The following is a 57,671-nucleotide window of genomic DNA, read 5'->3' as shown; positions in this document are numbered from 1 at the left end:
GGTCGAGCCCGGAACGTCCTTCGCCGAACTGCTCGAGCAGGTCCGCACCCAGGACCTCGCCGCGTTCAGCAACCAGGACGTCCCGTTCGAGCAATTGGTGGACGCCCTGAAGCCGGCCCGGTCCACGGCGTACTCGCCGCTGTTCCAGGTCGTGCTGACCCATCAGGTCAACGGCATCCCGTCGCTCGAGTTCGCCGGACTCGAGGCGACACCCGGTGCCGTGGACGTCGAGTTCAGCAAGTTCGACCTCACCGTCGACCTGCGCGAACTGTGGTCGGACGAGGGCGCGCCCAACGGGATCACCGGCGTTCTCGGGTTCGCCACCGAGATCTTCGACGCGGATACCGTGCAGGGCTTCGCGGATCGCTTCGTGCGGATCCTCGCCGCCGTCGCAGGCGGCGGAACCGACATCGCTGTGGGCGACATCCCCATCCTCGACGCCGAGGAGACCGAGGAACTGACACCGGTCCGCGGTATCGACGGCACGTCGCCCACGACTCTCGTCGAACTGCTGTCCGCGGCGGTCGCCGCGAACCCCGACGGGGACGCGATCGTCTCGGGCGGCGACAGCATCACCTACCGCGAGCTGGACGAGCGCTCGAACCGTGTGGCGCGCATCCTGATCGAGCGCGGAGTCGGCGCGGAGACGTTCGTCGGGCTCGGCATCACCCGCTCGATCGCGTCCATCGTCGGAATCTGGGCCGTCGCCAAGAGCGGCGGCGCATACGTGCCGATCGACCCCCGGTACCCGGACGAGCGCATCGCGCACATGGTGACCGATTCCGGTGTGTCGCTCGGGCTTTCCGTGAGCTCCGAGGTCGGCCGGCTTCCCGCGGACGTCGACTGGCTGGTCCTCGACAGCGAAGACTTCGAGAACGCCTCCGCGCGTTACTCCACGGCCCCCGTCGCGGAGGCGGAGCGTCGCACGGCGGTGACACCGGCCAACAGCGCCTACGTGATCTACACGTCCGGCACCACCGGGCAGCCCAAGGGCGTCGTCGTGACCCACCGGGGTCTTGCCAACTTCGCGGCCGAACAGCGTGAGCGTTACCAGGTGACGGCGGACTCGCGGACGCTGCACTTCGCGTCGCCGAGCTTCGACGCGTCCGTTCTCGAACTGCTGCTCGCGGTCGGCGCCGGCGCCACCATGGTGATCGCTCCCACCGACGTGTACGGCGGACCCGAGTTCGCGACGTTCCTGCGCGAGCACCGCGTCACACACGGCTTCGTCACGCCTTCGGCGCTGGCGTCCGTGGATCCGTCCGGGCTGGACGACTTCCAGTTCGTGGTCGCGGGCGGCGAGGCCGTCCCGGCGGAACTCGCGGCCCGCTGGGCACCCGGACGCTCACTGTTCAACGGATACGGTCCCACCGAGACCACGATCATGACCAACATCAGCGACCCGATGGCCGCCGACGGTCCGGTCACGATCGGTGGTCCGATCCGCGGCACCAGCGCACTGGTCCTCGACGATCGACTCCGCCCCGTTCCGGTCGGCATCGCAGGTGACCTCTATCTGTCGGGTCTCGGGCTCGCCCGTGGCTACCACCGGCGCACGCCGCTGACCGCGGGACGCTTCGTCGCGAACCCGTACGGTGAGCCGGGCGACCGGATGTACCGCACCGGCGACGTCGTGCGGTGGAAGAAGGACGCGGACGGCACGCTGACCGTCGACTACGTCGGCCGCTCGGACCAGCAGGTGAAGGTCCGCGGATTCCGCATCGAACTCGGCGAGATCGACGCGGTGCTCGCCAAGCACCCCGCCGTCGACTTCGCCACGACGTCCGTGCTGCCCGGCCCCTCCGGGGATTCGGTCCTCGTGTCGTACGTTCTCCCGGTACCGGGCGCCGAGGTGGACGTCACCCGGATGCTGGACTTCGTGGGCGAGTTCGTGCCCACGTACATGGTGCCGTCGACGATCGTGACCCTCGACGCCATCCCGCTCACCCCGGTGGGCAAGCTCGACCGCCGGGCCCTGCCCGAGCCCGAGTTCCTCGCGGAGGACCGTGAGTTCCGTGCCGCGGGAACCGCTCTCGAACAGCGTGTCGCCGCGGTGTTCGCGGAAGTGCTCGGTGTCGACGTGGTCGGTGCCGACGACTCCTTCTTCACCCTCGGCGGCAACTCGCTCGCCGCCACCCGCGTGATGGCGCGGATCAACGAGGCCGTCGGTATCGACGCACCGGTGCGCGAGATCTTCGAGGCCCCCACGGTGGCGCAGCTGGCCCGCAGGCTGGAAGAACTCGGTGTGGACGGCGGCGCCCGTCCGCCCGTCACCGCCGGAGCGCGTCCGGACCGTCTGCCGCTGTCGCTGGCACAGCAGCGGATGTGGTACGCCAACCGGTTCGATCCCGAATCGGCCGAGTACAACATCCCGTTGGCGCTGCGGCTCACCGGCGCACTGGACGTCGACGCGCTGCGCTCGGCGATCGCCGACGTCGTTGCCCGGCACGAATCGCTGCGCACGGTGTACCCGGATTCCGTCGACGGCCCCTATCAGGTCGTCCTGTCCGCGTCCGACACGAAGTCCGGGCTCGACGTCGTCCGCGTGGCCGACGAGCAGGAACTGCGGGAGCGGGTCGTCGCGCTGGCATCGGCCGGCTTCGACGTCACCGCCGACGTCCCGGTTCGCGCCGCCTTGTTCGAGCTCGGGGAACGCGACCACGTCCTCGTGGTCGTGGTCCACCACATCTCGGCGGACGGCTCGTCGATGGCCCCGCTCGCACGGGACCTGTTCGGGGCCTATGGCGCTCGCGTGCAGGGGGAGGAGCCCAGCTTCTCGCCGCTGCCCGTGCAGTACCCGGACTTCGCCCTGTGGCAGCGGAATCTCCTCGGCTCCGAGGGCGACCCGGAGTCGCTCGCGGGCAAGCAGATCGCGTACTGGACGCACGCGCTCGGCGATGCACCGGAGGTCCTCGAACTCCCGGCGGACCGGCCGCGTCCGGCCGTCCGCAACCCGCAGGGTGGCCTGATCGAGTTCGAGATCGGGCAGGACGTGCACCGGTCGCTGAACGAACTCGCACAGACCCACCAGGCGTCGCTGTTCATGGTGGTGCACACCGCACTCGCCGTGCTGCTGGGACGTCTGAGCAACACCAGCGACATCTCCGTCAGCACCCCTGTCGCGGGCCGCGGTGACCGCGCGCTCGACGACCTCGTCGGGATGTTCGTCAACACGCTCGTGCTGCGTACCGATGTCGACCCGAACGCCCGCTTCAGCACGCTGCTCACGCAGGCACGCGAGGTCGATCTGAATGCATTCGGCAACGCCGACGTGCCGTTCGAGCAGATCGTCGAGGTGCTCCGTCCGTCGCGCACCGCCGCGTACGCGCCGCTCGCGCAGGTGATGCTGAGCTTCCAGAACCTCGAACGGCCGAAGCTCGAGCTCGACGGGCTGACCGTCGAGGTCCTCGAGAGCGGACTCACCACGAGCAAGACCGATCTCGGTGTCGCCGTCGAGGAACGGTTCGACGAGGGGGCCGTCGCGAACGGCATGCGGGGCTGGTTCTCCTACGCCACCGACCTCTTCGACGAGTCGACGGTCCGCGGTTTCGCCGATCGCTTCGTTCGCGTGCTCGAGGCCGTCACGGCCGACGCGGACGCCGTCGTCGGTGACATCGACATCCTGACCGAGGACGAGAAGGCCGGACTGGCCGTGCCGGACGAGGGGACGCAGTCCCTGATGTCGCACTCCATCTCGGAGGAGCTGGCGGCCACCAAGTCGCTGCCCGAACTCCTCGACGGTGCGGCGTCGATCAACCCGGACGGAATCGCGCTGTCGCACAACGGCACCGATGTCACGTACGCGCAGTTGCGGGACAAGTCGGCGGAACTCGCGCGCACGCTCGCCGGTGTGGGCGTCGGCCCGGAGGCCGCGGTCACGGTGGCCCTGTCCACCCTGCTGCCCGGACTGCTCGACGGCTCGTCGGGCGAGGGCTTCGCCGACACGTTCGCCGGTGTCCTCGCGGGCGTGATCGCCGACGCGACGTCGGCGACCTCCGCGACCGCGGCGGAGGAGCGCACCCTCGTCGACCTGTTCGACGAGCAGGTGGCGCGGACGCCGGACGCGGTTGCCCTGGTGTTCGGCGACGACGCACTGACGTATGCCGAGTTCGACGCCAGGACCAACCGCCTGGCACGGGAACTGCTCGCACGGGGTGTCGGCCCGGAGTCCAAGGTCGCGGTCGCGCTGCGCCGCTCCCTCGAGATGATGATCGCGATCTATGCGATCGAGAAGACGGGCGCCGCCTACGTGCCGCTCGACCCGGATCATCCGGCGGCGCGCACCGCGTACGTGATCGAGAGCGCCTCCCCGGTCTGCGTGCTGACCTCGTCGGCCGATCGGGATGCCGAGACGGACGCGCCGCGGATCGAGGTGGACACCGTCGACCTCTCCGGTCACCCCGACGGTCCGATCACCGATGACGAGCGCGGGGCACCGGTCCGTCCGGATTCGACCGCCTACGTGATCTACACGTCCGGATCGACCGGTAAGCCGAAGGGCGTCGCCGTCAGTCACCGGGCGATCGTCAACCGGTTGCTGTGGATGCAGGACACCTACCCGATGGATTCCACGGACGTCGTCCTGCAGAAGACTCCCGTCACGTTCGACGTGTCCGTGTGGGAACTGTTCTGGCCGCTCGAGGTCGGAGCCAAGCTCGTCGTCGCGATCCCGGACGGGCACCGCGACCCGGCGTACCTCTCCGAGGTCATCGCCGAGCACAGCGTGACCACGATGCACTTCGTGCCGTCCATGCTGGCGGTGTTCACGGCAGGTGCGGACGCCCCGCTGTGCGGTTCACTGCGTCAGGTGTTCTGCAGTGGTGAAGCCCTTCCGCCTGCCTCCGCGGCCGCGTTCCGGGACTTTTCTTCCGCAGCGCTGCACAACCTGTACGGCCCGACGGAGGCCGCGGTCGACGTCACCTACTGGGAGTGCACCGAAGCGGACCGCACGACGGTGCCGATCGGCGCGCCCGTGTGGAACACCCAGCTGTACGTCCTCGACTCCCGGCTGCGTCCGGTGCCCGCGGGCGTGCACGGCGAACTGTACCTGGCCGGCATCCAGCTGGCCCGCGGCTACGTCGGCCGCAGCGACCTGACGTCGGACCGGTTCGTGGCGAACCCGTTCGGCACGGCCGGGCAGCGGATGTACCGCACCGGCGACATCGTCCGTAAGCGCGCCGACGGCATCGTGGAATACATCGGGCGCCGCGACTTCCAGGTCAAGCTCCGCGGACAGCGGCTCGAGCTCGGCGAGGTCGAGTCCGCGCTTCTGGCGCACCCGTCGGTGGCGCAGGCCGTGGTCGTCGTGCACCGCAGCGAGACCACCGGCGAGAACCTGGTGGGCTACGTGATCCCGGTGGCCGATGTGGCGATCGATACCGCGTCGGTGCTGGACGCGGCAGCGGAGACGCTGCCCGCGTACATGGTGCCCGCCCGGATCCTCGTCTTGGACAGTTTCCCGCTCGGCGCCACCGGCAAATTGGACCGGGGTGCACTTCCCGAACCCGACTTCGTCAAGTCTGAGGCCGAATACGTCGCACCCCGCACCCCGGTCGAGGAGATCGTCGCCGGGGTGTTCGGCGAGGTGCTCGGCGTCGAACGCGTCGGTGCCGCCGACTCGTTCTTCGACCTCGGCGGAAACTCCATCAGCGCAACGAGGCTCACCGCCAGGCTCACCGCCGCGCTCGGCGGGAGGCTGTCGGTTCGGGAGTGCTTCGAGCACCCGACCGTCGCGGAACTCGCGGAGCTGCTCGAGGCGACCGCGAGTACCGGCGAACAGCGTCCCGCGCTCGTCGCCCGTCCGCGGCCCGACCGCATCCCGCTGTCGCTGGCGCAGCAGCGGATGTGGTTCGTCAACCAATTCGATCCGTCCTCCCCGGCGTACAACCTGCCGCTGGCGGTGCGGCTGACCGGCTCGATCGACCCGGCGGCGCTGAATGCGGCGTGGGCGGACGTCGTGGAGCGGCACGAGTCGCTGCGGACGGTATTCCCGGTCGGCGACGAGGACGCGCACCAGGTCGTGCTGCCCGCAGCCGACGTGGTGTCCGATCTGACCCCGACCCCGGTCTCGGACGAGCAGGACCTGTACGCGCGGATGCGTGAACTCGGCGCCACCGGATTCGACGTCACCGAGACGGTGCCGGTGCGGGTCGCCTGCTTCGAGGTGAACCCCACCGACCACATCCTGATGATGGTCGTGCACCACATCTCGGCCGACGGTGCGTCGCTGGCGCCTCTGTTCACCGACATCATGACCGCCTACGCGGCGCGTGCCGCCGGCAGTGCTCCCGGCTGGGAACCGCTGCCCGTCCAGTACGCCGATTACGCGCTGTGGCAGCGTGAGTCGCTGGGTGACGAGTCCGACCCAGAATCGCTGGTCGCCCGCCAGCTCGGCTACTGGCAGCAGGCGCTCGGCGGGCTCCCCGAGGTGCTCGAGTTGCCGACCGACCGGCCCCGGCCGCCCGTGCAGTCGCTGCGCGGTGCGTCGGCACGGTTCACGATCGACGCGCAGACCCACCGCGGGCTGCTCGCGATCGCCCGAGAAACGAACTCGACCCTGTTCATGGTCGTGCACGCCGCGCTTGCGGTCCTGCTCGAGCGGCTGTCGTCGCAGACGGACGTCGCCATCGGCACGCCGGTCGCCGGCCGCGGCGAGCAGGAACTCGACAGGCTCGTCGGCATGTTCGTCAACACCCTCGTGCTCCGCGCGTCGGTGCGCCCCGACGACACCTTCGCCGACCTGCTGGCCCAGGTGCGCGCCACCGATCTGAACGCGTTCAGCCACAGCGACGTTCCGTTCGAGCGTCTCGTCGAGGTACTCGACGTCCCGCGGTCGACGGCGCACCAGCCGCTGTTCCAGGTGGCGTTGTCGTTCGACAACAACGAGTCGGTCCGGATGGAGTTCCCGGGTCTCGAGATCTCCGCACTCGACGCCCCGCTCGAGGTCGCAAAATTCGACCTCCAGCTCAGCGTCGGCGAGCGCTACGTCGACGGCGCCGCCGCAGGTATCGCCGCGACGTTCAACTACTCGACCGACATCTTCGACGAGCAGACCGTCCTGAGCTTCGCGGACCGGTTCGACCGGATCCTCCATGCCGTGTCGGCCGACCGCGACGTGGTCCTCGGCGACATCGAGATCCTCGACGCCGCGGAGAAGGCCGCGATCGCCCCGGTCCGCGGACCGCAGTCGATCGAGCCGCGCACACTGCCCGAGCTGCTGCGTTCGGGTGTCGAGATCTCGCCGGAATCGGTCGCGGTGTCCTTCGAGGGACGCGAGGTCACGTACCGGGAACTCGACGAGCGGTCGAATCAGCTGGCGCGCGTCCTGATCGATCGGGGCGTGGGACCGGAGAACTATGTCGCACTGGCGATCACGCGTTCCGTCGAATCCATCCTCGGAATCTGGTCGATCGCCAAGGCCGGCGGCGCCTACCTGCCCGTCGACCCGAAGCTTCCGTTCGAGCGGATCGGCGAGATGCTGTCCGATTCGGCGGCGGTCCTCGGACTGACGGTCGCCCGCCATCACGACGACCTTCCCGGCACGGTGCCGTGGATCGTCCTCGACGATTCTGCGGCGGCCGAGGAGATCGGTGCCCGCGCTGCGGGCGCGGTGGAAGACACGGATCTGCGGCGCGCGCTGACGGTCGACCACCCGGCGTATCTCATCTACACCTCGGGTTCGACGGGTAAGCCGAAGGGCGTGGTGGTCACCCACCGCGGTCTGGCGAACCTCACCCGCGAGGTGCGCGAGCATTACGTCGTGTCGCCGAACTCCCGATTCCTGCACGTCGCGTCGCCGAGCTTCGACACGTCGGTCGGGGAGATGCTCGCCGCGTTCAGCGCGGGCGCCACCCTGGTGATCTCGCCCGCGGACGTCTACGGCGGCGACGAACTCGCCGACCTGATCCGCCGCGAACGGGTCAACAACGTGGTCATGACGCCGACCGCGCTGATGACCGTCGACCCGGACGGGCTCGACTCCGTCACGTCCGTCGTGGTCGGTGGCGACACCTGCACACCGGAACTCGTGGCACGGTGGGCTCCCGGCCGCGAGATGCGCAACGCGTACGGTCCCACCGAGACCACGGTCATCGTTACCATCACCGAACCGATGGTGGCGGGTGAGCGTGTGACGATCGGTTCGCCGCTGCGTGGCGTCGAATCCCTCATCCTCGATTCGCGGTTGCGTCCGGTGCCGGAGGGAGTTCCCGGGGAGCTCTACATCTGCGGTCCGTCGGTGACCCGTGGCTACCACAACCGTCCGTCGGTCACGGCGGAGCGGTTCGTGGCCAACCCGTTCGGCGAACCCGGCGCGCGCATGTACCGCACCGGCGACGTCGTGCGCTGGGCGGACGGGCATCGGGTGGAGTACGTCGGCCGGTCCGACTTCCAGGTGAAGGTCCGCGGGTTCCGCGTCGAACTCGGTGAGATCGACGCCGCCCTGGCCGCACAGCCGGAAGTCGAGTTCGCCGTCACCGTGGGTCGCGAGAATCCGGCCGGGCTGACGACCCTCGTGTCGTACGTCCTGCCCGCCGACGGTGCGACCGTCGATGCGGAATCGCTGAAGTCGGTTGTCGGCGAGACGCTTCCGCCGTACATGGTGCCGTCCGTCGTGATCCTCCTCGACGAGATCCCGCTGACCGGCATCGGCAAGCTGGATCGCGCGCGGCTGCCCGAGCCCGAATTCGTCACCGCGGGTGCGGAATTCCGTGCCCCGACGACACCCGGGGAAGAGACGATCGCAGGCATCTTCGCCGACGTGCTCGGGCTCGAGCAGGTCAGCGTCGACGACAGCTTCTTCGACCTCGGCGGAAACTCGCTGAGCGCCACCCGTGTCGTGTCGCGGGCCGGACAGGTCTTCGGTCGCCGCATCGGAGTGCGGGAACTGTTCGAGGCGCCGACGGTCGCGGGCCTGGCCGCCCGCATCGGCACCCCGGACGAGAACGTCCGACCGCGGCCCGTCCTCGCGCCGCGGGAGAGGTCTGCCTTCGTCCCGTTGTCGCTGGCGCAGTCCCGGATGTGGTTCATCAACCGCTTCGACCCGGACTCGCCCGCCTACAACATTCCGCTCGCGGTCCGGTTGACCGGTGCGCTGGACGTGGACGCGCTGCAGGCCGCCGTGTTCGACGTGCTGGAGCGTCACGAGTCGCTGCGCACGATCTACCCGGACTCGCCGGACGGCCCGCATCAGGTGATCCTTCCCGCCGACCAGGTCCGGCTGGACCTGACGCCCGCCGCGGTGTCGGACGACGAGCTGCGCGAGCAGTTGGTGGAGATGGTCACCGCCGGATTCGACGTCACCGCCGACCTCCCGCCGATCCGGACGCGACTGTTCGAGGTCGGCCCGCAGGACTACGTGCTGGCACTCGTCGTGCACCACGTGTCCACCGACGGCGAATCCACGGCGCCGTTCGTGCGCGACGTCATGGTGGCGTACGCGTCGCGGGCGGCAGGCCGGGAACCCGGCTTCGCTCCGCTCCCGGTGCAGTACGCGGACTACGCGATCTGGCAGCGTGAACTCCTCGGCAGCGAGGACGACCCGGACAGCCTGATCGCCGCCCAGCTGGCCTTCTGGAAGAAGACGCTGGCCGGCGTGCCCGACCTGCTCGAGCTGCCGGTGGACCGGCCGCGACCGCCCGTGCAGTCCCTGCGCGGGTCGCGGATCGACTTCACCATCGACGCCGAGGTGCACCGCGGTCTGGCAGCACTGGCCCGCAGGCACAACGCCAGCGTGTTCATGGCCGTGCACGCCGCGTTCGCGGTGCTGCTCAGCCGCCTGTCCGGCACCGAGGACATCTCGGTGGGCACCCCGATCGCAGGCCGCGGTGAGCGCGAACTCGACGACGTCGTCGGCATGTTCGTGAACACCCTCGCGCTGCGGGTGCAGGTCGACGGGCAGCAGACGTTCGACGAGATCCTCGATCGTGCCCGGGAGGCCGACCTCGAGGCGTTCTCGCACGCCGACGTCCCGTTCGAGCGCCTGGTCGAGGTCCTGAACCCGGCACGCTCGATGGCCCACCATCCGATCTTCCAGGTGGGCTACTCGTTCCAGAACACCACGAAGGCCGAGCTGGAACTGCCCGACCTCACCGTCACACCGCTCGAGGTCGAGGGCGACACCGCGCAGTTCGACCTGCATCTGATCCTGGGCGACAGCCCCGAGGGGGAGCAGATGTCGGGCGTGTTCACGTTCGCCACCGACCTGTTCGACGCCGTCACCGTGAAGCGTTTCGCGGACATGTTCCGCCGCGTCCTGGCTGCTGCGGTGGATTCGCCCGGGACCGCGGTCGGTGACCTGCCGCTCGCAGGCAGCGACGAGCGCGCGCTCGTGGTGTCCGGATGGAACGACACCGAGCGGGTGTTGCCGGAGACGACGCTCGCGGACATGTTCGCGTCCGCCGCCGCGGAGAACCCGGACGTCACCGCTCTCGTGTTCGAGGGCGAGTCGCTGACGTACGCCGATTTCTCGACGAGGGTCAACCGGTTGGCCCGGCACCTCGTCGGCCGCGGGGTCGGCCCGGAAACCGTGGTCGGCCTGGCGATTCCGCGTTCGGTGGAACTGCTGGTCGGAATGTACGCGGTCGCCGCGGCCGGCGGCGCGTACCTGCCGATCGACCCGGACCATCCGGCCGACCGCACCGCGTACGTCCTGGAGAGTGCGCAACCCGTCTGCGTCCTGACGACCCGCGCCGTCGCCGGGGGACTGCCGGGCGGCGTCGACCACCTCCTCCTCGACGAACTGGATCTGCGCGGAATCGACGCGTCTCCGCTGACCGACTCGGAGCGGATCGCACCGCTGCGGCCGGAGAACGCCGCGTACGTGATCTACACGTCCGGCTCGACCGGTCGCCCGAAGGGTGTGGCGATCGCGCACCGTGCGATCGCGAACCAGTTGCGCTGGAAGCAGTCGGAATACCCGCTCACCGCGGAGGACTCGGTGCTGCTCAAGACGGCGGCGACGTTCGACCTGTCGGTGTGGGAGTTCTGGTGGGCGCTGACCGCGGGCGCACGTCTGGTCGTCGCCACACCGGACGGACACCGCGACCCGTCGTACCTGGCCGCACTCGTTGCGGAGCAGCAGGTTTCGACGGTGCACTTCGTGCCTTCGCTGCTGTCGGCGTTCGTCGCGGTGGCGGAGCCGGCCCAGTTGGTGTCGTTGACACGTGTGCTCTGCATCGGTGAGGCACTGCCCGCCGACACGATGCTCCGGTTCCGCGACGTCTCCGACGCGGAGATCTTCAACCTGTACGGCCCCACCGAGGCCGCTGTCAGCGTCACCCACTACCGGTGCGGCGACGAGCGCGACGGTTCGGTCCCGATCGGCAGGCCCGAATGGAATACGCAGACCTACGTTCTCGATTCGCGTCTGCACCCTGTTCCCGCCGGCGTCACAGGTGAGCTCTATCTCGCGGGCGAGCAGTTGGCGCGCGGGTACTTCGGCCGCCACGACCTCACCGCGGAACGGTTCGTCGCCAACCCGTTCGGCGCGGCCGGGCAGCGGATGTACCGCACCGGTGACCTGGTGCGATGGAACCGGGACGGCAACCTCGACTACGTCGGCCGGAGCGACTTCCAGGTCAAGGTCCGCGGTTTCCGGATCGAGCTCGGCGAGATCGAGCGGGCGCTCGTGGCGCACCCGTCGGTGGCGCAGGGCGTCGTCGTGGTCCACCACGACCGTCACACCGGGGACCGGCTCGTCGGCTACGTGGTGCCGGAGCAGGGCGACTCCGTCGACGACGCCGACGTGCTCGCGTTCGCCGGCCGGTCGGTGCCGGGCTACATGGTGCCGTCCGCGCTGATCACCCTCGACGCATTGCCGCTGAACATCAACGGCAAGCTCGACCGCAAGGCGCTCCCCGAACCCGAGTTCGGCGGCGCCGCGGACCATTACCGGGCCCCGCGTACCCCCGTCGAGGAGATCGTCGCGGGTGTCTTCGCGGACGTGCTCGGTCACGAGCGGGTCAGCGCGGACACGAGCTTCTTCGACCTCGGCGGCAACTCGCTCGTCGCGACGCGGGTGGTCGCCCGCATCAACGCCGCGCTCGACACGTCGATCGGTGTGCGCGAACTGTTCGAGGCTCCGACGGTGATCGCGCTGTCGGCTCGCGCCGAGCAGTCCGATTCGGCGGGCGCGAGCCGCCCGGCGCTGGTGCCGCAACCGCGTCCCGCCCGGATTCCGCTGTCCCCGGCACAGTCCCGCATGTGGTTCATCAACCAGTTCGACACGGCGTCGGCGGCGTACAACATTCCGCTGGCGATCAAGTTGACGGGCCACCTCGACGTCTCGGCGCTCGAACAGGCACTCGGCGACGTCGTCGAACGCCACGAGACGCTGCGCACGACGTACCCCGACACCGGCGACGGTCCGGGCCAGGTCGTGTTGTCGCGGGCCCGGAGTTTCACGTCTCTGGACGTGGAGAACGTCGCCGACGAGAACGCGCTGCGTGAGCGTGTGGTCTCTCTCGTCACCGCCGGTTTCGACGTCGCGCAGGCCGTCCCGGTCCGCGCGCGTCTCCTGCGGATCGATGCCGAGCAGCACGTGCTGGTCATCGTCGTGCACCACATCTCGTCCGACGGCGCCTCGACGGCACCGCTGGCGCGCGACGTGGTGATCGCCTACAGCGCCCGCGCCGCCGGTTCCGAACCTGCGTGGGCACCGCTCGACGTCCAGTACGCGGACTTCTCGCTCTGGCAGCACGAGTTGCTCGGCGACGAGAACGCGTCGGATTCGCTGGCGGCCAAGCAGATCGACTACTGGCGGACCACGCTCAGCGGTCTGCCGGACGTGCTGCCGTTGCCGACGGACCGGCCGCGTCCGCCCGCGCAGTCGATGCGCGGCGCGAACTTCGACTTCGAGATCGACGCGGAACTGCGCGACCGGCTCGGGGCGCTGGCGCGCGAGCACAATGCGTCGCTGTTCATGGTCGCGCACGCGGCACTGTCGGTGCTGCTCGCTCGGCTGAGCGCCACGGACGACATCGCGGTGGGTACCGCGATCGAGGGTCGTGGCGAGGCCGCGCTCGACGACCTCGTGGGCATGTTCGTCAACACGCTGGTGCTGCGCGCCCAGGTCGACGTCGACGCGACGTTCTCCGACCTCCTCGCGCAGGTCCGTCAGCACGACCTCGGTGCGTTCACGCACACCGACGTGCCGTTCGAGCGGCTGGTCGAGATCCTCCAGCCGGAACGCTCGACGGCATTCTCGCCGCTCTTCCAGGTGGCTCTCGCGTTCCAGAACATCGAGCAGGCGCACCTGGAACTGCCCGGCCTGACGGTCGAGGGGCTCGACGGTGGGATCAGTGCCGCGAAGTTCGATCTGCAGCTCACGCTCGCCGACGCAGCCGATGCGGACGGGGACGCGCCGATGCGGGGCGTCTTCACCTACGCGACGGATCTGTTCGACGAACGCACGATCGCGGCGTTCGCGTTCCGATTCCAGCGCATCCTCGAGGCGGTCACCGCCGACGCCTCGGTGCTGATCGGGGACATCGACGTCCTGAGCGAGAACGAGCACGAGGTGCTGGCGCCCGTGCGCGGCGCCGACAGCGCCGCACCCGAGCTCCTGTCGAGCATCCTCGCCACCGCCGCCGCGGTGGATCCCGACGCCGTCGCCGTCGTGTGCGGCGACGAGCAGGTCACCTACCGTGAGCTCGACGAGCGCTCGAACCGTCTCGCCCGCGTCCTGATCGGCAGGGGCATCGGGGCCGACGACTTCGTCGCGCTGGCGCTGACGCGTTCCGTCGAATCCATCCTCTCGATCTGGGCGGTCGCGAAGACCGGCGCGGCCTTCGTCCCCGTCGACCCGAGCTACCCGTTCGACCGGATCCTGCACATGGTCACGGACTCCCGTGTGGAGGTCGGTCTCACCACCGGCGCCCACGTCGGCGAGCTGCCCGACACCGTGCGGTGGCTGGTGCTCGGTGAGGACGAGATGGACGGCGACTGCGCGTCCGTGTCGTCCGAGGCCGTCACGGACGCCGATCGCATCCGCCCGACCCGGGTCGACGACGCGGCCTATGTCATCTACACGTCGGGCTCGACGGGTCTGCCCAAGGGCGTCGTCGTCACCCACACCGGGCTGGCGAACGTCACGACCGAGCAGGTCGAGCGGCTCCGGCTCACCCCGCAGTCGCGGGTGCTGCACTTCGCCTCGCCGAGCTTCGACGCATCCGTCTTCGAGTTGCTGCACGCCGTGGCCGCCGCGTCGACGATGGTCATCGCGTCCGGCGTCGTGTACGGCGGCGACGAACTCGCCCGGTTGCTGAAGAAGCAGAAGGTCACACACGCGTTCATCACGCCCGCGGCTCTCACCACGGTCGACCCGGCCGGGTTGAACGGCATCGAGGTGCTGTCGGTGGCCGGCGAGGCGTGCCCGCCGGAACTCATGCAGAAGTGGGCACCGGGCCGGCGCATGTTCAACCTGTACGGCCCGTCCGAGGCGACGATCTGGAGCACGTCGAGCAACCCGATGAAGGCGGATCAGCCCGTCACCATCGGTGGTCCCACCCGGGGCGTCGACGTGGTCGTGCTCGACTCCCGGCTCACGCCCGTCCCGGTGGGGGTCGCGGGTGAGCTGTACGTGGCGGGCCCGAGCGTGGCACGCGGCTATCACAACCGGTTCGCCCTGACGGCGGAGCGATTCGTCGCCAACCCGTTCGGCGGTCCCGGTGAGCGGCTCTACCGCACCGGCGACGTCGTCCGCTGGGTGCCCGACGGGGAGACCGGCGACCTCGTCCTCGACTACGTCGGCCGGTCCGACTTCCAGGTGAAGGTCCGCGGGTTCCGCATCGAACTCGGCGAGATCGACGCCGAACTCGGCAGCCACCCGAGCGTGGACTTCGCGGTCACACTGGGCCACCACCGCGAGCAGACCGGTCAGACCGTGCTGGTGTCGTATGTGATGCCGGCTCCGAGCGCGTCGATCGACGTCGCGGAACTGTCGGCGTTCGTGTCCGAGACCCTGCCCGGGTACATGGTGCCGTCGTCGATCATGGCGATCGACTCGGTGCCGCTGACGCCCGCCGGGAAGCTCGATCGCAAGGCGCTTCCCGAGCCGCAGTTCGTGTCGGCGGCCGGCGAGTACTGCGCGCCGTCGACGCCGATGGAGAAGGCCATCGCCGACGTCTTCGCGCAGGTACTCGGTGTGGACCGCGTCAGCGTCGACGACTCGTTCTTCGCCCTCGGCGGCGACAGCATCGTGTCCATCCAGCTGACGACCCGCGCGAAGAACGCCGGGGTGCTGTTCACGGCGCGGGACGTCTTCGAGCGCAAGACCGTCTCGGCGCTGGCCGACGTGGCCGCCTGGGCCACCGACGTCGAGTCGGTCAAACTCGAGGAGCTGCCGGGCGGCGGCGTCGGATCGATTCCGCTCACACCCATCGCGCACTGGCTGGTGGAGACGGCAGGGACCTTCGAGAAGTTCTCCCAGGCGGTTCTGCTGACCACCCCGCCCGCGGTCACGCGGGATCAGCTGGTGGCCACGGTGGATGCGATCCTGGACCGCCACGACATCCTGCGGTCCCGGCTCACCCGGACCGGGGACGACTGGGCGTTCGAGGTTCTCTCCACCGAAGAGGCATTCGGTGCGGCGGATCTGATCGAGCAGATCGAGTTCACCGACAAGCCGGGAACGGACGGATTCGAGCGGCTGGCACGCGCGGCGCTCGACCGTGCGGCGGAACGGCTGGATCCGGCGTCGGGCCGGATGACGCAGTTCGTGTGGTTCGCTCCCGCGGCGTCGTTGCCGGGGCAGAGCGGCCGCCTGCTGGTGCTCGCGCACCACCTCGTCGTCGACGGGGTGTCCTGGCGAGTGCTGTTGCCGGACTTCGCGACCGCGGGTTCGCAGATCACGGCGGGACAGCCGGCGCAGCTCGAAGCGGTCGGCTCCTCGGTCCGGGCCTGGGCACACGGACTGGTCGCGGAGGCGAAGTCGCCGCACCGCGTGGCGGAACTCGACTTCTGGCGCGGGATGCTCGCGGGCACCGATCCGCTGATCGGACAGCGTGCGTTCGATCCCGCACGCGACGTGATCGCCCGGACCGACCGCCTGAGCATGACGTTCTCGACGCAGGTGACGCAGGCGCTGCTCACCACGATCCCGCAGTCCGTGAACGGCGGTGTCAACGACGGCCTGCTCGCGGCTCTCGCACTCGCGGTCGCGCGCTGGCGTGGACTCCGCAACGGGACCGAGGATCGCTCGGTGCTGATCAACCTCGAGGGACACGGCAGGGAAGAGGCGACCGTGCCCGGTGCCGACCTGTCCCGGACGGTGGGCTGGTTCACCAGCCTGTACCCGGTGCGCTTGGACGTCTCCCGCGCCGATCTCGCCGACGCGTTCGACGGCGGGGCGTCGACGGGCGCGGCACTGAAGGCTGTCAAGGAACAGTTGCTTGCCGTGCCCGACAAGGGCATCGGCTACGGGTTGCTTCGCTACCTGAACGAGGAGACCGCTCCGGCTCTGGCCTCGCTGCCGACTCCGCAGATCGGGTTCAACTACCTCGGTCGCGCGGGCTCGGTGGAACTGCCCGCCGAGATCCGGGATCTCGGCTGGATCCCCGACAGCGATTCGGGTGAGTTCGGTGGTGCCATGGACGACGAGATGGTGGCACCGGCGGTGCTCAGCATCAACGCGGTGACGTCGGAGACGGCGTCCGGTCCCCAGATCGAAGCCAAGATCGCGTTCGCCACCGAGATTCTCGACGAGGCGGACGTGTGGGAGCTCGCCGAACTGTGGCACGCCGCGGCGACCGCGCTGGCCGAGCACGCCTCCGGGCCGAACGGCGGCGGTCTCACGCCGTCCGACGTTCCGCTGGTGTCCGTGACGCAGGACGACCTCGAGGCGCTCGAGCGGCGCTACCCCGACGCCACCGACGTGTGGCCGCTCGCCCCGCTGCAGTCCGGAATGTTCTTCCATTCCGTTCTCGCCGAGGACGCGGTGGACGTCTACACCGCTCAGGTGGTCCTGGACTTCCAGGGCACGGTCGACGTCCGTCGGCTCCGCGGTGCGGCGGAGGCGTTGATCGCACGTCACGCGAACCTGCGCACGGCCTTCGTCCCCGACGATTCGGGGACCGCGGTCCAGGTGGTCGTCGACCGCGTCGCACTGCCGTGGGAAGAGCTCGACCTCTCCGGGCTGTCCGGGGCCGAACGTGAGGAGCGGATGAGTTCCGTTCTGAGCGGACATCGTTCGGCGCGGTTCGACATGAGCCGTCCGCCCCTGATGCGGTTCCTGCTGATCCGCACGGGCGAGAACAGCTACCGGTTCTCCATCAGCAACCACCACATCCTGCTCGACGGATGGTCGATGCCGTTGCTGATGAAGGATCTGCTGGTGCTGTACGCGACCCGCGGAGACGGTTCGGTGCTGCCGCGTGTGCGTGGCTACCGCGACTTCCTCGGCTGGCTGTCCGAACGCGACACCGACGCATCACGGAGCGCCTGGGCGCACGCACTGGCGGGACTGGACGGTCCGACCGTCCTGGCCCCGGCACCGACCAGCGAGGACCGCCCCGAGCCGGCCGAGTTCGCGCTGCACCTCGGTGAGGTGGTGAGCGAGAACCTGGCGCGCATCGCCCGGGACCGTGGCCTGACGATGAACACGATCGTCCAGGCTGCGTGGGGTCTGCTGCTGGCCCGGATGACGGCCTCGGACGACGTCGTCTTCGGCGCCACCGTGTCGGGTCGCCCGCCGGAGGTCGCGGGCATCGAGTCGATGGTGGGCCTGTTCATCAACACCATCCCGATTCGGGTGCGTATCGATCCCCGTGAGTCGCTCCTCGGACTGCTCGAGCGGCTGCAGGCGGAACAGTCGACGTTGTTCGACCACCACCACATCGGTCTTCCGGAGATCCAGCAGATCGCCGGAATCGGTGGGCTGTTCGACACGTTGACGGTGTTCGAGTCGTACCCGGTGGACCGCGCAGGTCTCACCGAGGACAGCGACATCGACGGGCTCCGGGTCGCCGGGGTACAGATCAGCGATGCCTCGCACTACCCGCTGAGCCTGCTGGCCCAGTCGGACAGCGAGCTGCAGCTGGTCCTGAAGTACCTCCCGGACGTATTCGGCGCCGACACCGTCGAGCGGCTCGGATCCCGACTGAACCGGATTCTGCAGACCATCGCGGCCGGCAGTTCCACGCTGGTGGGCGACCTCGATCTGCTGACCGGCGACGAACGCGAACTCGTCCTGTCCGGGTGGAACGACTCGGCGCACGACGTCGCCGACGAATCCGTGGTGTCGATGTTCGGCGCCCAGGTCGCACGCACGCCGGATCGAACGGCTGTGGTGGCGGACCATGTGCGCCTCACCTACGCCGAGTTCGATGCGCGGGTGAATCGTCTGGCGCGGCACCTGATGTCGATGGGTGTGGGGCCGGACTCGGTGGTGGGCATCGCGATGCGACGCTCGCTCGACATGGTGATCAGCCTCTACGCCGTCCACGCGGCGGGCGGGGCGTACGTGCCGATCGACCCGGAGCATCCTGCGGACCGCACCTCGTACGTGGTGGACAGTGCCATGCCGACGTGTGTGCTGAGCCTGGCCGACGACATCGCGAATCTCGACGTGGACGTGCCGGTGTATCTGGTCGAGGACTTCGACGTGTCCGAGTACGCGGACGGCCCGGTCGAGGATTCCGAGCGGCTCGCCGGGTTGCGCCCGGACAACCTGGCCTACGCGCTGTACACGTCGGGTTCGACGGGACGTCCGAAGGGCGTGGCGATCCCGCACTCGGCGCTCGCCAACCAGCTGGCGTGGATGCGGGACGTCTACGGCATCGGCGCGCAGGACGTGGTGCTGCAGAAGACACCGTTCACGTTCGACGCCTCGGTGTGGGAGCTGTTCCTGCCGTTGGTGGTCGGTGGCACCCTCGTGATCGCGTCGCCGGACGGTCACCGCGACCCCGAGTACATGGCAGCGACCGTGGGCACGGAAGCGGTGACGGTGATCCAGTTCGTCCCGTCCGTGCTGACCATGTTCCTCGACGCCGCGACGGCCGACCGGTGCGGTTCGCTGCGCCTGGTCTTCGCGGGCGGTGAGCCGCTGCCGCAGTCGGCAGCGGAGCGGGTCGCCGGTCTCGGTTCCGCGGAATTGGTGAACCTGTATGGCCCGACCGAGGTGACCATCAACTCGACAGCCCACGTGGTGGAGCCGTCGGGCACGGCGCCGATCGCGCCGATCGGTTCGCCGGCCTGGAACACGCGGGCCTACGTGCTCGACGCTCATCTGAACCCGGCGCCGGTCGGTGTTCCCGGTGAGCTGTACCTCGACGGTGCGCAACTCGCTCGCGGATACGTCAACAGTTCGGCGCTGAGTGCGGAACGGTTCGTCGCGAACCCGTTCGGCGATTCGGGTGCGCGGATGTACCGCACCGGCGACCTCGTCCGGTGGAACGAGAACGGCGTCCTCGAGTTCGTGGGCCGCACCGACTTCCAGGTGAAGGTGCGCGGACTGCGTATCGAGCTCGGCGAGATCGAGGAGGCGTTCGTCCGGTACCGCGACGTGGCGCAGGCCGCCGTCATCGTCCACAACAGCGAGGTGGGTGCGCGGCTCGTCGCCTACGTCGTGCCGAAACAGGATGCGACTCTCGACTCGGCGGCGCTGAACGGATTTGTCGCGGAATTGCTGCCCGAATACATGATTCCGGACTCCGTGATGGTGCTCGCCGAACTTCCGCTGGGTACCAGCGGCAAGCTCGACCGGCGCGCGCTGCCGGTGCCGGACTTCGCGTCGGCGGCAGATTTCCGGGCGCCTGGCACCGACACCGAACGTGCACTCGCGACCGTGTTCGGCGAACTGCTCGGCCGGGAGAGCGTCGGAATCGACGATTCGTTCTTCGAGCTCGGCGGCGACAGCATCGTGTCCATCCAGTTGGTGGCGCGGGCACGTGCGGCCGGTATCCACTTCACCGCGCGAGATGTGTTCGAGCGGCGCACCGTTGCCGAACTGGCCGCGGTGGCCGACTCGGGCGAGTCCGCGGCGGCCGTGCTGCAGGAGTACGAGGGTGGTGGCGTCGGAACGGTGCCGCTCACCCCGGTCGCCCGCAAGATGGTCGAGCGCGGCGGCGACTTCGACCGGTTCGTCATGCCGTTGCTGCTGACACTGCCCGCCGGGATCGGACGCGAGCAGGTGATCGCGACGATCACCGCCGTCGTCGACAAGCACGACGTGCTGCGGTCGACCCTCGTCACGTCCGGCGTGGAGGACGCGCTCGAGATCGCACCCGCGGGCAGCGTCGACATCGACGCCACCGTGCAGCGGGTGGAGATCGCGGCAGGCGACGAACCCGGTTCGCCGGAGTTCGATGCCGTGGCGAGTGCCGCCTTCGACGCGGCGCTGGATCGTCTCGATCCGCGCACCGGGTCGATGCTCCAGTTCGTCTGGTTCGATCCCGCCGAGGCGGATCGGCGCGGACGGCTCCTCGTGTTGCCGCACCACCTCGTCATCGACTCCGTGTCGTGGCGGATCCTGGTGCCGGACTTCGCGACCGCAGGCGCCCAGATCGCCGGCGGAACGGCGCCGTCACTCGAGCCGGTCGGAACGTCGCTGCGGCGCTGGACCGACGGTCTGCTGGAGGCGGCGGCGAGGCCGGAGCGGGTGGCCGAACTCGAGGTGTGGGAACACATGCTCACCGGCCCGGATCCGCTGCTCGGATCGCGTGAGCTGGACCTGGAAACCGATCTGATCAGCACGCTGGAACGGACCCGGGTGGATGTCCCCGCACCGGTCACCGAGGCACTGCTGGGGGGCACGCCGGGCGCGCTCGACGGTGAGATCGGCGACGTCCTCGCGGCTGCCCTCGCGTTGGCGGTGGCCGCATGGCGGCGCGACCGCGGAGTCGACGCTTCGTCGACGGTGGTCACCCTCGAGGGCCACGGACGTGAAGAGTCCACGGTGCCGGGTGCGGATCTGTCGCGGACGGTCGGCTGGTTCACCACGATGTACCCGGCGCGTCTCGATCTCGCCGGGGTCGACATCGCCGATGCCCTGCGGGGCGGCGCGGGCGCGGCGGACGCCGTGCACGCGGTGCGGGATCAGCTGAGCGCGATCCCGGACCGGGGAATCGGGTACGGGCTGCTCCGGTACCTGAACCCCGACACGTCGGCGGTCATGAGGAACTGGCCGGAACCGCAGATCGTGTTCAACTACATCGGACGCGTCAGCGCGGCCGAGGTCCCCGAGGCCGTGCGCGGACTCGACTGGCTGCCCGATTTCGAATCGCCCGTCACGGGTGGATTCGCGAAGAGCGCGATGCCCGCCCAGGCCGCCCTCGACATCCAGTCGGTGATCTCGGAAACCGAGGAGGGCCTGCAGTTGTCGGCGTTCATGTCCTTCCCGCCCGGCATCCTCTCGACGCCGGACGTGGACCGGTTCGGGGAGTTCTGGGTGGCCGCACTCACCGCGCTCGTGGCTCAGGCCGAGGAGCGATTCGGGCGCTGATCTCCACGGCCCGTGGTGGGAAGGCACCGAGCCTTCCCACCATGCGGCCCCGTCTGTTCCTGTCGCCGGTTCCCGTCGCCGCGGGGTCAGGCCCACTCGAAGGACATCTCGCCCGCGACGCCGAGGTGCTTGCACAGTTTGTGGATGCCACTGAAATCCTGAACCAGTGCGGATCGGCGGGTGTCGTGTTCGGCGTCGTCGATCATCGCCTGACCGCCGCCCAGATCCATGAGTTCGACGATGGTGTGCCACGTCGAGTAGTCGTTGCTGCTGAATGCGGTCATCGCGTCGACGAGCCCGTCCAGGAAATGGCGGCGGTCGTCGGGGCTCAGAGTGTCGTAAACGACGCCGGCGATGTCGTCGGCGATCGAGGCGTGACAGTACTCGTCGCGGTTGTGGAGGCGGACCGTCGCCCGGTTGACCGGCTGGATGACGTCGTTCTCGGAAATCAGGTCGAGGTAGGAGCTGATCGAGATCTCGGCCACCGTCATGAAGGCGAACGTCGTGATCGCCCGCTTCCTCGGGTCGGCGGCATCGGCAGTCGCCGCGCGTTGACGGCGCAACGTGAGGACGTCGGGAAGGGCATTGTTCGGCATCGCCCAACCGCGTTGCCTGCGCGTGACCGCGCTCGCGTTCAGGTGCATGAGGGTGTGGTACTGCTCGTCGACCATCGCCTGGTGGACGGCCACGGCGAACGTGTCTCCGAGCCCGGTGTCCAGGGCGTCGTGCGCGACGAGGTCGAACCCGGGATTGACCACGTACTGCTCGATGTCCATGACATTCTTGTTGAATGCGATCCAGGCCCACGCCCGGAGCCGGTTCCGTTGCTCCTCGCTCATGCCCAGGAACCGATCGTGATCGGCGAAGGGCAGCAACTCGTTCGGGTAGTCCTGCTTGGCGAGGTCGAACAGTGCGTCGAGGTCCGGTTCCGGCTTCTTCACGGTCGCCCGTTGTCCCCAGTTCCGGGCGAGCCGGGACACGACGGCGCTCTCCACCGGATCAGCCGGGTCGTACTCCGGGAGCGAGGGAGTCTTCTGGGGCGTCATGACGAATCTCCGTTCCTGTCCCACGACCGCGGCTGTCTGTGAACGAGATCGGTGAAGAGGTCGGCGCACAGCCGGGCGAGGGGTTCGCTCCGGTCGCCGAGCGCCGACGTCGAGCGGGACATGAGCGAGGCGAAGTCGTCCTCCGAGCCCTGCTCGACGGTTTCCGTGAGAGTGGTCAGCGCCGCGGCGAGCGCGCGGCGGGCCTCGCCCGCGAAGGGATTGCCCGCCTGGATGTCCCGGTAGACCTCCGGGACGCCTCCACCGACCCGGGCGAGGAGCGCGAGCGACACGAGATGAGGAGGGGTCCCCACCGCGGTGAGTTCGGCGCCGTCGACACCGAGGTCCGCGAGCGCGAGGCCGAAGGCGAGGACGCCGGCGTGGGTCAGCGCCTGGGTCGCTGCCGTCAGCCGGTCGTGGTGTTCGGCGTCCAGGCGGACGACCGACGACCCCCAGCCGGACAGCACCGACAAGAACCACTCGACCTCACCGCTGTCCCGGTAGGTCACCGCCGCGACCGGGCGGCCCTCCGGTCCGAGGGAGGGCGCGAACATCGGATTGATGCCGACCGCGCCGTTGCGCAGCGCACTGTCACGCAGGGCGGCGTCGAATCGGGACTTCACCGACAGCGTGTCGACCAGCAGGGCGTGTTCGGACAACTCCGCCACCGCGAACGGAATCGCCTCCAGCGCGGCACTTTCGGGGATCGCGAGGATCACCGCATCGGCGGCGTTCACCACCGCCCGCAGCTCGGGCGACGGGTCGGTGACGTCGCCCTTCACCTGATCCGGATCGGACCGGTCGGTGAACCGGATGTCGATGGTGCGCACCGTGTTTCCGTCGGCGCGCAGCCGGGTCGCCAGCATCCGGCCGACATCGCCGGAACCGCCGATCAGCGCGACGGTCCGGGCGGATGCGGCCGGGACGTTCACGGCCCGATCTCGTTCGGCCGGTCTGCCGTCACGGTCAGTGCCCGCAACATGGTGGCGGCCTTGACCATCGCCTCGTCGAATTCCTCCTCCGGGTCGGAGAGTGCCGTGATCGCCCCGCCGATACCGAACGTCACCTCGCTGTCCGTGGCGACGATCGTGCGGATGACGATCGACAGGTCTGCCGTCCCCGTCAGCGAGAAGTAGCCGATCGAACCGGAATACACACCGCGCGGCCCGGACTCGAGCCGGTCGATGATCTCCATGGTCCGGATCTTCGGGGCGCCCGTCATCGATCCGCCCGGGAAGGCGGCGCGAACACACTCGACGACGGAGGCATCGGCGCTGAGGGTGCCGCGCACGGTCGACACGAGTTGATGCACCGCCGCGTACGTCTCGACATCGAAGAGTTTGGGAACGTGCACCGATCCGGGAACGCACACCCGGGCCAGATCATTACGCGTCAGGTCGACGATCATCAGATTCTCGGCGCGGTCCTTCTCGCTGTCGAGCAGGTCCTGCCGAAGCGCCGCGTCCTTGGCGGGGGTGGCGCCGCGTGGACGCGTCCCCTTGATGGGTTTGGACTCCACCACCCGGTCCGCGCCGATCCTGAGGAACCGTTCGGGGGAGGCGCTGAGAACCGACAGTCCGGCGAACTGGAGGTACGCGCTGTACGGGGTGGGGCTGATGGAACGCAGCAACTCGAACGTGTGCAGGGGATCGATCGACTGGTCCACCGTCGCCATGTTGGTCAGGCACACCTCGTAGGACTCGCCGGTCCGGATCTCACCGAGCGAGGTTGCGATGTGTTCGAGGTACTTGTCGTGTTCGTGGCGCAGGGCGAGTTCGGCGGACTCCGGCTTCCGGATCGGCGATACCGCGGTCGGCGGGTTGTCCGGCTCGGCCAGCCGATGCAGCGCCACCTCCATCTCGTCGAGCCAGCGGCGCAACTCCGGATCGTCCTGGTGATCGCTCAGGCACAGCGCGTAGGTGCGCTCGCCGGAATGGTCGATGACGACGGCGCGGTCGGCGAACACCAGCGCGGCGTCGGGGGTGGGCGACTTGTGGGCCGCCGTGCCGCCGGTCTCGGCCTTCAGTTCGTAGCCGAGGTACCCCACGTAGCCGAGGCCGAACGGCACACCCGGGAGGCCGGGCACCGACCGGGCCTGCAGCTGCCGCTCGAGGTAGTCGAAGAACGGTGCGTGCACCTGTTCGACCGGCAATCCCTCGCGGGTGATCCGGACGATCGATTCGCTGACGTCGTACGTGATGTACTCCGCGCGAGGGCCGGAACAATTGCCCATGATGGTGAATCGCGAATTCGGTTCCGATGCCGACGTCCCGTCCAGCCAGAACGCGTTGGGCCCGGATGCGAAGAGATCCTCGAACGTGGTGCGGGGGTCGACTTCGTGGTCGACGCGCACCTGCTGGACCACGTACGGCGCGTGGGGAATCGGGATTCTCAGCATCGAACCGTGCGTGGGTGTCCCGGAATGCGTCTGCGTGAGATCGCGGAAGTTCGCGAGCAGTTCGTGACCGAAGGCGGTGCTGATCGATTCGGGGTGGAACTGGACGCCCCACAGCGGACGCGTGCGGTGCCGGACACCCATCAGCAGGCCGTCGGCGGTCCAGGCGGTGGCCTCGAGGTCGTCGGGGAGATCCTCGACGATCAGCGAGTGGTAGCGGACCGTCGGGAACGGTGACGGAATGCCGGCGAAGAGTTCGGAACCGTCGTGTTCGACGAGGGACACGCGGCCGTGCATCGGTTCGGGTGCGAGAACCACACTGCCCCCGAACAGCTGGCACAGACCCTGGTGACCGAGGCACACGCCGAGGACGGGGAGTTCGGTCTCGGTGATGACGCGCGCACTGATGCCGAAGTCGCGTTGCCGCTCCGGGCGTCCGGGACCGGGGGAGATGACGATGTTGTCGAAGTCGGACCAGGGGATCGAATCCCACTCCGCATCGTTGTGCACGACCGTGGGGGGCTCACCGTTCACCTCGGCCAGCAGAGTGAACAGGTTATAGGTGAAGGAATCGTAATTGTCGATCAACAGCGTCCGGGTACTCATCACGACTCGACATTCGCAGATGGCACGGAACTGTGACGAACGTGGTGGTTGTCACGGTGGTCGTGGTGTCCGTTGTGGCGGGCGCCCTCGTCGGCGGGCTCCGCGTTGATGACGAGGTCCTCGAGCCGGCACGTCTCGGCGATGAGAAGGTCGTAGAGCGAGTCGAAGAACTCCGGGGACAGTGAGTGGCTGTCCGCGTACTGTCGCGCCCGCTCGTGGACGATGTGGATCCGGCCTGGCTGCATCATGGCGATGTGCTCGCGTCGCTTCAGTTCGCCGATGCGCAGGCACACCTCCAAGCGCTGCCGGACCGCTTCGAGCAGGGTCGCGTCGACTGCGTCGAGTTCCGCGCGCAGACCCTCGAGTGCCTGCTGCGCCGAGGCGTCAGAATGCTCTCCGGAATCGTCGCCGTTCCGCTGTCCTACGGAGAAGTACATAGTCGCCCCACTCACTCGATCGGCAGTAGCTTTCTCATCCCGACTATCGTGTGTCGTTGGTGGTTCGTTTCCATGAGCCCTTCCGGATGGCCGGAAGGGGTGTGTTCGAACGGCCGAATACGAACCAGGTGGGTTATCACCCCCAGAGTCTCGATCTCAAGTTGAGACTTTGATGGACGGTTGGCTAACGTAACCTGAAGTCTATTTCCGCTAACCCAGGATACGAGGAATATGCGTATATCGTTGGCCAGTAGGGCCCTGTTGTTCGTGCTGGCAGGCATCGTGATGCTGTGCAGTGCGGCACCAGCGGCAGCGGATCCCGTGGAAGCGGAACCCGCACCCGCGGCCGACCTGTCGGTGCTGCCGGGGGCGAATGACTGGAGCTGTAAGCCGTCCGCGGCGCATCCGCGTCCCGTCGTGCTGGTGCACGGCACGTGGACCGGCATGGTGGGAACATGGAAGGACCTCGCGCCGGCGCTCACGGCGGAGGGATACTGCGTGTTCGCCCTCAATTACGGACAGGCCACCGGTCTGACCGAGGGCAACCTGATGCGTATGTTCGGTGGCGCCGACATCGCGGAGTCCGCTCAGCAGCTCGCCGGATTCGTCGACCAGGTCCGCACCACCACCGGCGCTTCGCAGGTCGACATGATCGGGCATTCGCTCGGTGGCACGGTCTCCCGCCAGTACCTGCGGTTCGACGGCGGCGCCGACCGCACGAACCCCGCGCTGAACAAGGTGCACTCGCTCGTCACACTCGGCGCCACCAACCACGGCACCAGCTTCGGGGACGTCCAGTCGCTCGGTGCGATCGCGCAGGCACTGGGTGTGCCGGTCATGACGCTCGCCGGTGTCGCGGTCGGACCGTCCTACATCCAGCAGATGGTGGGCTCACCCTTCCTGCAAGTCCTCAACGCCAGCGGCGACACCGACCCGGGCATCGAGTACACGGTCGTCGCCAGCCGCAGCGACACCGTGTCGACCCCGCCGGAGAACACGTTCCTGACGGCCGGTCCCGGTGCCGTCGTGCACAACATCTGGCTCCAGGACGGCTGCGAGACGAACACGTCCGAACACATCCAGCTGACCACCGATGCGCGCGCCGTATACATCATCCAGCGGGCTCTGGACCCCACCTACGGAGATCGCAACCCCGCACCGTGCTGACACCGGTGGCGCCGGTCAGTCCCAGATGCCGACCTCGTCGAGATGCGCGACCAGCCGCTGGGCGCCGTCGATGAAGTGGGCCTTGTTCTCCGCACCCACTACGTCGGCCTTCCCGTCGGCGAGCGCGGCGATGAGCCGGCGATGGCTCTTGACCGCCGACTCACCCCAGGCCGGATCGGACGAATAGAACTGCACCGGGGTGTACCGGGTGGCGCTGAGCAGGAACCACGACAGCTTGCTCGCGTCGGCAAGCCGGTTGATGACCCGGTGAAACGAGAACTCGAGGTCCTCGATGCGGTCGGCGTCGCCGTCCTCGACGGCGCGCCGCAGCTTCTCGTTGATCGCGGTCAGCTCCTCCACGGCCTCCGGGGTGGCCGACCGCGTCGCGCGGACCGCGAGTTCCTCGGCGATCTGCCCCTGCAGCCAGAAGAGGTCGTGGATGTCGTCCCGGCTGAGCGGTGCGACGACGTACCCGCGGTGGGGGACCAGTTCGACGAGGCCCTCGCCACGAAGGGTCAGGAGCGCCTCACGGACAGGTGTGACGCTGACCCCCAGGTCCGCCGCGGTCTCGTCGAGGCGGATGAAGTCACCCGGGCGAACGCCCCCGGACATGATCAGGTTGCGGACGTGCACGGCGACGTCGTCCGACAGCTGGGGTCGGCGGCGCAGGGTGCGGCCCGCTGGGGATCGTGACACGGAGGGCGATGCCATGGAGAACTCCTTCGATGCGGCAAACCAGCATAAACCGCAGGGGGTGATTACAAGCCGTAGGTCTTGCCGATGATGTCGCGCTGAATCTCGTTGGTACCGCCGTAGATGGTCGACACGATGGTGGAGCGGACGTGCTTCTCCATGTCGAACTCGGTGGCGTAGCCGTACCCGCCCATCATCTGCATGCCCTCGAGTGCGACCTTCTTCGCCGTCTCCGTGACCTTCAGTTTGGCCATCGACGCCTCGCGGGCCAGCATCTTGTCCGGGTTCGCGTCGACGTCCTTGGCGACGCTGTAGACGAGCAGCTTGCAGCACTCGATCTCCGTCGCGAGATCGGCGATGCGGTGGCGCAGCGCCTGGAACGATCCGACGGGCCGCCCGAACTGCTTGCGCTGGGTGACGAAGTCGAGGGTGTCGGCGAACGCGCGCTGAGCGGTGCCGAGCATCATGGCGGCGAGGATCAGGCGTTCGAAGTTCAGGCCGGTCATCAGCTGGCGCCAGCCGTTGCCGACCTCGCCCACCACCGCGTCCTCGGGCAGGACGCAGTCGGTGAAGTAGAGATCGTTGACCTCCTTGCCGCCCATCGTGTCGATGCCGCTGATCTTCAGCCCGGCGGTATCTGCGGGGACGTGGAACATCGTGAGGCCTTCGTGCTTGCCGTCGCCGCGTCCGGTGCGGGCCACGAGCAGGATGTTGTCGGCGAAGTGCGCGTTGGAGCACCACGTCTTCTGTCCGTTGATCACCCAGCCGTCGGCGGTCTTCTCAGCGCGGGTGCTGAGATTGCCGACATCGGAACCGGCTTCCGGCTCGGACATCGAGATGGACTGTGATCGGCCTGCCACGATGCCGCGCAGCACGACATCCTTCTGTGCGTCGGTTCCGAACTTCGCGTAAGCGCCGCCCGTGATCAGGGTGGGCCCGATTCCGCCGATGGGTGCCATCCCCTTGGCGGCCTCCTCGAGCAGGATGCACATGTCGACGTGGCTGGCGGCCGAGCCGTCGTACTCCTCGGGAATGGTGATGCCCAGCCAGCCCAGCTTGGCCATCTTCTCGTAGACGTCCTGGTTGTGGTTGTGCTCGCCGTGATTCGTCAGCCTGTCGCGCTGCTCGCGGGTGCCGCTCTCGCGCTTGCAGAAATCGGTGATCGCCGCTGCGAAGTCCTTCTGTTCACTGGTGAATTCGACGCTCATGTCCGGGGGACTCCTCATGGTTGATTGGGCCGGCGAATCGGTCGGCCGGAGGTGACTGTGTGGGGCTTGCCGCGATGGGGTCGGCCGCATACTGTGATGTCCACTACATTACATCACATCACATATATTTGATGTGATCTCGAGGGAGGACATCGACCATGCCACAGCAGGCGGAGACGACCGAGACGACGGCCGGCGAACAGCCCGAGGCCCGGACGGAGCAGGCGCCGAAGACGTTCGCGTCCCTGGACCCCCGCAACGGCAACGTCCTGGCCGAGTACCCGATCCAGGGGGAGCAGGAGGTGCGCGCCGCCGTCGACGCGGCCCGTGCGGCCGCGCAGTGGTGGAACGCACTCGGGTTCGACGGGCGCAAGCAATGGCTCCTGGACTGGAAGAAGTCGATGGCCCGCGACGGCGAGCAGCTCGCCGCGCTCGTCGCCGCCGAAACCGGCAAGCCGTACGACGACGCGCTCCTCGAAGTGATGCTCGCCATCGAGCATCTCGACTGGGCCGCGAAGAACGCGGGCAAGGTTCTGAAGCGGCGCAAGGTGCCGTCGGGCCTGGTCAGCGCGAACCAGGCCAGCAGCGTCGGATACGAGCCGATGGGTGTGGTCGGTGTCATCGGGCCGTGGAACTACCCCGTGTACACGCCGATGGGGTCGATCTCCTATGCGCTCGCGGCGGGCAACACCGTCGTCTTCAAGCCCAGCGAGCTGACCCCCGGGGTCGCGGTGTGGCTCGCCGACAAGTGGAAGGCGCTCGTCCCCAACCAACCCGTGCTGCAGGTGGTCACCGGAGACGGGTCGACCGGCGCGGCTCTCGTCTCGGCCGGGGTCGACAAGATCGCCTTCACCGGATCCGCCGCCACCGGCAAGCGCGTCATGGCGGCGTGTGCCGAAACGCTGACCCCCCTCGTCGTCGAGGCGGGCGGCAAGGACGCCATGCTCGTCGACGCCGACGCGAATCTGGACGAGGCGGCCGGCTTCGCGGTGTTCGGGGCGATGGGCAACGCCGGACAGACGTGCGCCGGCGTCGAGCGCATATACGTCGTCGACTCGGCCTACGACGAGTTCGTCCGACTGGTCGCCGAGAAGTCGAAGGTCCTGCGCCCCGGCCCCCGGGACGCCGCCTACGGGCCAATGACGATGACCAGTCAGTCCGACGTCGTCCGCGGCCACGTCCAGGACGCACTCGACAAGGGCGGATCGGCGGTGGTGGGCGGACTCGACTCCATCAAGGACGGCTACGTCGGGCCGATCGTGCTGACCGGCGTTCCCGAGGACAGCACCGCGATCCGCGAGGAGACGTTCGGCCCCACCGTCGTCATCAACAAGGTCGCCAGCCTCGACGAAGCGGTCACGAAGGCCAACGGCACCACGTTCGGACTCGGCGCATCCATCTTCACCAAGGATGCGACGAAGGCGATGCAGGTTGCCGACAAGCTCAGGGCCGGCGTCGTGACGATCGGCTCGGTGCTCGGGTTCGCCGGCGTGGCGGCGCTACCGTTCGGCGGGGTCGGGGATTCGGGCTTCGGCCGCATCCACGGCGCGGACGGTCTGCGCGAATTCAGCCGGGTCAAATCCATCGCCCGGCAGAGGTTCGCGGCTCCGCTGAACCTGCTCACCATGCAGCGCAAGTCGCGGGACATGAAGATCTCGGCCTGGATGTTGAAGAACCGGCACGGACGCTGAGCACACGGCAGGAGGGTATTCACATGCTGATGAAGACCAAGCGCGCCGACACCGGCGCGCCGGGCGGGGTTCCGCGGGGCAGGCACGGCTGGCAGCGGCGCATCGAGGAACTCGACCCGGTCGACGATCACCAGGAGATCCATCGCATCACGGCGGGCTACGAGTTTCCGTGGGACTACCAGCGGTCCCTCGAGTTCGCGCTGTTCCGGACGTACTGCGTCCCCACCATTTCGGAACTGTTGCAGCGCACCGGTGAGTTCGAGAAACGACCGCAGAAGCGGTATGACGACACCGCTCTGCTGATGGCCGAACTCGTCGAACACGGCTACGACTCCGAGCGCGGCATCGAATCGCTGCGCGTCGTGAATCGCATGCACGGCAAGTACGACATCGACAACGACGACATGCTGTACGTGCTGACCACCTTCATCTATGAGCCGATCGACTGGATCGACCGCTTCGGTTGGCGGCGGCTGACTCCGAACGAGCGTCTCGCGTGTTTCCACTTCTACCGTCAGGTGGGAATCCGAATGGGAATCAAGAACATTCCCGAGAGTTTCGAGGACTTCTACCGGTTCAAGGCCGAGTACGAGCGGAAGCATTTCCGGTACACCGACGATAACCATCGTGTCGGCACGTACACGCTGAAGCTGTTCTGTTCCTGGTTTCCGGCACCACTCCGGCCGCTCGTCGCGCAGGGGGTCTACGCCCTCCTCGACCCGATGATGCTGTCAGCGTTCGGGTTTCCCGCTGCCCCGATCTGGCTGCAGAACGCGTCCCGCCGTGCGCTGGGGGCCCGTGCGAGGTTCGTGCGGTTCCTGCCGCCACGCCGGGAGTCCAAGGCCGCACGGGATCGGCGCAACCGGAGCTACCCCGGATACCCGGTGGGCTACCGTCCCCGTGACCTGGGAGCGGACAACGACAATCATCGCGGAGCCCGTCGACGGGCGGCGTGACGGCTGTGTCCCTGGGCGATTCGTCCAGGGACACGGCCTCAGTGGCCCAGTAGTACCGCCGTCATCAGGGTGTGGAGACGCGCACGCGACTCCTCGCGGGTGTCGAAGTGGACCAGTCGGCCGATGTCGAGAACCAGACCCAGCGCCGCGTGTACCAGGAACCGCGCCTCCGGAGCCGAGAGTTCGGTGCGCACGGCGGTCACCAGGTGGACCCACTCCTCGACGTGCAGGCGCTGCACGTTGCGGAGATTGGTCCGCTCGTTCTTCGGGAGGTTCCCGATCTCCGCGAAGTACACCGACAGCACTTCCGGGTTCCCGAACGAGAGTTCCAGGTAGGACTCGGCGAGTTTGCGGAGCGCATCCTCGGGGCCGGTGGCGGTGGACAGCGCCGCCGAGGTGGCCACGGCCAGCCGGTCGGACGCGCGGTAGAACACCGCTGCGAGAAGGTCGGCCTTGCTGGGGAAGTGGCGGTACACGCTCGACGCGTTGATGCCGGCCGCGGCGCCGATTTCTTCGATGCTCGAGTCGTGGTAGCCGTGCCGGTCGAAGATCTTCACGGCCTCGTTGATCAGCAACTCGCGCTTGGACGTCACCGCCAGGCCGCGTACCGCACCTGCGCCCGCGTTCTTTCCTTCGGTCGGGACGGCGGGAGGCAGTGTCGCGCGCAGGATCGATTCGCACGCAGACTTCAGAAGCGCGTCGAGTCGGCGCGTCGCGAGAGTGGTGCGATGTGCGCTGATGCTCCCCATCACGCTCAGCGTCGACGCCCCCAGCGTCGTCGCGTCGACGGACGTGAGTTCGGGGCGCAGTTCCCGCAGGGGGCCTGCCACGCACTGGGTGACGTGAACGAAGACGTCGCGGATGCGCGTGCGATCCTCGGCCTCGAGGTACCGGCCCTCCCAGCGGTAGAGTCCGGCGACCTTGCGGTTCTCGATGGTGTTCGCGACGAGTGCGGAGATCAGATGATCGAGTCGGTCTCCGGGCTCGAGTTCGGCAACGCCGTCCAGCGCGCCGTCCGCTGCCGCCTGCAGTGCGTCGGCAGTCGTGGTGGCGGCGTGTACGAGCAGGGCGTACTTGTTGGGGTAGTGCCGGTAGAGAGCGGGGCCGGAGATCCCGATGGTGGCAGCGATCTCGTCGACGCCGACCGCGTGGTAGCCGCGCTCGCTGAAGGCCTCGGCGGCGACGTTCGCGATCTGGGCCTTGCGATTCTTCGGGCGACGGCGGATCGGCCGCTCGGTGGCGGCACCGGCCGCCGTGCTGGTCCGAGCCACGGTCACCTCCAGTAATCGGCAGTCATCTGCCAGTTTAACTGTCGATGATCTTAACCGAGACTTTCGCATCGTCGGGTCGGCTGAGGGTTGCGTGCGGTGAAAGCGTCACGCCACATTCGCGGAAATTGCCGGTGAATCTGGTTGCGGCGTCGTCGTAGAGGTATTGACACGTGAGGAACGCGCAGAATAAGTTAACCGCAATTCGCATGTGTCCGCGGTCTCCTGACGGTCGTGCGCTCCTGGATGTCACATTTCGAACTATCGGAGGTAGCTGGATCATGAGTGCAACCCGGCAGAGCGGGCAGGCATTGATCTTCGACGCGATCAGAACCCCTCGTGGACGGGGCAAGAGCAACGGTGCCCTCCACGGCACCAAGCCCATCGACCTGGCGGTCGGGTTGATCGAGGAGATCCAGGTCCGGAATCCGAATCTGGACCCGGCACTGATCGACGACATCGTGCTCGGCATCGTGTCGCCGCTGGGTGAACAGGGCGGCGTGCTTCCGCGGGTCGCGGCGCTGGCTGCCGGACTGCCCGAGACCGTCGCGGGTGTCCAGATCAACCGCTTCTGCGCCTCCGGGCTCGAGGCCGTCAACCTCGCCGCACAGAAAGTGGCCTCCGGCTGGGAAGACTTCGTTCTCGCGGGTGGCGTCGAATCCATGTCGAAGGTTCCCATGGGATCGGACGGCGGTGCATGGGGACTCGATCCGGCGACCAACTACGACACGTACATGGTGCCGCAGGGGATCGGCGCCGACCTCATCGCGACCCTCGAGGGGTTCGGTCGCACCCAGGTCGACGAGTTCGCGGTTCGCTCACAGGAACTGGCGGCCGACGCCTGGGCTGACGGACGGTTCGACCGTTCGGTCGTTCCGGTGCGGGATCGCAACGGTGTCGTCGTCCTCGACCGGGACGAGCACATGCGGCCCGGCGCCACCGTCGAGGGCCTGTCGGCGCTGACGCCGTCGTTCGCCGCGCTCGGGGAGCAGGGCGGATTCTCCGCCGTGGCACTGCAGAAATATCACTGGGTGGAGCGGATCGACCATGTCCACCACGCCGGCAACTCGTCCGGGATCGTCGACGGTGCCTCCCTGATGCTCATCGGTAGCGCCGAAGCCGGTGAGCGCGCGGGCCTCGCGCCGCGCGGCCGGATCGTGTCCACGGCAGTCATCGGCTCCGAGTCGACGATCATGCTCACCGGTCCCGCGCCGTCGGCGCGCAAAGCGCTGGCGAAGGCCGGACTCGACGTCTCCGAGATCGATCTGTTCGAGATCAACGAGGCCTTCGCCTCCGTGGCGCTGAAGTTCGCCAAGGACCTCGAGATCCCGCTCGACAAGGTGAACGTGAACGGTGGCGCCATCGCGATGGGCCACCCCCTGGGCGCTACCGGCGCAATGATCCTCGGCACGTTGCTCGACGAACTCGAACGCCGGGGCAAGCGTTACGGCCTGGCCACCCTGTGCGTCGGCGCGGGCATGGGCATCGCGACCGTCGTCGAACGCATCCAGCACTGACCACAGGAGAAGCGAACAGCATGACTGACAGCACAATTCGGTACGAGAAGGACGCCGACGGAATCGTCACCCTCGTTCTCGACGACCCCGCCCAGTCCGCGAACACGATGAACGAGGGGTTCATCGTGTCCCTGGGCGAGGTCGTCGACCGCTTGACCACCGAGCGCGACACCATCGCCGGGGTCGTGGTGACCTCCGCGAAGAAGACCTTCTTCGCCGGCGGCGACCTCAACGACATCCTGAAGTCCCGCGCGGGACAGGCCGAGGCGGTGATGGCGAACGTCGACCGCATCAAGGAACCACTGCGCAGGCTGGAGACGCTGGGCAGGCCCGTCGTCGCGGCCATCGGTGGCGCCGCCCTCGGCGGCGGACTCGAGATCGTACTCGCCACCCACCATCGGATCGCGCTGAATGCCGCAGGCGTGCAGATCGGGCTCCCCGAGGTGACGCTCGGTCTCCTTCCCGGCGGGGGCGGCGTGGTCCGGACGGTGCGCCTGCTCGGAGTCGTCCCCGCTCTCACCCAGGTTCTCCTGCAGGGACAGCGCCACACAGCGGAGAAGGCGCACGGTCTCGGCCTGATCGACGAACTCGTGGACGACGTCGATCACCTGGTGCCGGCGGCGAAGAAGTGGATCGCCGACAACCCCGACGCAGTGCAGCCGTGGGACGTGAAGGGGTACCGGATTCCGGGTGGAACTCCCGCATCCCCGGCACTGGCCGCAAATCTTCCCGCCTTCCCCGCCAATTTGCGGAAACAGCTCAAAGGCGCGCCCTATCCGGCTCCGATCGCGATCATGAGCGCTGCCGTCGAAGGCGCGCTCGTCGACTTCGACACGGCTCAGAAGATCGAGAACCGCTACTTCGCCGGGCTGGCGACGGGGCAGATCTCGAAGAACATGATCCGCGCGTTCTTCTTCGACCTGCAGAAGGCCAACAGTCTGGTGAAGCGGTACGGCGGAGCCGGCCGCGCACCTGTCGGCACGGTCGCGGTGCTCGGCGCGGGGATGATGGGTGCCGCCATCGCGTACGTGTGTGCCGAGTCGGGCATGAACGTGGTGCTGAAGGACGTGAGCCCGGCCGCGGCCGAGAACGGCAAGGCGTACTCGAAGACTCTTCTGGACAAGGCTGTCGCCAAGGGCCGGACGTCCCCCGAGAAGGCCGAAGCGATCCTCGCGCGGATCCTCCCTACCGACAGGCCCGAGGACACCGCGGGCGCCCAGCTGGTCATCGAGGCCGTGTTCGAGGACCCGGCCGTGAAGAACACGGTGTTCGCCGAGATCGACGGCTTCATCGCACCCGACGCACTGCTCTGCTCCAACACGTCGACATTGCCGATCACCCTCCTCGGCGAAAACGTCTCGCGCACCGAGGACTTCATCGGCCTGCACTTCTTCTCGCCGGTCGACAAGATGCCCCTCGTCGAGATCATCAAGGGGGAGAAGACGAGTGACGAGGCTCTCGGACGCGCGCTCGCCGTGGTCCGGCAGATCGGCAAGACTCCGATCGTCGTCAACGACAGCCGCGGGTTCTTCACCAGCCGCGTCATCGGTACCTTCACCAACGAGGGCATCGCGATGCTCGGCGAGGGCGTCTCCCCGGTGTCGATCGAGCAGGCGGCGTCGCAGGCCGGATATCCCGCTCCCGTCCTCGCGTTGATGGACGAACTCACGCTCACTCTGCCCCGCAAGATCCGCGAGGAGACGAAGGCCGCGGTACTTGCCGAAGGGAAGACCTGGGAGCCACATCCGGCGGATGCCGTCGTCGATCGCATGATCGACGAATTCGGCCGCAAAGGCCGCTCCACAGGCGCCGGCTTCTACGAGTACGCGGACGGTAGACGGATCGGATTGTGGTCCGGGCTCGAGACGTTCCGGCGCGACGGTGCGCACACCGAGATTCCGTTCGAGGACATCAAGGAGCGAATGCTGTTCATCGAGGCCGTCGAGACGGTCCGCTGCCTGGAAGAGGGGGTCCTCGAATCGACCACCGACGCCAATGTCGGTTCCATCCTCGGCATCGGCTATCCGGGCTGGACCGGTGGCGTGGCCCGCTACATCGACCAATACCCGGGTGGGATCCAGGGATTCGTCTCGCGTGCGCAGCTGCTGGCTGCGCGGTACGGGGACCGATTCCTCCCACCCCAGCTACTGCTGGACAAGGCCGCCGCGGGCGGCACGTTCGAAGAGGTGAACTGACATGAGGACGAAATTCACCGAGGCCTTCGGTGTCGAGCACCCGATCGTCCAGGGTGGCATGATGTGGGTCGGCCGTGCCGAACTCGTCGCGGCCGTCGCCGATTCGGGGGCGCTCGGATTTCTCACCGCGCTCACCCAGCCGACTCCCGAAGATCTCGTCGCGGAGATCGCCCGCACGCGGGAGCTCACCGACAAACCGTTCGGCGTGAATCTCACCATCCTCCCGTCGATCAATCCGCCGCCGTACGCCGAGTACCGCCAGGCGATCATCGATTCCGGAATCGGCATCGTCGAGACCGCCGGCTCCAATCCGGTGGACCACCTCCCGCACCTCAAGGACGCGGGGATCAAGGTGATCCACAAGTGCACCAGCGTGCGGCACGCGGTGAAGGCGGAACAGGTCGGTGTCGACGCCGTCAGCATCGACGGCTTCGAATGCGCAGGCCACCCCGGTGAGGACGACGTCGCGGGCCTGATCCTGATCCCGGCCGCCACCCGAAAGCTCACGATCCCCGTGATCGCGTCCGGCGGTATCGCGGATGCGCGCGGTCTCGTCGCAGCGCTCGCACTCGGCGCCGACGGCGTGAACATGGGCACCCGATTCATGTGCACCGTCGAATCCCCGGTTGCACACGCCGTCAAGGAACAGATCGTCGCCAACACCGAACGCGACACCGAACTCATCTTCCGTTCCCTTCGCAACACCGCCCGCGTCGCGACCAACGCGGTCAGTACCGAGGTGGTCGACATCGAGTCCCGTGGCTGCGAATTCGCCGACATCCAGCATCTCGTCGCCGGAGCCCGGGGGCGCACGGTGTTCGAAGCGGGCGATCTCGACGCCGGAATCTGGACCGCGGGACAGAGTCAGGGCCTGATCGACGACATCCCGACCGTGCGCGAGCTCGTGACCCGGATGGTCACGGAGGCGGAATCGATCATCACCGGACGGCTCGCGCGCACGGTCGACTCGCGCATCGGAGCAGTGTCGTGACCGCCCCGGCGGTCGACGGGCTGCGCGTCGTCAACGAGGCCGGGATCCTCCGGATCACGATCGACCGCCCCGACCGGATGAATGCCCTCGACCTGGCACACATGACGGCGCTGGGCGACGTGCTGACCGCAGCCGCCACGGACTCCACTGTTCGCGTCGTGGTCATCGCGGGCGCGGGCAAGGCGTTCAGCACGGGCGCGGACCTCGCGGCGGCCGCCGCGGCCGGAGGCCGGGAAGCACCCGCGGAGGTGGTGATGGACTCCGCGAACAGGGTGGTTCGTGCCATCGTCGAGTTGCCGGTTCCGGTCATCGCGCAGGTGAACGGGGCGGCCGCGGGGGTCGGGGCGTCCATCGCTCTGACTGCCGATCTGACGTATGCCTCCGAGACCGCGTATCTACTCCTCGCGTTCGTCAACATCGGGCTGATGCCCGACGGCGGTTCCAGCGCGCTGATCGCGGCGTCCATCGGCCGGGCGCGGGCCACCCGGATGGCTCTCCTCGGCGAGCGCCTACCAGCCGCGGAGGCGGAGCGGGAGGGCCTGATCGCGGGTGTCCTCCCTCCCGACGAACTCGGCACGCACGTCGATGCCGTGGCGGCCCGGCTGGCTAATGGTCCGAGGCGGGCCATCGAACTCACCAAGCGGGCACTCACCGCAGCGACGCTGACAGCTCTGGATGCAGCACTCGACCGCGAGAAGGCGGGCCAGGCGGAACTGCTGCACGCCCCCGACTTCGTCGAAGGGGTTACCGCCATGCTCGCGAAACGCGCTCCGAACTTCCGGAACTGATGCGAATTGCGGTTAACAAGACTGTTCCGATAGACGTCGAGATCTGTAATACTCGTCACAGCTCGGTGCAGGTCCGAACAGGCACACGGGCGCCGGGCACGAGTACAGCGAAGGGACCACCACCACATGTCGTCACGTAGCGAGCTGCTGGAGCAGCCACTGCAATCCCGCCGCAACCACTGGAACAACTGGGTTGCGTCACACGCGGAGATGAAGCCCGATCAGGCCGCGTTCCGCTTTCTCGGCCACAGTACGACCTGGCGCGAATTGCACGACCGATCAGAGGCGCTCGCCGGCGCACTGTCCCGGCGCGGTGTGAACTTCGGCGACCGTGTCCTGCTGCTCACCCTCAACCGCACCGAGTTCTTCGAAGCGGTTCTCGCGATCAATGCCCTCGGTGCCATCGCGGTCCCCATCAACTTCCGGCTCACCCCGCCCGAGGTCGCGTTCATCGCCCGCGACTCGGGGGCCCGTGCGGTGTTCACCGAGCCCGCGCTCGCGCCGCTGGTCGCCGCGGTGCGTCAGGACGTTCCCGAACTGAGCCTGGTCGTGAACATCGGCGCCGACACGGAAGCCGACGTGCTCGGTTACGAAGAACTCGTGTCGGAGGCCGGCCCGGCGTATGCGCCCGTCGATCTGCCCGAGGACACACCGTCCCTGATTCTCTACACGTCCGGAACGACGGGTACACCCAAGGGTGCGGTGTTGTCGCACTCGAACATGGTCGGACAATCCATCACCTGCATCCGCGCGATGCGCTACGACCGCGGCGACGACATCGGATTCCTCGCGTCCCCCGTGTTCCACGTGGCCGCACTCGGTTCCGTCGCCCCGATGCTGATGCTCGGCAGCACCACGGTGATTCACCCGCTCAAGGCGTTCAACCCCACCGAGATGCTCGACGTGTGGGAGCAGGAGCGGATCACGACGGTGTTCCTCGTGCCGGTGCAGTGGCAGGCCGTCTGCGCCGACCCGACCGTCCGGGGTCGCGATCTCGCCCTCCGCGTCATCAGCTGGGGTGCGGCGCCCGCCTCGGATACGGTGCTGCGCACCATGGCGGACACGTTCCCGCAGGCGCTCATCGTCGCGGTGTTCGGGCAGACCGAGATGTCGCCCATCACCTGCGTGCTCGACGGGGACGACGCGATCCGCAAGCTGGGTTCGGTGGGCAAGCCGATCCCGACGATCCAGACGCGCGTCGTCGACGACGACATGAACGACGTCGCGCCCGGGACCGTCGGCGAAATCGTCTACCGCGGACCGACGATGATGCTCGAGTACTGGCAGAACCCGGCCGCCACGGCGGACGCATTCGCCGGTGGGTGGTTCCACTCCGGAGATCTCGTGCGGCAGGACGACGAAGGATTCGTCTACGTCGTCGACAGAAAGAAGGACATGATCATCTCCGGCGGCGAGAACATCTACTGCGCCGAGGTGGAGAACGTCCTGTTCGGACACCCGCGGATCCGGGAGGCCGCCGTCGTCGGCCGGCCCGATCCCAAGTGGACCGAGGTGCCCGTCGCCGTCGTCGCACTCGACGACGAGGGATCCGACCTGACCGTGGACGAACTCGCGGCGTGGCTCGACGACAAGCTCGCCCGGTACAAGCACCCGAAAGACGTCGTGATCGTCGACGCACTTCCCCGCAACGCCAGCGGCAAGGTCGTCAAAGGCGAACTCCGAAAGGCCCACGGCGCAACCGGCGTCGCGGTCGTCTGACCCCGTATCGACCATCTCGAGGCCGGTCGCCGCTCTGCGGTGACCGGCACCGGGGGAGGACCGCGTGACATTCGAGTTGCCACCCGCCAAAGGGCCCGTGAGTCATTTCGCCAACGAAGTCGGCGCACTCATCGGATTCTCGATCGCGACTACGGTGGCCGCGGTGCGAGTTCTGGTGCGGCGCAAACTGGCCTGGCGGGAACTGCTGGACCAGGCCTGGCGGATCGCGTCGGTCACCTCGGCGCCCGCCCTGCTGTTGATGATCCCCATCGGAGTCCTCATCGCCGTCACGATCGGTAGCCTCGCCGGTCAGCTCGGCGCCGAGGGGTACACCGGGGCGGTCGTGGGGTTCGTGATCGTCGGGCAGGCGTCCGCCCTGGTCTGCGCGCTGATGCTGGCCGGGGTCGGAGGTTCCGCGATCTGCGCCGACCTCGGCTCGCGGACGATCCGCGAAGAGGTCGAGGCCATGGAGGTACTCGGGCTCAACGTGATCGAGCGGCTCGTGGTCCCGCGAGTGCTCGCGGCGGTGATCGTCGGCGTCGCACTGTGCGCGATGGTCACCGCCGTCGGAGTGTCGGCCTGCTTCCTCTTCCAGGTGGTCGTCCAGAACAGTTCGGCGGGAAGCTTTCTCACCGCATTGTCCCAGTACACGCGGTTGTCGGACTTCGTGGTCGCCCTCGTCAAATCGATGGCGTTCGCGGTGACGTCGGCGCTAGTCGCCAGCTTCAAGGGGCTGCACGCCAAGGGCGGGCCCAGCGGTGTCGCCGACGCCGTCAACGAGGCCGTGGTCCTGGCCTTCATCCTGGTCTTCATCGTCAACACGGTGCTCAGTCAGCTCTATTCCGTTCTCGTCGTCCCGGTAGGTGGTTACTGATGGTCGTGAGCACCAGATGGCCCGCCGTGCACTGGGTGCGGGCCCGGTCCCGCCAGCCCCTCGACCTGATGACGGGGCTGGGCCGGGAATTCACGTTCTACGGCAGCGTGATCGCCGGAGTTCCCCTCGCGATCGTGAAGTACTGGCGGCACATCATGCGTCAGATCGGCGACATCAGTTTCGGCGGTGCCACGCTGCTCGCCGGCGGCGGAGCGATCGGCGTCGTCTTCGCGATGTCCGCCGTCGCCGCGACGCAGGTGGGCATCGAGGGGCTGCGCGGACTGGACCTGCTCGGCATGGGATCCCTGTCCGGACTGCTGTCAGCGATCCTCAACACCCGCGAACTGGCGCCCGTGATCGCCAGCATCGCGCTCGCGGCGAAGGTCGGAACCGGGTTCACCGCCCAGCTCGGAGCCATGCGCATCTCGGAGGAGATCAGCGCGCTGGACGCGATGGCGATCCGGTCGCTGCCGTTCCTCGCGAGCACACGACTCGTCTCGTGCCTGATCTGTGTGATCCCGTTGTACATCGTCGGCCTGCTGTCGTCGTACCTGGCTTCGCGGCTGGTGATCGTCACGTTCGGCGGGCAGTCGGCCGGAACCTACGACTACTACTTCCATCTCATGCTCACACCCACCGACGTCGTGTACTCGTTCGTCAAGGCTGTCGTGTTCGCGACGATCATCGCGCTCGTCCACTGCTCGTACGGGTACCACGCGTACGGCGGCCCGGAGGGCGTCGGCCGTGCGGCCGGACGCGCCTTGCGGACCAGCATCCTCGCCATCGGCATCGTCGACCTGCTGCTGACACTCTCACTGTGGGGACTCGTCCCGTCCGCCCCCGCCCTGGGGTTGCCGTGATGCGCGGCCGCCCGGGGGGACCGGGCAACGGCGCACTCGCCGTGCGGGGGGTGATCGGAGTGGCCGTCCTGATCCTGGGATCGGCACTGCTGGTCGGTTTCGGCACCGGTGCGATCGTCACCGATCCAGTGGTGACAGCGACGCTACCGGCCGACGCCGGTGCAGTGAAGTCGCACACCACGGTGTCCTACAAGGGGGCGACCGTGGGGACCGTGTCGAGTGTCGACCCCGGAATGAACGAGACGGGTATGGACATCAGTCTCCGTCCGGAACAGATGCGTCACATCCCGGCGTCCGTCCAGGTGCGGGTCGTGCCCCGCACGCTGTTCGGCGACCAGACCGTCGAGCTGGTGTCGACCGCCGGAACCGGCGGCGCCCGACTCGAGGCCGGCGCGCGGCTGCAACCCGACACCTCGGCAGAGACCGTGCAGATGTACGACCTGTACTCGAAGGTCTACGACATGCTGTCGCGGGTGAAGCCCGAGCAGATGCAGGCCGCACTCAGCGCCGTCGCGGACGCGTTACGCGGCCGCGGCGAGCAGTTGGGGCACACCATCGACAGCCTCCACACGGTGGCGACATCGACCGCGCCGCTCGTCGAGTCGGTCGCGGAGCGGGCGCCGCAGATCGCCCGGATCAGTGAGCAGCTGGCCGCGGCCGCACCGGACGTCCTCGCCACCATGGACGCGGCGGTGTCCCTGTCGAGCACTCTCGTCGAGAACACCGACAGCTTCACCGGTTTCCTCGCCGCCTCACTCGTCGTGTCGAGGAACTCCGGCGACGTACTGGAACAGAACGCGGACAACATGATCGCGGTGGCCCTGAACGTCTCGCCGACCCTGGGCACCATGGCCAGCAAGTCCGATCTGCTGCGGGCCACCCTCGACGAGGCAGGTCCGTTCGGCGAGGCCGGCGCCGCCGTCTTCTCCACCGGCAAGTTCGCGGTCCGCGTTGCCGCGGACCTGTCCAACCCGCGGCCCTACACGTCGGCCGACTGCCCGCGGTATCCCGGCGTGGACGGACCGAACTGCGGGGGAGGTGGCGGAGGATGAGCGTCCGGAACTCGGCAATCAAACTGGCGATCTTCGCCGTTCTCGGCATCCTCTCGGCAGTGCTCGTGGTGAACACTCTGCGGGTGCCGGTCGAGGGGCAGACCGTGACGTACAAGGCGTTGTTCACCGACGCCCAGGGTGTCACTCCCGGCAGCGACGTCACCATCGCCGGCGTGCGGGTGGGACGCGTCGATTCGATCGACATCGTCGACGGCGACGCCGGAAGTGCTGCCGCCCTGGTGGACTTCGAGGTGCAGCGCGATCAGGAACTTCCCGCCGACACCACCGTCGCCATCCGATACGGCGACCTGCTGGGGGTCCGGTATCTCGATCTCGCGGCCGGGCCGTCGGGCGAGGGCACGCTCGGGGAGGGCGACACGATCCCGCTCGACCGAACGTCGCCCGCACTCGATCTCACCAGTCTCTTCAACGGATTCAAGCCACTGTTCGACGCCATCGACCCGAAACAGGTCAACGCACTCGCCACCGAAGTCGTCGCAGTGTTCGACGGCAGGAAGACGAGCATGGAAACTTTGCTGCGCAGGGTGGCCGACGTCACCGGTAACCTGGCGAATCACGACCAGCTGATCGGCGATCTCATCCGCAACCTCGAGGTGGTGGTGGGCACGGCGGCGGCGCGGGGTCCCGAGCTGTCCCACCTCGTCGACAGCCTCACCCAGTTCACCGGAATGCTCGCCGAGAACAACGAGGTTCTCATGGACACCCTCGATCAGAGTGCGGCGGTGAGCCGCTCGGCGCTGCAGATCGTGGACGGGCGCGTCCCGGAACTCAGCCGCACCGTGCAACAGCTCCATTCGCTGACGGGGGCGATGCTGGGCGCCAACCCGGAATTCGATCACCTGATGGTGGCCATGCCGCAATTCTTCTCGTCCGTCGACCGCTCGGGCTCGTACGGCTCGTGGCTCAACATCTACCTGTGCACCTTCATCGTCAACGTCGACGGTCGCGAAGGCGCCCTCGGTCCCGACCTGCATTCGAGGTACTGCCAATGAGTGTCACCGAAAAGGTGCGCGACGTCTGGGACTCGCTGGCCGGAAATCAGCGAGTGCGGCCCGTCAACCCGCTGATCGTCGGGATCGCAGGAATTCTCGCGGCAACACTGGCGCTGGCGCTGGTTCTGGTGATCCCGCGGGTGAGCTTCGCCGTGCGGACCGACGGCTACACGGCCGAACTCGCGAACGCGGCGGGCCTGACCGATTCGGACTACGTGTACGTGGCGGGTGTCCCCGCCGGCCGGGTCACCGGAGTGGTCCTGGCGGGCGATCACGTGGTCGTGCACTTCCGGCTCGACGGTGAACGTCACCTCGGATCGACGACGTCCGCGGGGGTGAAGCTGTCGACCATCCTCGGCAAGCGATACCTGGACGTGGCACCGTCGGGGCCGGGAGACCTGGAGGACGACGGGGTGATTCCACTCCGCCGCACCAGCGTTCCGTACTCACTCGACGACATCGGGTCGTCCGCGATCGAGACGGCGGACGAACTGGATCTCGGGGGACTGCAGAAGATGCTCGCTGTCGTGACGGACACGTTGCCGCAGGACGCGAACCTCAACCGGGAGGCACTGGCGGGTGTGAGTGCGGCGTCCGCGATCCTGGCGAAGAACGCCGATCAGGTCACGCAACTACTCGACAGCTCGCGGACCCTCACGGACGTGCTGGTCGGTCAGCAAGATCAGCTCACCACCCTGCTCGGCAACGCGGACGTCGTGATGAACACGCTCGCCACCCGGCGTGCGGCCATCCGCCAGATGGTCGACGATCTCCAGGCGCTCGTCGCACAGGCATCCCAGTTCCTGGGCGAGAACACCGCCGAGCTGGATTCACTGCTCGCGAACGCGAGACAGGTGACGGACCGGCTGCAGGCCAACCTCGCGAACCTCGACGCGCTCCTGACCACGGGTGCGCCGGCCGCGAGGGCACTCGTGAACGCGACCGGGACCGGTGACTGGGCCGACGTCTCGGCGCCGTCGGCCGTGATCGCCGATAACCTGCTCTGCGTCGTCGGGCTGATCACGGGGTGCTCGTGAACGCGGGCATCGCGCGCAGGGCCGCCGGGATCGGCGGCGTGCTCGCCCTCGTGGTGGCGATCGTCGTGGCCGGCTGGCTGCTGATCTTCCGCACCTCGTCCACCGTCGTGCATTCCGAATTCGCCTACGTCAACGGCGTGTTCCCCGGCACCAAGGTCTCGGTGCTCGGTGTTCCGGTGGGCACCGTCGAGGCGGTCGAGCCGAGAGGTGCGACCGTGATGGTCACGATGTCCGTCGCGTCGGACGTCGTGCTGCCCGCGGACGCGAACGCGTACGTGCTGGTGACGTCCGCGATCGGTGAGCGCTTCGTGGAACTCGGTCCCGCGTACACCGGCGGCCCGGTGTTCGAGAGTGGGCAGACCATTCCACCCGAACGCAGTCATTCGCCCATCACCTGGGACCAGTTGATGGACAGCGTCGACACCGTCGTCGAGGCGCTCGGCCCGGACGGAGGCGACGCCGGCGCCGCGATCTCCGCTGCCGCCGCGTCCACGGACGGCCTCGGTCCCGCGATGAACGACGCCATCCGCACACTGTCGCAGGCGAGTTCGGTGATCGCAGGCAACAGCGCGGACGTCGGCGCGCTCGTCGACAACCTCGAGGTGCTCGTGAACACGATCTCGTCGCGTCAGGCGCAGGTCGATTCACTCGCCGGTTCGCTCACCGCGATCGGGGACGAGTTCGCCGGCCAGCAGTTCGCGATCGGCGACACGGTGAACCAGTTGTCCGCGCTGCTGAACCAGATCGACCAACTCGTGTCCGCCAGGGGCGGCGACGTCGCCGCCGGCATCGACAACCTCGCCGGAGTGAGCGAGGTGCTGCAGAGGCACGAGACCGACCTCGCCGAGATCATGGATCTGGTGCCCTTGCTGATCGACAACATTCAGCGCGCGGTCACCCCGGACCAGCGCGCCCGCATCCGGCTGAACATCTCCACCAACCTGGCGCAGGCCGAGCCGACGTCCCCGCTCTGCGCGGTAGTCGATCCGATCCTCTGCCGCGGAGCGGGAATCACCAACCCGATTCAATTTCCGCCCAGCATGTCCGACCCGTTCGGGTTGCGCGAACTCATGGTCGGAGGACGATGACGATCCGGACGAAAACGAAGTCGCTGACGGCGGCGCTGATCGTCGGTGTGACGCTGCCCGCCGCAGGGTGTTCGCTGAGCCTGCAGGATCTGTCGGTGGGCCGTTCGCCGGACGGTCCGTCGTATCAGATCTCCGCGCAGTTCGACGGAGTCGATCGCGTGGTCCCAGGCGCCGAGGTCCGGGTGGGTCAGGAGGTGGTGGGCCGTGTCTCGGACGTGTCGACCCGGGACTTCACCGCTCACATCGAGATGCGGATCCGCGACGACGTCCCGATACCGCGGGATGCGACGGCCCGGATCGAATTGCCCACGGCCCTCGGCAATCCCTTCGTCCGGCTCGACGTCGGGGACGCGGCGGGCGCGCCGATGAGCGAGGGCGACACCATCCCCTCGGATCGGACGTCGCGCGGTCCCGACATCGAGAGCGGCCTGGCCGCGCTGGCCACCGTGCTGAACGGCAGCGGCATCGACCAGATGCACGCCATCATGAACGAATTGACCGTCGCCTTCACGGGCCGCTCGGACAAGGTCCGGGAACTGGTGGACATGCTGAACGACACACTGGGCGTCGTCGACGACCATCGGGACGAACTCGACCGGGCGATGGTGGCGTCCAATGCCTTCGCGGCGGAACTCGCCGCGGGGCAACCGACCCTCGATCGGGCAATGACCGGCCTCGCGCCTGCAGTGGATCTCCTGGTGTCGCAACGAGATCAGATCGTCGCGCTGATGGGGGAGGCGTCCCGTCTCAGTCGCGAGGCACAGCACGTCCTCGGCAGCGCCGGATCCGAACTGTCGGCCGAGATCAGCGACGCGGGAGCCGTGCTCACGGCACTCGACGGGTTCGAGTCACAACTCGCGCCGACGTTGAATTCGGTGGCGACGTTCCTCGGCGGATTCGCCGCGGCCACACCCGGCGACTACACGACGTTCGACGGAACGTTCGACGTCACCGCCGTCATCGCCAAGTTGCTCACCGGATCGGCTCCGCTCGAGGTGCCGGAAGCCCGCACGCTGCCCGAGGTACTCGGCGGAGGCGTCCGATGATGACACGTCACGTGGTGGCGCAGTTGGTCCTGTTCCTCGTGATCTCGATCGCCGCGATGCTGTTCGGGCTGAGGTACGTCGCCGGCCCGGACACGTTCGGAAGTCCCATTCACCTGAGTGCCCGGCTCGACCACGCCGCCGGCCTCGCCCAGGGAGCGTCCGTCAATTATCGCGGCGTCGGAGTGGGCACGATCAGCTCCGTCGACGTGAACCCCGAAGGGACGGGCGTCGTCCTCGGCATCGAACTGCATCCCGGAACCCGGGTGCCTGCCGGTTCGACCGCGAAGATCACCACCGAGAACGCGATCGGCATCCAGGCGCTCGACATCATGCCCGACGGCGCGGACCCGCCGTACCTCGCGGACGGCGACGTCGTCGAGGTTCCGGAGGAAGGAATCCCGCGCTCGCTCGACGCGACCCTCGTCGAAACCACCAACCTCGTGAACTCGATGGACGTCACCGCTCTGTCGTCGCTGGCCGACACGTTCGGCACCGCCTTCGGGGGCACGGGACCCGACCTGCAGAACCTGCTCGACGGTTCCGCCGAGATCGCCCGGACACTCGAAACCCGCACCGACGCATTGTCGACCATCGTGAACGAGGGCATGCCGCTCCTGGACACCGCGGACGGTCTCGCCGCCGCTCTGCCGGAATCGGCGAGCACCGCCCGGAGCGTCCTCGAACAGTTGCGGGCCCACGACTCCGCGCTCGTCGACCTGCTCGGGCGCTCGCCGCAGACGATGGCCAGCCTGGACTCGTTGCTGTCGGGAAATCGGGACTCACTGGGCGCCCTGATGGCGAATCTGGTTCTCCCCACCCGGATCGTCGGTGACCGCACACCCTCCCTCGACTACGGCCTGACGATCATGCCCGGCGCGCTGCCGAAGATCGCGTCGATCGAGAAGGGCGGACTCGCCGACCTTCTCCTGGTCGGAACGCAGGGGCCGATGTGCGTGTACGACGCCCCGCGCCGTCTGGTGACCGACGCGGAACCGAGTCGGCCCGCCCTGGATTGGACGTGCCAGTCGCAGCAGTACCTGGAGCAGCGGGGCGCCGTGAACGTTCCACGACCGGACGACCTGGGTCAGGAGAACGCGACGAGGAACGGCGGCGTCTACGGACCGCCGGCCGCGGACGATCCGCTGGTGATCGAACCCCCACTCACGGGGCACACCCCGCGCTAGGTCCGCGCACGAGCCGAGGAGAGAACATCGATGAGTAGACCGACGGGTGACGCGGCGGCCGGCGTCGACACGGCCGGCCGTATCAGAAGACTCACCCAGGCCGCACTCAATGCCGACGTCACGATCGGCCGCGTCGACGGGGTGGCACACGAGATCGGGACGTCCCTCGACGAATTCGCCCGCGTGCTGGGCAGGTTCGACGCGTTGCTGGACAGGTTCGCCGACGGCCTCGACACCTTCGCCGGCACGGTCCGGTCGGTGGACGGCGTCGTCGGGTCGCTGGCGGCAACGGAGCAGGATCTCGACGAGCTACTGATGCGCGTCGGCAGGATCGTCGAGACGGTCGACTGGCTGCTGACGCCTGCAACGGCGGTGCGTCACCGGTTGGCGGGCATCAGACTCTTCTGAACTCGGGGGGATGAGAGGGGGCTACGCCGGGTTGCCCGCGGCCCGGCGATAGCCGCGCACTGCGGGGTAGGTGAAGATCAGCAGCCCGGCAAGCGACCATGCGACGGTCTTGAGCAGTGGTTCCGCGACGGGTCCGCCCATCGACAGTCCCTTCATCGCGTCGATTGCGCACGACATCGGCTGGTTCTCCACGAACGGCTGAAGCCAGGTGGGGTAGGCGCCGGTGGGTACGAATCCCGAGTTGAAGAACAGCAGAAGCGTGCACAGCAGGGAGAGGAGTTCGACGAGCGGCGCCTTCGCCGCGTTGACGGCGAGTGCGGTCACCATCGTCGCGAAACTCACCCCGAACAGCAGCGGCAGCAGCATCAATGCGATACCGGCGAGAATGCCCTGATCGAACCGGAACCCGATGGCGAAACCGACGGCGATGATCAGCACCGTGGTGAGCACGATCCGCACGGATTCGGCCATCAGGCGGCTCAGCAGGCCCGACGCGCGGTGCACGGGCAGCACCCAGAACCGGCTCAGAAGCCCGTCCGCCCATTCCTTCTTCAGCGACAGACCGCCCGCGATGGATCCGAACATCGCGCCGACGAGCGTGATCATCGGAACGGTCCCGTACACGCTGTTGACCCCGGTGGCCTTGGTGATCGAGATCCCGAGCACCGCCCAGAACATCAGCAACATCAACGACGGGTACACGATCGCCTGAAGCATGGTGTACGGGTCGCGCGCCCAGCGGAGCAGAAGTCGTCTGGTCTGCAGCAGGCTGTGTGAGAAGAGCGCGGCGAAGGAGTTCTCCGGGTGGGGTTCGAGCACCTCGGGGAATGTCACCGTCGCCGGTGTGTCGGATCGGTACTCGGTGGTCATCCGCGCCTCACATTCGACCAGATCGACAACGGAATGAAGACCAGTGCCAGCCCTCCGCACCACAACAGGGTGGGTGTCAGCTGCTGGAACGTGATCGTGCCTTCCGTCATGGCACGCATGGACGAGGAGAACTGCGAGATGGGCTGATTCCGCACGAAGCCCTGTGCCCACTCCGGGAACTGCGTCACCGGAACGAAACCCGAGGAGAACATGCCGAGGATCAACTGGGGGAGTGTCAACGCCTGACTGGTGACCTCGGGGCTCCGGGTCAGGGTGCCGAGTGCGTCGGCGCCCGTCGTGAGCGTGAACCCGATCAGCATCGCCAGACCGCAGAACGCCGCGGTCAGCGCGAAGCCGCCTGCGAACCGGAAGCCGATCGCATATCCGTATCCGATCGCGGCGACCAGAGAGATCGTCGAGTGCACGAGGCACGCGGTCATGCGCGATGCCAGTGGGACCGCCGCCCCGACCGGCATCGTCTGGAACCGGGCGTTCATTCCGTTCGACGCCTCGGTGGCCGCGCGGTGCGCCGCCGAGATCGCGGTGAACGCCATGGCCTGCAGGACGATGATCGGCATGACGAACTGCGCGTAGTCGATGCCCTGGAACTTCATCACCAGGCGCAGCGGTAGGTAGAAGCCGATGGTGAAGATCAACGGCGCCAATACCGCGATGAAGAACTGACCGAATACCCACATCGTGTGCAGGTTCCGCTGGGACAGCGCAATCCACTGCTGGACGGTCGAGGGATGTGGTCGCCGGTGCCTGCCCTCGAGGGCACTCTCGAATCCGAGCTGGGCGGGCGCCGTCACGACGGCAGGCTCTCGTCGACGCGGACGTGACCGGTGAGGGAGAGGAAGACGTCGTCGAGGGACGGGCGCCGCAGGGCGATGTCGGCGAGTGTGACCCCGGCGAGGTCGAGGCGGCGCAGAACCTCGGCGAGGGTCTGGGCGCCGTGTTCGGCGGGAATCGACAACCGGTCGGTGCCTTCTTCGATGACCCGGCCGGGTGGGCACAGGCTCGTGAGGATCTCCCGGACGCGCGGCAGGTCGTCGAGACTCACCGGGACGACCTCGCAATAGCTTCCGCCGGTCCGGGCCTTCAGTTCGTCGGCCGTGCCCTCGGCGATCACGGTGCCCTTGTCGATGACGACGATGTTGTCGCTCAGCAGGTCGGCCTCTTCGAGGTACTGCGTGGTCAGCAGGATCGTGATGCCCTGCTCCTTCAGCGCGGACACGAGGGACCACACGCCCTGACGGCTGCGGGGGTCGAGGCCGGTGGTGGGCTCGTCGAGGAACACCACCTCGGGGCGGATCACCAGGCCACAGGCGATGTCGACCCGCCGGCGCATACCTCCGGAATATCCGGACACCTTCCGGTCGCCGGCCTCGATCAGATCGAACTGTGTCAGTAGGTCCTGCGCGCGCGATTTCGCGGACGCCTTGGGCAGGCCCATCAGGCGGCCGAAGAGCACCAGATTCTCGCGGCCGGTCAGCGACTCGTCGAGTGCGGCGTACTGGCCCGTCATCATGATGCTGCGACGGACGTTCGCCGACTCCTCGACGACGTCGTGGCCGGCGACGAACGCGCGGCCCGCATCGGGTCGCAGCAGAGTGGACAGCACGTTGACGGTGGTGGTCTTCCCTGCGCCGTTGGGGCCCAGGATGCCCAGGACCGTGCCGCGGGGCACCTCGAAGCTCACACCCCGCAACGCTGCTACGTCACCGAAGGATTTCTCGATTCCCTCGACAAGAACGGCGGTGTCAGCTGCTGGCATGTCCCGAGTATGTCACGCGAAGAGGGTGATCAAGGCAGACCGGGGAACACCTTCGCGTCCGAGGAACGGGAGGGGAAATCTTCTGTAACGCGTGAAGACAGGTACGCGATGAATGCCGGACGTCTGTACCACTTCGGCCTCGGCGAGCACCGCGGAAACCCGTCCCGTCCGGCCGGAAGGTCGTGCTGTGCCGCGACGTTCCGGCTCCGGGGATGTGCCACACGGCAATTCGGGTCGCTTCCGCGAACTCCAGGACGAATGTGACCTTCGACATGCGCCTTTCGCGTTCTACCGCGGCGTGACCCACGTCGTGATGTCGGCGTGGACCACTTCTACCCCTTGTCCGTCGAAAATGCGCACCGGCACGACGACGTCGGCGCCCGCGGTGATCGCGGTGAAGTCCGGCAGGTCCGGCAGTTCCGCGACGGCGCGCAGCGTTCCGTTCGCCTTGGCGAGGTAGTCGACCGTCATCGATTTCGGGATCCACCGGTGGGTCGAGGGCACGGTCGCCTCGGACAGCATGCCCATGGCGGCCTCGGCGAGATTGCACGCCGCGATCGCGTGGAACGTGCCCAGGTGGTTGCGGACGCCCCACCATTTCGGGGCGCGGACCTCGCAGCGGCCGGGCCGCATCTCGACGACGCGGGGGAGTACCGAGCCGAAGTAGGGGACGCGGAGACACATGCCGACGGAGAAGAGGGCATGTCCGAGCGCGTTGTCGGGGAGCTTCTGCCACGCGGCGTACGTGGGACTCGAGGTCGTCATCGCCACATCTTACTTCAGAGTAAGTTCGGGCGATGGCGGGAGGGATGGAGCCCGGTTTGAAGTCTCCCGCCCGGTACGGCATACTGGTCGGGTTGCCTTGTCTGGGACGCGATCGTTTGCGGCCCGAAACAGGTGGGGTGAAACGTCGCGGTGTAGATCACTATGACCTGCTCGCGGCCACATGCAAGACGGAAGCAGTACCTACTGGCACTCGAATTCGAGTGCATCCGGTACGCGTTCCCGGCCCGAAAAGCTGAAAAGTTCCGGGTCGGAGAATGAGTGGGAGGGCGACACGCCCGACCGCGTGTACCGGAGAACCATGACAGATGAACAGCGGCAGCGGATCGGGGTGTGTCCCGGTCGCCTAGCGTTCGGACAGTTGCGGCCCAGGTAAGGGACTGTGCAGACGAGGTAGTTCGGCCCGACTCGGGTGGGACTACGAAACGCGGCAAGAAAAGGACACTAAGCGTGGCGGGACAGAAGATCCGCATCAGGCTCAAGGCCTACGACCATGAGGCGATCGACGCGTCAGCGCGCAAGATCGTCGAGACGGTGACCCGTACCGGGGCCCGCGTCGTTGGACCCGTGCCGTTGCCGACCGAAAAGAACGTGTACTGCGTCATCCGCTCGCCGCACAAGTACAAGGACTCGCGCGAGCACTTCGAGATGCGTACTCACAAGCGGCTTATCGACATCCTCGACCCGACGCCCAAGACGGTTGACGCGCTCATGCGCATCGACCTTCCGGCCAGCGTCGACGTCAACATTCAGTGAGCGCGGCGGAGACAAAAACAATGACTGATACCAAGATCAAGGGAATCCTGGGCACCAAGCTCGGCATGACCCAGGTCTTCGACGAGAACAACCGGGTCGTTCCGGTCACCGTCGTGAAGGCCGGACCGAACGTCGTGACCCAGATTCGTACCGAAGAGCGTGACGGCTACAGCGCCGTGCAGCTCGCGTTCGGCGCCATCGACCCGCGCAAGGTGAACAAGCCGACTTCCGGCCAGTTCGCCAAGGCCGGCGTCACCCCGCGCCGCCACGTTGTGGAGCTCCGCGTTGCCGACACCTCGGAGTACGAGGTCGGCCAGGAACTTACCGCCGAGGTCTTCGAGGACGGCGCCTACGTCGACGTCACCGGAACCAGCAAGGGTAAGGGCTTCGCCGGAACCATGAAGCGCCACGGCTTCGCCGGTCAGGGTGCGTCGCACGGTGCGCAGGCCGTTCACCGTCGCCCCGGTTCCATCGGTGGTTGCGCCACTCCGGGCCGCGTGTTCAAGGGCATGCGCATGTCCGGCCGCATGGGTAGCGACCGCATCACGACGCAGAACCTCTCCGTTCACAAGGTGGACGCCGAGAACGGCCTGCTGCTGATCAAGGGTGCGATCCCCGGCCGCAAGGGTGGCCTCGTGATCGTCAAGAGTGCAGTGAAGGGTGGTGCACGAGCATGACCAGCACCGAGACATCGACGACCAAGCTGACGTTGGACGTCAAGGTCGCCGGCGGCAAGACCAACGGCACCGTCGATCTCCCCGCGGAGATCTTCGACGCGCCTGCCAACATCGCGCTTCTCCACCAGGTTGTCGTCGCGCAGCTCGCTGCTGCACGCCAGGGCACCCACGCCACCAAGACCCGCGGCGAGGTTCGCGGCGGTGGCAAGAAGCCGTACCGCCAGAAGGGCACCGGCCGCGCTCGTCAGGGCTCGACCCGTGCACCGCAGTTCGCCGGCGGTGGCACCGTCCACGGCCCGCAGCCGCGCGACTACAGCCAGCGGACTCCCAAGAAGATGAAGGCCGCCGCCCTGCGCGGAGCCCTCTCCGACCGGGCCCGCAACGAGCGCATCCACGTGATCACCGAACTGGTTGCCGGTCAGACTCCGTCCACGAAGACTGCCCGCACCTTCCTCGGCGAGATCTCGGATCGCAAGAAGGTCCTGCTCGTCGTCGGACGCGAGGACATCGCGGCCTGGAAGAGCGTGCAGAACCTGGACGGCGTGCACCCCATCGCACCCGACCAGCTCAACACCTACGACGTGCTCAACAGCGATGACGTCGTGTTCAGCGTCGAGGCGCTGAACGCGTTCATCCACGGGCCCGCCGAGACCGCCCAGGAAGAGAACAAGGAGGAGGGCAAGTGAGCACCATCGCCGATCCCCGCGACATCCTGCTCGCCCCGGTCATCTCCGAGAAGTCCTACGGACTGATCGAGGAAGGCACCTACACCTTCCTGGTGCACCCGGACTCGAACAAGACGCAGATCAAGATTGCCGTCGAGAAGATCTTCGGCGTCACCGTGACCAGCGTCAACACCGCCAACCGTCAGGGCAAGCGCAAGCGGACCCGGTTCGGTTACGGCAAGCGCAAGGACACCAAGCGCGCGCTCGTGACCCTCTCGGCCGACAGCAAGCCCATCGAGATCTTCGGAGGACCGGTCGCGTAAAGCGCCCGGGACTTGACGAGACATAGAGGACGAGAAGACTCATGGCAATCCGTAAGTACAAGCCGACTACCCCGGGCCGTCGTGGCTCGAGCGTCTCGGACTTCGCCGAGATCACTCGGTCGACCCCCGAGAAGTCGCTGGTTCGCCCGCTCCACGGACGCGGTGGACGTAACGCACACGGTCGTATCACCACCCGGCACAAGGGTGGCGGACACAAGCGCGCCTACCGGCTGATCGATTTCCGTCGCAACGACAAGGACGGCGTGCCGGCCAAGGTCGCTCACATCGAGTACGACCCCAACCGCACCGCGCGTATCGCCCTGCTGCACTACGCGGACGGCGAGAAGCGCTACATCATCGCCCCCAAGGGCCTGGTTCAGGGTGCTCCGGTCGAGTCCGGCGCAGGCGCCGACATCAAGCCCGGCAACAACCTGCCCCTGCGCAACATCCCGACGGGTACCACCATCCACGCGGTGGAACTCCGCCCGGGTGGCGGCGCCAAGATGGCCCGCTCGGCCGGATCCAGCATCCAGCTGCTCGGTAAGGAAGGCACCTACGCCACGCTGCGTATGCCGTCCGGCGAAATCCGTCGTGTCGACGTTCGCTGCCGCGCCTCGATCGGTGAGGTCGGCAACGCCGAACAGTCGAACATCAACTGGGGCAAGGCCGGCCGTATGCGCTGGAAGGGCAAGCGCCCGACCGTCCGTGGTGTCGTGATGAACCCGGTCGACCACCCGCACGGTGGTGGTGAGGGTAAGACCTCCGGTGGTCGCCACCCGGTCAGCCCGTGGGGCAAGCCCGAGGGCCGCACCCGCAAGAACAAGGCGAGCGACAAGCTCATTGTCCGTCGTCGCCGTACCGGCAAGAACAAGCGCTAGGAGGGAGTGAAGGATGCCACGCAGCCTCAAGAAGGGCCCGTTCGTCGATGACCACCTCCTCGCGAAGGTGGACGTGCAGAACGAAAAGGGAACCAAGCAGGTCATCAAGACCTGGTCCCGTCGTTCCACGATCATCCCGGACTTCATCGGCCACACGTTTGCGGTTCACGACGGCCGCAAGCACGTCCCCGTGTTCGTTTCCGACTCGATGGTCGGACACAAGCTCGGAGAGTTTGCACCGACCCGCACGTTCAAGGGTCACATCAAGGATGATCGGAAGGCGAAGAGGCGATGAGCAACACCGAAACCGCCAACCCGACCGCCAAGGCAGTAGCGCGCCACGTGCGCGTCACGCCGATGAAGGCGCGTCGTGTTGTGGACCTGGTCCGCGGGCGTTCGGTTGAAGACGCCCTGAACATCCTGAAGTTCGCGCCGCAGGCAGCGAGCGAGCCGGTCGCCAAGGTGATCGCCTCCGCAGCAGCCAACGCCGAGAACAACCTCGACCTCGACCCGAGCACGCTTGTCGTCGCCACGGCGTTCGTGGACGAGGGCGCGACCCTCAAGCGGTTCCAGCCGCGTGCACAGGGACGTGCGTTCCGTATCCGCAAGCGCACCAGTCACATCACCGTGATCGTGGAGAGCCTGCCGAAGACCGGAACATCGACCCGTAATCGCCGGAAGGGAAGTGCTCAGTAGTGGGCCAGAAAATCAACCCGCACGGCTTCCGCCTCGGCATCACCACCGACTGGAAGTCTCGCTGGTACGCAGACAAGCAGTACGCGGAGTACGTCAAGGAAGACGTCGCGATCCGTAAGCTCCTCGCCACCGGCATGGAGCGCGCGGGCATCGCGAAGGTCGAGATCGAGCGCACCCGTGACCGTGTGCGTGTGGACATCCACACCGCTCGCCCGGGCATCGTCATCGGCCGCCGCGGCGCCGAAGCCGATCGCATCCGTTCCGAGCTCGAGAAGCTGACCGGCAAGCAGGTCCAGCTGAACATCCTCGAGGTCAAGAACGCCGAGGCCGAGGCTCAGCTCGTCGCACAGGGTGTGGCCGAGCAGCTCTCGAACCGTGTCGCCTTCCGTCGCGCCATGCGCAAGGCCATCCAGTCGGCCATGCGTCAGCCGAACGTCAAGGGAATCCGCGTTCAGTGCTCCGGTCGTCTCGGCGGCGCCGAGATGTCCCGGTCGGAGTTCTACCGCGAAGGCCGTGTGCCGCTGCACACGCTTCGCGCGGACATCGACTACGGCCTCTACGAGGCCAAGACCACCTTCGGCCGCATCGGCGTGAAGGTCTGGATCTACAAGGGCGACATCGTCGGTGGCAAGCGTGAGCTGGCCGCCAACGTGGCTGCTCCCGCAGGCGACCGCCCGCGCCGTGAGCGTCCGAGCCGTCCCCGTCGTTCCGGTGCCACCGGCACCACCGCGACCAGCACCGAGGCCGGCCGCGCAGCGACCGCCACCGCCGATGCACCCGCTACGACTGAACAGAAGGAGGGCTGACGCATGTTGATCCCACGGCGGGTCAAGCACCGCAAGCAGCACCATCCGAGCCGTTCGGGTGCCGCCAAGGGTGGAACCCAGGTGACCTTCGGTGACTACGGCATCCAGGCTCTCGAGCCGGCCTACATCACCAACCGGCAGATCGAGTCCGCTCGTATCGCCATGACCCGGCACATCAAGCGTGGCGGCAAGATCTGGATCAACATCTTCCCGGATCGCCCCCTCACCAAGAAGCCGGCCGAAACCCGCATGGGTTCCGGTAAGGGTTCGCCCGAGTGGTGGATCGCGAACGTCAAGCCCGGTCGCGTGATGTTCGAGATGAGCTACCCCAATGAGGAGATCGCTCGTGAGGCCCTGCGCCGCGCGATGCACAAGCTCCCGTGCAAGTGCCGGATCGTGACAAGGGAGGAGCAGTTCTGATGGCTACTGGAACCCCAGCCGCAGAGCTCCGCGAGCTCACCGAAGAAGAGCTGGTCACCCGGCTTCGTGAGTCGAAGGAAGAGCTGTTCAACCTTCGTTTCCAGATGGCCACGGGTCAGATGGACAACAACCGTCGACTTCGTACCGTTCGTCACGAGATCGCGCGTATCTACACCGTTCTGCGTGAGCGTGAGCTCGGGCTGGCCGTTGGTCCGGACGCAGGTGACGCGGCATGAGTGAGGAAAAAGCAGTGAGCACTGAAGAGCGCGGCAGCCGCAAGGTCCGCACCGGATACGTCGTCTCCGACAAGATGGAGAAGACGATCGTGGTCGAGCTCGAGGACCGGGT

At 67.7% G+C, this 57,671-nt stretch carries 40 protein-coding genes (2 of these 40 cut by a window edge); 29 read left to right on the top strand and 11 right to left on the bottom strand.

All coding sequences use genetic code 11. The features are described from left to right. Positions 1 to 21,436 carry the 3' portion of a non-ribosomal peptide synthase/polyketide synthase gene (locus WKC72_RS29925; RefSeq protein ID WP_370180601.1) on the top strand. The gene continues 12,290 nt to the left of window position 1, outside the view, so only the last 21,436 of its 33,726 coding nucleotides appear in the window; the start codon falls outside the window, past its left edge; the stop codon is at positions 21,434 to 21,436. 86 nt (positions 21,437 to 21,522) lie between these two features. On the opposite strand, the gene WKC72_RS29920 is transcribed toward WKC72_RS29925, so the two are convergent. The 4 genes from WKC72_RS29920 to WKC72_RS29905 are packed head-to-tail and all read right to left on the bottom strand — an operon-like array spanning position 21,523 to position 25,917. Next, positions 21,523 to 22,482: a diiron oxygenase gene (locus tag WKC72_RS29920; RefSeq protein ID WP_268790980.1), complete on the bottom strand. Its 960-nt coding sequence runs from the start codon at positions 22,480 to 22,482 to the stop codon at positions 21,523 to 21,525. Then, positions 22,479 to 23,411 carry a prephenate dehydrogenase/arogenate dehydrogenase family protein gene (locus tag WKC72_RS29915; protein WP_268790979.1) on the bottom strand — a complete coding sequence of 311 codons (933 nt, stop codon included), beginning with the start codon at positions 23,409 to 23,411 and terminating at the stop codon, positions 22,479 to 22,481. Before WKC72_RS29915 ends, WKC72_RS29920 begins: the two co-directional genes overlap by 4 nt. Next, complete coding sequence (pabB, locus tag WKC72_RS29910) at positions 23,408 to 25,480, bottom strand: aminodeoxychorismate synthase component I (RefSeq protein ID WP_370180600.1); 2,073 nt, start codon at positions 25,478 to 25,480, stop codon at positions 23,408 to 23,410. Before pabB ends, WKC72_RS29915 begins: the two co-directional genes overlap by 4 nt. After that, positions 25,480 to 25,917: a chorismate mutase family protein gene (locus WKC72_RS29905; protein WP_112302200.1), complete on the bottom strand. Its 438-nt coding sequence runs from the start codon at positions 25,915 to 25,917 to the stop codon at positions 25,480 to 25,482. The genes pabB and WKC72_RS29905 overlap by 1 nt, the downstream gene beginning before the upstream one ends. 231 nt (positions 25,918 to 26,148) lie before the next feature. Here WKC72_RS29905 and WKC72_RS29900 point away from each other — a divergent pair, with 231 nt between their 5' ends. Then, a complete protein-coding gene (locus WKC72_RS29900) occupies positions 26,149 to 27,084 on the top strand; it encodes a triacylglycerol lipase (RefSeq protein WP_112302201.1) in 936 nt (311 codons plus the stop codon). Positions 27,085 to 27,099: 15 nt separating this feature from the next. Here WKC72_RS29900 and WKC72_RS29895 read toward each other — a convergent pair whose 3' ends face one another. Together WKC72_RS29895 and WKC72_RS29890 are read right to left on the bottom strand one after the other, a co-directional pair. After that, positions 27,100 to 27,795 carry a GntR family transcriptional regulator gene (locus WKC72_RS29895; protein WP_370180599.1) on the bottom strand — a complete coding sequence of 232 codons (696 nt, stop codon included), beginning with the start codon at positions 27,793 to 27,795 and terminating at the stop codon, positions 27,100 to 27,102. Between the two features lie 47 nt (positions 27,796 to 27,842). Beyond that, positions 27,843 to 28,985, bottom strand: a complete 1,143-nt coding sequence (locus WKC72_RS29890; RefSeq protein WP_370180598.1) for an acyl-CoA dehydrogenase family protein — start codon at positions 28,983 to 28,985, stop codon at positions 27,843 to 27,845. Between the two features lie 158 nt (positions 28,986 to 29,143). On the opposite strand from WKC72_RS29890, the gene WKC72_RS29885 reads away from it, so the two are divergent. After that, a complete protein-coding gene (locus WKC72_RS29885) occupies positions 29,144 to 30,676 on the top strand; it encodes an aldehyde dehydrogenase family protein (RefSeq protein WP_112302203.1) in 1,533 nt (510 codons plus the stop codon). 23 nt (positions 30,677 to 30,699) lie between these two features. Beyond that, complete coding sequence (locus WKC72_RS29880) at positions 30,700 to 31,632, top strand: oxygenase MpaB family protein (protein WP_112302204.1); 933 nt, start codon at positions 30,700 to 30,702, stop codon at positions 31,630 to 31,632. 38 nt (positions 31,633 to 31,670) lie between these two features. On the opposite strand, the gene WKC72_RS29875 is transcribed toward WKC72_RS29880, so the two are convergent. Continuing rightward, positions 31,671 to 32,909: a TetR/AcrR family transcriptional regulator gene (locus WKC72_RS29875; protein ID WP_128639116.1), complete on the bottom strand. Its 1,239-nt coding sequence runs from the start codon at positions 32,907 to 32,909 to the stop codon at positions 31,671 to 31,673. Positions 32,910 to 33,181: 272 nt separating this feature from the next. Here WKC72_RS29875 and WKC72_RS29870 point away from each other — a divergent pair, with 272 nt between their 5' ends. The 14 genes from WKC72_RS29870 (at position 33,182) to WKC72_RS29805 (ending at position 48,672) form a co-directional block, all read left to right on the top strand. Continuing rightward, positions 33,182 to 34,417, top strand: a complete 1,236-nt coding sequence (locus tag WKC72_RS29870) for an acetyl-CoA C-acetyltransferase (protein WP_370180597.1) — start codon at positions 33,182 to 33,184, stop codon at positions 34,415 to 34,417. A gap of 20 nt (positions 34,418 to 34,437) precedes the next feature. After that, positions 34,438 to 36,612 carry a 3-hydroxyacyl-CoA dehydrogenase NAD-binding domain-containing protein gene (locus WKC72_RS29865; protein WP_370180596.1) on the top strand — a complete coding sequence of 725 codons (2,175 nt, stop codon included), beginning with the start codon at positions 34,438 to 34,440 and terminating at the stop codon, positions 36,610 to 36,612. A gap of 1 nt (position 36,613) precedes the next feature. Then, positions 36,614 to 37,603, top strand: a complete 990-nt coding sequence (locus WKC72_RS29860) for a nitronate monooxygenase family protein (protein ID WP_112302208.1) — start codon at positions 36,614 to 36,616, stop codon at positions 37,601 to 37,603. After that, positions 37,600 to 38,391 (top strand): enoyl-CoA hydratase, encoded by a 792-nt coding sequence (locus WKC72_RS29855; protein WP_370180595.1) that lies wholly within the window; start codon positions 37,600 to 37,602, stop codon positions 38,389 to 38,391. The genes WKC72_RS29860 and WKC72_RS29855 overlap by 4 nt, the downstream gene beginning before the upstream one ends. Positions 38,392 to 38,517: 126 nt before the next feature. Further along, positions 38,518 to 40,110, top strand: coding sequence for a fatty-acid--CoA ligase FadD5 (gene fadD5, locus WKC72_RS29850; protein WP_370180594.1), 1,593 nt, complete (start codon positions 38,518 to 38,520; stop codon positions 40,108 to 40,110). A 64-nt stretch (positions 40,111 to 40,174) separates the two neighbouring features. Next, the gene (locus tag WKC72_RS29845) at positions 40,175 to 40,984 is read left to right on the top strand and encodes an ABC transporter permease (protein WP_005239607.1); all 810 of its coding nucleotides are present in this window, start codon (positions 40,175 to 40,177) and stop codon (positions 40,982 to 40,984) included. Continuing rightward, on the top strand, positions 40,984 to 41,844 hold the full coding sequence (locus tag WKC72_RS29840) for an ABC transporter permease (RefSeq protein ID WP_037244668.1): 861 nt from the start codon (positions 40,984 to 40,986) through the stop codon (positions 41,842 to 41,844). The genes WKC72_RS29845 and WKC72_RS29840 overlap by 1 nt, the downstream gene beginning before the upstream one ends. Continuing rightward, positions 41,844 to 42,896 carry an MCE family protein gene (locus WKC72_RS29835; protein ID WP_112302210.1) on the top strand — a complete coding sequence of 351 codons (1,053 nt, stop codon included), beginning with the start codon at positions 41,844 to 41,846 and terminating at the stop codon, positions 42,894 to 42,896. The genes WKC72_RS29840 and WKC72_RS29835 overlap by 1 nt, the downstream gene beginning before the upstream one ends. Continuing rightward, positions 42,893 to 43,909: an MCE family protein gene (locus WKC72_RS29830; RefSeq protein ID WP_037244674.1), complete on the top strand. Its 1,017-nt coding sequence runs from the start codon at positions 42,893 to 42,895 to the stop codon at positions 43,907 to 43,909. Before WKC72_RS29835 ends, WKC72_RS29830 begins: the two co-directional genes overlap by 4 nt. After that, entirely contained in the window at positions 43,906 to 44,946 is a 1,041-nt protein-coding gene (locus WKC72_RS29825; RefSeq protein WP_037244676.1) for an MCE family protein, read from the top strand. The genes WKC72_RS29830 and WKC72_RS29825 overlap by 4 nt, the downstream gene beginning before the upstream one ends. Beyond that, positions 44,943 to 46,034: an MCE family protein gene (locus WKC72_RS29820; protein WP_370180593.1), complete on the top strand. Its 1,092-nt coding sequence runs from the start codon at positions 44,943 to 44,945 to the stop codon at positions 46,032 to 46,034. The genes WKC72_RS29825 and WKC72_RS29820 overlap by 4 nt, the downstream gene beginning before the upstream one ends. After that, on the top strand, positions 46,031 to 47,080 hold the full coding sequence (locus WKC72_RS29815; RefSeq protein WP_370180592.1) for an MCE family protein: 1,050 nt from the start codon (positions 46,031 to 46,033) through the stop codon (positions 47,078 to 47,080). Before WKC72_RS29820 ends, WKC72_RS29815 begins: the two co-directional genes overlap by 4 nt. Then, a complete protein-coding gene (locus tag WKC72_RS29810; protein WP_370180591.1) occupies positions 47,077 to 48,264 on the top strand; it encodes an MlaD family protein in 1,188 nt (395 codons plus the stop codon). Before WKC72_RS29815 ends, WKC72_RS29810 begins: the two co-directional genes overlap by 4 nt. 30 nt (positions 48,265 to 48,294) lie before the next feature. Then, entirely contained in the window at positions 48,295 to 48,672 is a 378-nt protein-coding gene (locus tag WKC72_RS29805; RefSeq protein WP_370180590.1) for a hypothetical protein, read from the top strand. Between the two features lie 21 nt (positions 48,673 to 48,693). On the opposite strand, the gene WKC72_RS29800 is transcribed toward WKC72_RS29805, so the two are convergent. The 4 genes from WKC72_RS29800 to WKC72_RS29785 all read right to left on the bottom strand — a co-directional run bounded on the left by WKC72_RS29800 (position 48,694) and on the right by WKC72_RS29785 (position 52,084). Next, entirely contained in the window at positions 48,694 to 49,542 is an 849-nt protein-coding gene (locus tag WKC72_RS29800; protein ID WP_128639107.1) for an ABC transporter permease, read from the bottom strand. Further along, complete coding sequence (locus tag WKC72_RS29795; protein WP_112302218.1) at positions 49,539 to 50,354, bottom strand: ABC transporter permease; 816 nt, start codon at positions 50,352 to 50,354, stop codon at positions 49,539 to 49,541. The genes WKC72_RS29800 and WKC72_RS29795 overlap by 4 nt, the downstream gene beginning before the upstream one ends. After that, on the bottom strand, positions 50,351 to 51,319 hold the full coding sequence (locus WKC72_RS29790) for an ATP-binding cassette domain-containing protein (RefSeq protein ID WP_112302219.1): 969 nt from the start codon (positions 51,317 to 51,319) through the stop codon (positions 50,351 to 50,353). Before WKC72_RS29790 ends, WKC72_RS29795 begins: the two co-directional genes overlap by 4 nt. Before the next feature lie 288 nt (positions 51,320 to 51,607). Further along, on the bottom strand, positions 51,608 to 52,084 hold the full coding sequence (locus WKC72_RS29785) for a hotdog fold domain-containing protein (RefSeq protein WP_268790966.1): 477 nt from the start codon (positions 52,082 to 52,084) through the stop codon (positions 51,608 to 51,610). Between the two features lie 468 nt (positions 52,085 to 52,552). Here WKC72_RS29785 and rpsJ point away from each other — a divergent pair, with 468 nt between their 5' ends. The 11 genes in view from rpsJ to rpsQ are tightly spaced (at most 41 nt apart) and all read left to right on the top strand, a layout consistent with a single transcriptional unit that may run on beyond the window. After that, a complete protein-coding gene (gene rpsJ, locus WKC72_RS29780) occupies positions 52,553 to 52,858 on the top strand; it encodes a 30S ribosomal protein S10 (protein ID WP_003938093.1) in 306 nt (101 codons plus the stop codon). A gap of 20 nt (positions 52,859 to 52,878) precedes the next feature. Continuing rightward, a complete protein-coding gene (gene rplC, locus WKC72_RS29775) occupies positions 52,879 to 53,535 on the top strand; it encodes a 50S ribosomal protein L3 (RefSeq protein ID WP_009479366.1) in 657 nt (218 codons plus the stop codon). Beyond that, complete coding sequence (rplD, locus tag WKC72_RS29770) at positions 53,532 to 54,221, top strand: 50S ribosomal protein L4 (RefSeq protein ID WP_037244693.1); 690 nt, start codon at positions 53,532 to 53,534, stop codon at positions 54,219 to 54,221. Before rplC ends, rplD begins: the two co-directional genes overlap by 4 nt. Further along, the gene (rplW, locus tag WKC72_RS29765; RefSeq protein ID WP_005239632.1) at positions 54,218 to 54,523 is read left to right on the top strand and encodes a 50S ribosomal protein L23; all 306 of its coding nucleotides are present in this window, start codon (positions 54,218 to 54,220) and stop codon (positions 54,521 to 54,523) included. Before rplD ends, rplW begins: the two co-directional genes overlap by 4 nt. Before the next feature lie 41 nt (positions 54,524 to 54,564). Beyond that, a complete protein-coding gene (rplB, locus tag WKC72_RS29760) occupies positions 54,565 to 55,401 on the top strand; it encodes a 50S ribosomal protein L2 (protein WP_005239633.1) in 837 nt (278 codons plus the stop codon). A gap of 13 nt (positions 55,402 to 55,414) precedes the next feature. Further along, the gene (rpsS, locus tag WKC72_RS29755) at positions 55,415 to 55,696 is read left to right on the top strand and encodes a 30S ribosomal protein S19 (RefSeq protein ID WP_003940820.1); all 282 of its coding nucleotides are present in this window, start codon (positions 55,415 to 55,417) and stop codon (positions 55,694 to 55,696) included. Continuing rightward, positions 55,693 to 56,097, top strand: a complete 405-nt coding sequence (gene rplV, locus WKC72_RS29750) for a 50S ribosomal protein L22 (protein ID WP_005239634.1) — start codon at positions 55,693 to 55,695, stop codon at positions 56,095 to 56,097. The genes rpsS and rplV overlap by 4 nt, the downstream gene beginning before the upstream one ends. Beyond that, complete coding sequence (rpsC, locus tag WKC72_RS29745; protein ID WP_005239635.1) at positions 56,097 to 56,903, top strand: 30S ribosomal protein S3; 807 nt, start codon at positions 56,097 to 56,099, stop codon at positions 56,901 to 56,903. Before rplV ends, rpsC begins: the two co-directional genes overlap by 1 nt. A 3-nt stretch (positions 56,904 to 56,906) precedes the next feature. After that, positions 56,907 to 57,323 (top strand): 50S ribosomal protein L16, encoded by a 417-nt coding sequence (gene rplP, locus WKC72_RS29740; RefSeq protein WP_005239636.1) that lies wholly within the window; start codon positions 56,907 to 56,909, stop codon positions 57,321 to 57,323. After that, a complete protein-coding gene (rpmC, locus tag WKC72_RS29735; protein ID WP_005239637.1) occupies positions 57,323 to 57,559 on the top strand; it encodes a 50S ribosomal protein L29 in 237 nt (78 codons plus the stop codon). The genes rplP and rpmC overlap by 1 nt, the downstream gene beginning before the upstream one ends. Next, a protein-coding gene (gene rpsQ, locus WKC72_RS29730) for a 30S ribosomal protein S17 (RefSeq protein ID WP_005239638.1) crosses the window boundary here: on the top strand, positions 57,556 to 57,671 show its beginning. The gene runs 166 nt beyond the window's last position; the window shows 116 of its 282 coding nt (coding positions 1-116); its start codon is at positions 57,556 to 57,558; its stop codon lies beyond the right edge, outside the window. The genes rpmC and rpsQ overlap by 4 nt, the downstream gene beginning before the upstream one ends.

The organism is Rhodococcus wratislaviensis (genome assembly GCF_041228765.1).
Lineage (GTDB): Bacteria > Actinomycetota > Actinomycetes > Mycobacteriales > Mycobacteriaceae > Rhodococcus_F > Rhodococcus_F wratislaviensis.
The sequence above is the reverse complement of the archived record's forward strand: the minus strand, read 5'-3'. Positions and strand labels throughout refer to the sequence as shown.

What these genes read in the sequence shown, in the direction of transcription:
- WKC72_RS29920 (WP_268790980.1), bottom strand. Translation starts at nt 22,482, where the DNA reads ATGACGCCCCAGAAGACTCCCTCGCTCCCGGAGTACGACCCGGCTGAT.
- pabB (WP_370180600.1), bottom strand. Translation starts at nt 25,480, where the DNA reads ATGAGTACCCGGACGCTGTTGATCGACAATTACGATTCCTTCACCTAT.
- WKC72_RS29905 (WP_112302200.1), bottom strand. Translation starts at nt 25,917, where the DNA reads ATGTACTTCTCCGTAGGACAGCGGAACGGCGACGATTCCGGAGAGCAT.
- WKC72_RS29900 (WP_112302201.1), top strand. Translation starts at nt 26,149, where the DNA reads ATGCGTATATCGTTGGCCAGTAGGGCCCTGTTGTTCGTGCTGGCAGGC.
- WKC72_RS29895 (WP_370180599.1), bottom strand. Translation starts at nt 27,795, where the DNA reads ATGGCATCGCCCTCCGTGTCACGATCCCCAGCGGGCCGCACCCTGCGC.
- WKC72_RS29890 (WP_370180598.1), bottom strand. Translation starts at nt 28,985, where the DNA reads ATGAGCGTCGAATTCACCAGTGAACAGAAGGACTTCGCAGCGGCGATC.
- WKC72_RS29885 (WP_112302203.1), top strand. Translation starts at nt 29,144, where the DNA reads ATGCCACAGCAGGCGGAGACGACCGAGACGACGGCCGGCGAACAGCCC.
- WKC72_RS29880 (WP_112302204.1), top strand. Translation starts at nt 30,700, where the DNA reads ATGCTGATGAAGACCAAGCGCGCCGACACCGGCGCGCCGGGCGGGGTT.
- WKC72_RS29870 (WP_370180597.1), top strand. Translation starts at nt 33,182, where the DNA reads ATGAGTGCAACCCGGCAGAGCGGGCAGGCATTGATCTTCGACGCGATC.
- WKC72_RS29865 (WP_370180596.1), top strand. Translation starts at nt 34,438, where the DNA reads ATGACTGACAGCACAATTCGGTACGAGAAGGACGCCGACGGAATCGTC.
- WKC72_RS29860 (WP_112302208.1), top strand. Translation starts at nt 36,614, where the DNA reads ATGAGGACGAAATTCACCGAGGCCTTCGGTGTCGAGCACCCGATCGTC.
- fadD5 (WP_370180594.1), top strand. Translation starts at nt 38,518, where the DNA reads ATGTCGTCACGTAGCGAGCTGCTGGAGCAGCCACTGCAATCCCGCCGC.
- WKC72_RS29840 (WP_037244668.1), top strand. Translation starts at nt 40,984, where the DNA reads ATGGTCGTGAGCACCAGATGGCCCGCCGTGCACTGGGTGCGGGCCCGG.
- WKC72_RS29835 (WP_112302210.1), top strand. Translation starts at nt 41,844, where the DNA reads ATGCGCGGCCGCCCGGGGGGACCGGGCAACGGCGCACTCGCCGTGCGG.
- WKC72_RS29830 (WP_037244674.1), top strand. Translation starts at nt 42,893, where the DNA reads ATGAGCGTCCGGAACTCGGCAATCAAACTGGCGATCTTCGCCGTTCTC.
- WKC72_RS29825 (WP_037244676.1), top strand. Translation starts at nt 43,906, where the DNA reads ATGAGTGTCACCGAAAAGGTGCGCGACGTCTGGGACTCGCTGGCCGGA.
- WKC72_RS29815 (WP_370180592.1), top strand. Translation starts at nt 46,031, where the DNA reads ATGACGATCCGGACGAAAACGAAGTCGCTGACGGCGGCGCTGATCGTC.
- WKC72_RS29810 (WP_370180591.1), top strand. Translation starts at nt 47,077, where the DNA reads ATGATGACACGTCACGTGGTGGCGCAGTTGGTCCTGTTCCTCGTGATC.
- WKC72_RS29805 (WP_370180590.1), top strand. Translation starts at nt 48,295, where the DNA reads ATGAGTAGACCGACGGGTGACGCGGCGGCCGGCGTCGACACGGCCGGC.
- WKC72_RS29800 (WP_128639107.1), bottom strand. Translation starts at nt 49,542, where the DNA reads ATGACCACCGAGTACCGATCCGACACACCGGCGACGGTGACATTCCCC.
- WKC72_RS29790 (WP_112302219.1), bottom strand. Translation starts at nt 51,319, where the DNA reads ATGCCAGCAGCTGACACCGCCGTTCTTGTCGAGGGAATCGAGAAATCC.
- WKC72_RS29785 (WP_268790966.1), bottom strand. Translation starts at nt 52,084, where the DNA reads ATGACGACCTCGAGTCCCACGTACGCCGCGTGGCAGAAGCTCCCCGAC.
- rplC (WP_009479366.1), top strand. Translation starts at nt 52,879, where the DNA reads ATGACTGATACCAAGATCAAGGGAATCCTGGGCACCAAGCTCGGCATG.
- rplD (WP_037244693.1), top strand. Translation starts at nt 53,532, where the DNA reads ATGACCAGCACCGAGACATCGACGACCAAGCTGACGTTGGACGTCAAG.
- rplB (WP_005239633.1), top strand. Translation starts at nt 54,565, where the DNA reads ATGGCAATCCGTAAGTACAAGCCGACTACCCCGGGCCGTCGTGGCTCG.
- rpsS (WP_003940820.1), top strand. Translation starts at nt 55,415, where the DNA reads ATGCCACGCAGCCTCAAGAAGGGCCCGTTCGTCGATGACCACCTCCTC.
- rplV (WP_005239634.1), top strand. Translation starts at nt 55,693, where the DNA reads ATGAGCAACACCGAAACCGCCAACCCGACCGCCAAGGCAGTAGCGCGC.
- rplP (WP_005239636.1), top strand. Translation starts at nt 56,907, where the DNA reads ATGTTGATCCCACGGCGGGTCAAGCACCGCAAGCAGCACCATCCGAGC.
- rpmC (WP_005239637.1), top strand. Translation starts at nt 57,323, where the DNA reads ATGGCTACTGGAACCCCAGCCGCAGAGCTCCGCGAGCTCACCGAAGAA.